The following is a 54,336-nucleotide window of genomic DNA, read 5'->3' as shown; positions in this document are numbered from 1 at the left end:
GAAGCGGAAGGCCTCCTGCTTCTTCGCGTCCTCGTAGTCACGGACGGGCTCGTCGGTGAAGAAGACGGAGAACATGTTGCTCGCCGCCGACACGGTGTGCGCGACGCCCTCCTTGGTGAGCGCCTCGCCGACCAGGGCGCGCAGCTCCGCCGAGACCGCGTCGACCTTGGCGTACGCCGCGTCGTCCAGCAGCCGCAGCTGGGCGAGGCCGGCGGCGGTGGCGACCGGGTTCCCGGAGAGGGTGCCCGCCTGGTAGACGGGGCCGGCGGGGGCCAGGTGCGCCATCACGTCGGCACGGCCTCCGAAGGCCGCGGCCGGGAAGCCGCCGCCCATGACCTTGCCGAAGGTCATCAGGTCGGGCCGCACCCCGTCGATGCCGTACCAGCCGGCCTTGGACGTACGGAAGCCGGTCATCACCTCGTCGGAGATGTACAGCGCGCCGTTGGCCGCGCAGATCTCCTTCAGCCCGGCGTTGAAGCCGTCCGACGGCGGGACGACGCCCATGTTGCCCGGCGACGCCTCGGTGATCACGCAGGCGATCTCCCCGGGCTGCGCGGCGAACGCGGCGCGCACGGCCTCCAGGTCGTTGTACGGCAGCACGATCGTGTCGCCGGCCTGGGCGCCGGTCACACCGGGCGTGTCGGGCAGACCGAAGGTGGCGACCCCGGAGCCGGCCGCGGCCAGCAGCGCGTCGACGTGGCCGTGGTAGCACCCGGCGAACTTCACGACCTTCGCGCGCCCGGTGAATCCGCGGGCGAGCCGGATCGCGGACATGGTCGCCTCGGTGCCGGACGACACCAGCCGCACCTGCTCAACCGGCTCGATCCGGGCCACGATCTCCTCGGCGAGCGCGACCTCCCCCTCGCCCGGCGTACCGAAGGAGGTCCCCCGGGCCACCGCGTCCTGGACGGCCGCGGTGACCTCGGGGTGCGCGTGGCCGAGGATCATCGGCCCCCACGAACACACGAGATCGACGTACTCACGGCCGTCGGCGTCGGTGAGGTACGGACCCGTACCGGACACCATGAACCGGGGCGTACCGCCCACGGCCCGGAAGGCACGCACGGGAGAGTTCACGCCGCCGGGCGTCACGACGGACGCCCGGTCGAACAGCGACTGCGAAACTGGGGCTTGGTATGAATACGCCACTTTGGTCCTGATCTGCGATTCGGAGTTCGGCGGCCTGACCGGAATTCCCGGCCGCCGGTGAGCAGGGAGCGCGCTCTCCCCGTATGAGGCTCGTACAACGAAAGGGCGTCAGTCTCCTCGAGGGTGCGAAACTGAGTCGTCATAGGGAAAGCTCACACATGCCATGGTGTCAGAGGCGTCGACGGTCTTGCGGACAGGTGTTTCACCGCACGCCCGTGGGGGAGGTCACTGACGATGATCGGGTTGCGCGGCGGGGCTGTGTCTCCTAAGAAGTAGTCGGGTGGATGAGATATGCATCGCGGTGGCGGAGTGGGCGAAGGGACCGACGACCTGGGGCCCGAGCCTGCCCGGCGAGGGCGGCACCGGCGCAAGGCCGAGCGCGAGGCCGAGCGTGTGCGGGAGGCCCAGGCGGGCGGCGTCGACGGTTCGGGGAGCAGGAGCAGTGGAAGGGTGGGGGTGACCTACAAGTACTTCGGTGCCCCTGACGGGGCCACCGCCGCACGTGTGCCCATCTCCATGCGCCCCGAGGAGCTCGGCGGCGACGAGCTGGGCATGGGCGGCATGTTCAGCAAGATCAAGCCCGAGACGGTGGCGGCCATGGTCCTCACCGGCATACAGGGCATACCCCTGAACAAGGTCCCCCCGCTGGAGCTCGTCGTGCTCCACCCCGACTACGCGGTGGTCAAGCTGCCGATGACCGTGGTCGACCCGCTGCGGGACGTCGGCGAGGAATCGGTCGGCGCGGCGGCCTTCATCTGGTCCACGGTCCCCGACCGCGGCGGCCCGCGCGACGCCTTCAACGTCTACCAGCTGCTCCACGAGTGGCAGGACTTCTCGCACCGGCTGCACGACGCGGGCCACCAGGCGTACTGCCTGGTGTGGCCCTGAGGAGCGTCCGCCGGGCGGAGCCGCCGGTCCGCGTGTCACCCCTCTCCTCCGGTGTAGGACCATGTGACCCATGACGGCGGAAGAACTGCGCGTGGTCGTGGAAGCCCTGGACGACGGTGTCGTCCTGATCCGTGTCCGGGGAGACCTGGACGGCTGGTCGGGCCCCTCCGGGCTGGCCGAGGCACTGGACGAGGCGGCCGGGAGCGGGGGACGGCTGACCGTGGCCGATCTCTCCGGGCTGGAGTTCGCGGACTCCACGGCGCTCCACACCTTGCTGAACGCACAGCACCGCCATGCCGCGGCCGGGGTGCCGCTGGTCCTGGCCGGGCCGCTCGGGACGGGCGTGCGCCGGCTCTTCGAGGTCTCGGGCACCGGCGGAGCCTTCACGTTCGCCGAGACGGTGGACGCGGCACTGACATGCTGAGCGCCCGCGCGGGACGTCCGCAGGCCGGTCCCCCGCCGGGGAGTGTGACCGGAGGCCGTCCGGGCAGGCGCAGAAGGTAATGAACGGGGAACGAGAAATGCTGGAGGACGGCATGCATCGGGCCGAAGGGCCGGATGTGGCCGTCGGCCCGCCTGCTCCGGAGAAGCCGGTACGTACGGCCCGCGCGGCCGGGAGCACGGGTCCCGCGCCCGGCCTGCCGCGGAACGCGGCCGCCGCTCGCGACGCCGTCGTCCGGATCCTGCGGGAACGGTTCGGCGGGGCGGGCGGGGAAGAGCCGGCCCCACTCGTGGTGGCAGACGCGCTGCTGGTGACGTCGGAGCTGGTCACCAACGCCGTCCGGCACGGGGGCGGGCTCACCGGATTCACGACGGAGATCACCGACGAAGGCCTGCTCCTGACCGTCAGCGACGCCAGCACCCGGCCACCGGTCACGGCGGAACGCGATCCGGCCGCGGCCCCGATCGGCGGCTACGGCTGGCCCCTGGTGCGCCGCCTGGCGAAGCGGGTGTCCATCACGTACGTCCCCGACGGCAAGCACATCGTCGTGCTGATCGCCCTCGGCTGAGCGGGCGTCAGCCGGACGGGGCGGGTGGTGTGCCCTCGCCCTGCCCGGTCTCCCGGCCGGCCCCGGCCCCGGCCCCGTCGAGGACGAAGAGCCGCGCCGTCCCGGTGACGTCCAGCATCCTGCGGAGGAAGGCGGGCGGGTTCTCCAGGTGCAGTGCCACACCACGGGCCGACGTACCGCGGTGGATCAGCAGGAGGCTGGAGACGCCCATCGAGTCGCACAGCCGCAGCCCGGAACAGTCGAGGAACAGGTCCTGCGGTCCGGGGCCGGCGGCGAGGCAGGCCCGCGCCCGTTCCACGAGCAGGTCGCTCGTGTCGAAGTCCAGGTCGCCGACGAGACGCAGCCGTACGGCGCCCGGGCCGGTCTCGACCTCCACGGTGAACGGCGGACGGGGACGTTCGGTCATCCGAGGGCTCCGGGGTTGTGGCCGGCGGTCACCAGGAAGGTGTCCAGGACGGTGCGGGCCCGGCCGAGCAGCCGGGTGGACCGGGGGAAGTCCTTGAGCTCCGCGCCCAGGACGTCCAGGACCGGCCCCAGGGACGCCGCCGGGACCCGCCGGGCCTCCAGGATCCCCGCGGTCCACGCCAGGAAGCCGGTGAAGAGCTCGTCGTCGTCCATGTAGAGGGCCACACCCAGGTGGTCCACGACATGGGCGATGTCCTGCGCCGTGTGCTCGCGCTGCTGCTCCGTGTAGGCGGCCGCCGCGGGGAAGCGGGTCTCCAGCTGCGCCATCACCTCCCGCACGAGCTGCGGCCTGCTGCGTACGACGAGGGTGTACTCCTGGTCCCCGAGGTGCGGCAGATCGTCGATCTGCTGCCGCCCGGCGGCCGGGCCCGCGATGCCGGCCGCGATCCGGCGTGCCGCGGCGCGCGCGTCCGGCTCCCAGGCGTCGGCGCCCAGCCGGAGTGCGTGCCGCCCGTCGGCCCCGAACGCCGCCCCGCCCGCCAGCACGGGCACCCCCACGGCCTGGCAGGCGGTGATCGCCGCGTGCGCGGTGGGCAGCCTGGTGGGGAGGGAGGACGACAGCGCGACCACGTCGGCGCCGTTGCTGTGCAGATGCCCGATGAGATGGGGCGTGGGCACCTGGGCGCCGAGGAAGTCGACCTGCCAGCCGCGCAGCGTGAGGACCTCGGCCAGCAGCCGGGCCGGCAGTACGTGCCATTCCTGGTCCACACACGCCACGGTGACCCGGCCGAGCCTCGGTGCGGTGCGCACGGCCGGGCGGTGGGCGAGCGCGGCGATGACCCGCTCGGCGATGGCGCTCGCCGCGTGTTCCTGGGCCACGCCGATGCGGTTGGCGGCCCATTCGGTGCCGACCCTCGCCTGTACGGGGGCGATGACGTCCAGGAGCACGCTCTCCGCGTCGATCCCGTCGTCCAGCGCGGTGAGGACCACCGCGGCGGCGGCGTGTTCGTCCCGGTCGGTCACCGCGGCCCACAACCGGTCCTGAAGGCCGTCCGTCCCGGGCGCGGCAAGCGTGTGAGTGCTCATCCCGTGTACCTGCCCCGGGTGTGGCCGTCCACCGCGCTGAGATGGGTGGTCATCGGGGCGGTGATCGCGACGAGCGCCATGTCGTCGTGCCGGCCGTCGTGCAGCCACTGGGACGCGAGCACCTGGATGCGCTCGACCACGGCCGTGCCCGGCATGCCCCCGCACTCGGCCAGGGCCCGTCTCAACCGCTCCTCGCCGAAGAGTTCGTCGCCGAGGGGCCCACCGCGCGCCTCGGTCACCCCGTCGGTGTAGAGCAGACACGTCTCGCCCGGCAGGAGGTCGGTCTCCACGGTGCCGGCCTCGATCTGGGGCAGGGCGCCGACCAGGGTGCCCCGGGTCTCGATCTCCTCCACCCGGCCGTCGTTGCGGATCACCAGCGGGGCGGGGTGGCCCGCCGACGTGAGGCGGAGCCGCACCCGGTTCTCCTCGCGCCGGACCGAGGCCAGCACCAGGGTCGCGAAACGGGTGTGGTGCGAGTTGAGGAGCGCCCCGTTGAGGAGCCGCAGCATCTGTTCGTGGTCGCCGGCCATCGGCGTGAGCGCCTGGAGCGTGTTGCGGATCTTGCCAGTGAGCACGGCCGCGTCCAGGCCCTTGCCGCACACGTCGCCGAGGACCGCCAGCGACGCGTCGTCGGGCGTGCTGCCGGGGTGTACGTCGTAGAAGTCGCCGCCCACCCGGTCCCGGTCGGCGGAGGGCCGGTAGCCGCCGGCGAACTCGACGCCGTGCACCCGGCTCAGCTCGGGCGGCAGCAGATCGCGCATCAGGGTGCGCGTGATGTCGCTCTGCTCCGCGTACAGCCTCGCGGCGGACAGGGCGGCGCCGGCCCGCGCGGCGAACAGCCGGGCGAAGACCTCTTCGCTCTCGTCGAACCCGGTGGCCTCCGTGCCGCGCAGCAGGACCAGGACACCGGCCGGGACCCCGTGCCCCGGCAGGGGTGTGACGACGGCCGACCCGACGGTGCCGGTGAAGTCCTCCGGGAGGAGCCACGCGGGCAGTGAGGCGGGATCGATCCACCGGGAGGGTACGGGCGGGAAGCCCTGGAGTGCCTCGCTGAGGCCGGGCACCTCCTCCGGGTCCGCCGTCACCGTGCCGGTGACCGCCGCCCGGCCCTCGACCGCGTACGCCAGGGACAGCTTCCGCCCCACGGCGGGCCCGACGACCACGGCGGCCTCGGCGAGGTGGCGGGAGGCGAGCTGGGCGGTGACCCGCATGCAGCGGTCGGTGTTCAAGGAGGCCAGGAGCACGTTCGACGCCTCGGCCAGGAAGGTGGTCCGCGCGCGCTCCACGGCCAGTTCGTCCTCTGCGAGCCGCCGGTCGGTGATGTCGTGCAGCCACCACACCGTGTCGCCGTCGTGGTTGGGGGCCGGGTGCGCCTCGAAGCTCCGCGCACCGATCCGCCCGTGGAAGGCGGAGGGGCGCGGGCCCGGGGCCGGATCGTCGTCGGCCGTCGGGCGGGCGGGACCGGTCACCTCCCGATGGGCGTGGGCCAGCCAGGCCGGCGCCGCCTCCGTCAGCGGGGCGCCCCGAGGCGCGCCCCCGAGGAGCGCCTCGGCCGCCGGGTTGAGGTCGACGACCGTTCCGGCCGTGTCGACGACGAGCCCGGCGTACGGGGCCCGGCCCCACAGGCCGGTGCCGGACACCGGATCGTGCTGCGTTCTCGTATCGATGGGTTCCTTCAGAGGTGCCATGAGGGGGGACCCGCCTGCGGCGAATCGCACCACCTTCCGACTGGATGAATTCACTTTCCCAGCGGCAACCATTGCCCAGCGGAGGAGCTGCTGGCAACCCACCCCCCTGCGCGGGCCGGGGCGCGCGGCGGCGCGCACACCGTCCGTACCGAGGAGCTTCACGGGAGGCACACACTTCTCACGGCCCCTCGGAGACCGCCCGGGCGAAGCCGTGCGGGTCACCGCGTCCGCACCGGCTCAGCCGCTCCCGGCGAGCCTGCCGCTGAGGGAACCGTGCAGGTCGGCGCTGCGCTCGTCGAGGCCGGTGATCTCCACGCTCTTCCCGCGCTGTTCGTACTTCGTGGTGATGGCGTCCGGCGTCGCGACCGCCGGGGTGTCCCAGATGTGCGCCGCCGTCAGGTCGCCGTGATCACCATCACCACGATCTCCCCGGCGGGCATCCGCCTGAGGGTCCCGGGGGCGACGGAGTCCGGGGCGGGCAGCCGGACGCGTGAGCGCTCCCGGCGGGGTGCGGAGCCGCAGGGCACCCTTCGGCCATTCATTGGCCGAAGAATGATCTCCAGCCGCGCCGCGGGGTCTGCCGATGCAAGGAGCACGACCCCCGAGGAGGCCCCCCGCATGGACGATCTGCTGCTGGCCCTGTCCGTCCCGGCCGTGGTCATCGCGAGCGGGGTGTACGCCGTCTGCGACTGCCGGCGGCAGCGCCGGCGCCCGGCATCGCCGTACACCCGCCGGGCGGCCCGTCTCGCGGCACGCGACACCCTGGCCCTGGCCGAGTCCGTCGTCGACCGCGCGTACGCCGCGCTCGGCGGGCTCTACACCGACCCGGCCGCCCCGTACCCGGCCGCGCCCGCGCCCGTCGTCAGCTGCCGGACGGACTCCAGCCGGGATCCCGGCCCGTCACGGCCAGCACCCGCTCGAAGGCCGTAGCCCCGGCGGGCACCGGGAACGGCTCGCCGAACACCTTCATCTCCCGCGCCTGCGGGGCCAGCGCCGCAAGCCCCGGCTCCAGCTCCGCCAGGACCGCCGCGTCCGGCTCGAAGTCCTGGCCCGTCGCCCGCGCCAGGTCCCAGGCGTGCACGGTGAGGTCGCCCAGCACCATGAGCCCCACCGTCCTGGCCGGCATCGCCATGCCCCCGGCCTCCCCCTCCTCCGCGCCCGGCTCGGCCCAGGCCTTGACCAGCAGCGCCGCCGCGTCCTCGAACCGGCCGCGCCAGTCCCCGGTGACGACGTCGTCGGTCCCGCTGAAGTCGGGGGTGCCCTTGGCCGCCAGGATCCGGAAGTTGTCGATGACGAGGAAGAGGTGGTTCAGCAGGGCCCGTACGTCGTACTCGTCGCACGGGGTGGTGCCGCCCAGCCGGTCGTCGTCGATGCCCCGCACGACGGGGACCGCCCGCGCGCCCGCTTCCTGGAGGAGTTCACTGATCGTCTTCATGTCTCCGACCATGCGCCAGGACACGGCACGGCGTCTTGAAGAAACGCGACAGCACGGCGGGCGGGCGTCCTAGGATCCCCCCATGGCCGGACCCCGACGGGAGACGCGGGGCATCGTCGACGCCCCCGAACTGTTCACCCGCGTACAGCTGCGTCTGCGTGATCCCGCCCCGGCGCTCCGTCCCCATCTGGAGCACTACTGGCTGATCGACTGGGACCTCCCCGAGCCGTACACCTCGCACGTGGTGCCGCATCCGAGCGTCCACCTGGTCTTCCAGCGGAACGAGCCGGGCGGCGAGGCGGAGCCGGCCGATTCCGCCGAGGTCTACGGCATCGTGCAGGGCCTCTTCAGCCGGCGTCTGGAGGGCAGGGGACGGGTCTGCGGCGTGAAGTTCCGGCCCGGCGCCTTCCGGCCGTTCGCCCCGCACCGGCCCGTGTCGGAGTGGACCGGGCGCAGGGTCCCCGCCGACGAGGCACTGGCCGTCCCCGGTGAGCTGCCCCGCGCCTCCACAGCGGCGCGGGCGGTGCTCGGTCCGGCCGACGAGGACGCCAGGGTCGCCGCGCTGGACGCCTTCCTGCTGCCCCTCCTCCCCCCGCCGGACCCGCAGGCGGAACTCGCGACACGGCTCGCCGAGCTCGTACGCACGGACCGCTCGCTGCTGCGGGTCGACGCCCTCGCCCGCGCCGCGGGCCTGTCCGTCCGCTCGCTCCAGCGGCTGTTCTCCACCTGTGTCGGGGTCGGGCCGAAGTGGGTCATCCTGCGCCACCGCATCCACGAGGCGCTGCAACGCGCCGAGCAGGACCCGGAACCCGACTGGGCGGCGCTGGCCGCCGACCTCGGCTACAGCGACCAGGCGCACCTGGCCAGGGACTTCGCGGCCACGGTGGGGGTCCCGCCGACGGCCTTCGCACAGCGCTGACACGCCACCGGCCGGCCGGCCGGAAACCTCTCGCCGCCGCACCGCGCACAGTGGCATCCTGACCGGGTGAACGGACCCGAGATCTCCCTCGAAGTAGCCCCGGAACTGCGGCTCTTCGTCGCCCACGACCGCCGCCGCGGACGCACCGCCGTCACCACGGACGGCTCGTCGACCCTCGGGCACGTCGTGGAGTCGCTCGGCGTCCCGCTCACCGAGGCCGGGCAGCTCCTCGTCGACGGCCGCCCCGTGCCCGTGTCCCACATCCCCGGCGCGGGCGAACTGGTCGAGGTGCGGGCGGTGCGGCGCCCCCAGCAGGTCCCGGGCGCTCCGCTGCGCTTCCTGCTCGACGTCCATCTGGGCACGCTCGCCCGCCGGTTGCGACTGCTGGGCGTGGACGCCGCGTACGAGAGCGAGGACATCGGCGACCCGGCGCTCGCCGCGCTCTCCGCCGAGCAGCGGCGCGTCATGCTCTCCCGGGACCGGGGGCTGCTCCGGCGCAGGGAGATCTGGGCGGGGGCGTACGTCTACAGCGACCGGCCCGAGGAGCAGCTCCGCGACGTCCTGGGCCGCTTCGCTCCCGTACTCGCGCCGTGGACCCGCTGCACCGCCTGCAACGGGCAGCTCGCGAAGGCGGACAAGGAGTCGGTGAGCGGCCGGCTGGAGCAGGGCACGCAGGCGTCCTACGACGTGTTCGCGCAGTGCGCCGACTGCGGCCGGGTGTACTGGCGGGGTGCGCACCACGCGCGTCTGGAGGCCATCGTGGCGGACGCCGTACGCGAGTTCGGCGGGGCGGGGAACCCGACGCCGACCGCCTGAGGGAGCCCGGGGCCTCAGGGGCCTGAGGACTCAGAAGGCGTAGGCGTCGCCCGTGGACAGGGCCAGCACCTCATGCGTGTCGTTCCGCCGGTTCCGGTCGCTCGCGCCGCCGTTCCAGACGGTGTCCACCCGCACCACGACCTCCGCCGGCCGGCCCGTGAGGCGCAGCCCGAGGGCCGTGCGCCTCGCCGCCCCGGCCACCCGGAGCGGCCCGGTCCCGCACAGCACCGTCCGGCTGTCGGCGCGCAGACAGCCCTGGGGCAGCCGTTGCCAGGCCGCGAGCGGGACGGAGAAGCGCAGCCGTACGGTCGCGTCGGTGAGCGGCGACGGCCCCCGGTTCCCGGTCCGCACCTGGACCCCGAGCCGCTCGTCCTGGAGGGAGACGCGGCCGTGGTGGGACACGTCCGCCTCCGGGGCGATCCCCCGGGGCGCGGGCTCGGCCACGGCGGACAGCCCAGGGCCCAGCACCACAGCCGCCACCATCGCCGTCACGGCGGGCACCCTCAGCACTGCTGCACTCGTCACTCGCATCCGGCGAACATACCGATGATCCGCCAATCACCCCTGCGTACGGACCGGTTCGCCGTGCTTCCCCACCCGCACGGCCCACCCGCGCCGTCCACCGGCGCCCCGGCGGATCCGGCCGGCGGCCGCCGCGCCCCGGCGTGACACCCTGGCCCCATGCTCGTCGCCCGTTCCGTCGCCCTCTTCGTCGTGGCCGCCCTCTTCGAGATCGGGGGTGCCTGGCTCGTCTGGCAGGGCGTGCGCGAGCACCGCGGCTGGATCTGGATCGGGGCGGGCGTCATCGCCCTCGGGGCGTACGGCTTCGTGGCCACGCTCCAGCCGGACGGTGACTTCGGCCGCATCCTCGCGGCGTACGGCGGGGTGTTCGTCGCCGGTTCGATCGCCTGGGGCATGGTCGCCGACGGCTACCGCCCGGACCGCTGGGACGTGACCGGCGCGCTGATCTGCCTGGCGGGCATGGCGCTGATCATGTACGCCCCCCGTAACCACTGAGGGTGCCTCCGGGCCGCCGCAGGTGCGTCCGGAACCACTGGAGGGTGCCTCCGGGCCGCCCGCCTATCCTGGCCACGTACCGATCAGCTGCCCGAGGAGTTCGCATGGCCGCCACCCCCATCGCCGTCATCACCGGCGCGAGCAGCGGCATCGGCGCCGCGACCGCCAGGCAGCTGGCCGCCGCCGGACACCGCGTGGTGCTCACCGCGCGCCGCAAGGACCGCATCGAGGCCCTGGCCGCCGAGCTCACCGAGGCGGGTCACCAGGCGACGGCCTACGCCCTGGACGTCACCGACCGCGCGGCGGTCGACGAGTTCGCCACCGCGTTCCGGTCCCTGGCCGTGCTGGTCAACAACGCCGGAGGGGCGCTGGGCGCCGACCCGGTGGCCACGGGAGACCCCGACGACTGGCGCCGGATGTACGAGACCAACGTCATCGGCACGCTCAACGTCACCCAGGCCCTGCTCCCCGCCCTCACCGCGAGCGGGGACGGCACCGTCGTGATCCTCTCCTCGACGGCCGGCCTCTCCACGTACGAGGGCGGTGGCGGTTACGTCGCGGCCAAGCACGGCGAGCACGTGCTGGCGGAGACGCTCCGGCTGGAGATCGTCGGCACCCCGGTCCGGGTCATCGAGGTCGCGCCCGGCATGGTGAAGACCGAGGAGTTCGCCACGACCCGCTTCCGCGGCGACACGGAGAAGGCCGCCAAGGTCTACGCGGGCGTCGACGCCCCGCTCACCGCCGACGACGTGGCCGACACGATCACCTGGGCGGTCACCCGCCCCAGCCACGTCAACATCGACCTGCTGGTGGTCCGCCCCCGCGCCCAGGCCTCCAACTCGAAGGTCCACCGCACCACCTGAGCGTCCGGGCGCGGACGGGGCCGGCGCACGGCCGGCCCCGTCTCAGCCCTTCACGCAGACGACCTGCTTGAGCTTCGCGACGACCTCGACGAGGTCCCGCTGCTGGTCGATGACCTGCTCGATCGGCTTGTACGCCGCCGGGATCTCGTCGACCACACCGGAGTCCTTACGGCACTCCACGCCCCGCGTCTGGTCCTCCAGGTCCTGGGTGGAGAACTTCCGCTTGGCCGCGTTCCTGCTCATCCGACGTCCGGCCCCGTGCGAGGCGGAGTTGAACGACTTCGCGTTACCGAGGCCCTTCACGATGTACGAGCCGGTCCCCATGGAGCCCGGGATGATCCCGAACTCCCCCGAGCCCGCGCGGATCGCGCCCTTCCGGGTGACCAGCAGGTCCATGCCGTCGTACCGCTCCTCCGCCACGTAGTTGTGGTGACAGGAGATGACCGGCTCGAACGTGACCCTGGCCTTCTTGAACTCCTTCCGGACCACGTCCTGGAAGAGGCCCATCATGATCGAGCGGTTGTACTTGGCGTACTCCTGCGCCCAGAACAGGTCGTTGCGGTACGCCGCCATCTGCGGGGTGTCGGCGACGAAGACCGCCAGGTCACGGTCGACGAGGCCCTGGTTGTGCGGGAGCTTCTGGGCCTGCCCGATGTGGAAGTCGGCGAGCTCCTTGCCGATGTTCCGGGAGCCGGAGTGCAGCATCAGCCACACCGACCCGGCCTCGTCGAGACAGAACTCGATGAAGTGGTTGCCCGAGCCGAGCGTTCCCATCTGCTTCGTGGCGCGTTCCTGACGGAATTTGACCGCCTCGGCGATCCCGTCGAACCGCGACCAGAAGTCGTCCCAGCCACTGGTCGGGAAGCCGTGGAGCCTGCCCGGATCGACCGTGTCGTCGTGCATCCCCCGGCCCACCGGGATGGCCTGCTCGATCTTCGACCGGAGTCGCGAGAGGTCTCCCGGCAGGTCGTTGGCCGTCAGCGACGTCTTCACCGCCGACATCCCGCAGCCGATGTCCACGCCCACCGCGGCCGGGCAGACCGCGCCGTGCATCGCGATCACCGAGCCGACCGTCGCGCCCTTGCCGAAGTGGACGTCCGGCATGACCGCGAGCCCCTTGATCCAGGGCAGCGTGGACACGTTCCGCAGCTGCTGCATCGCGACGTCCTCGACCGACGCCGGATCCGCCCACATACGGATGGGAACCTGCGCACCAGGCACCTCTACATACGACATAACTCCTCGATTCCCCCGAAAAAGACTGAAAGCGCAAAACCGGTGCCGAGGTCGGCATACAGGTCGGCCGACCGGCATTCACAGCGGCGCGTGCGATACACATTGTGTCCACCGGCCGCCATCGAGCGGCAACCCGTTTTCGTACCGAAGGGAGCCTGGGACCGTGCGACACATGGCGTACGTACCCGGCGTCGCGCTTCTCGTGGCGCTCGTCGCCGGCTGCAGCGCCGGCTCCGACGCCGACGACCCCGCCGCCGACAGCAAGCCCGGCAGCCCGACGGTCTCGGCCGCGCCTCCCGGGAAGTACCGGACGCTGCCCGAATCGTGCCGCGCCGTACCGCGCTCCACGCTCAAGGACCTGCTGCCGGGCGCCGCCGACCTGCCCGAGGAGCAGCAGGACAAGGTGTACGAGGGCACGGCCACCGTCACCTACGACACCGACCGCAAGGTCGGCTGCCGCTGGAAGTCGGACGCCCCGGACGCCTCCCGGAACCTGTCCATCGACTTCGAGCGCGTCGTGTCGTACGACCCCGCGGTGAGCGACGACGACCGCGCCCGGGAGGTGTACGCCAAGAAGGAGGAGGCAGCCGCCCTTCCGACCTCGGCCGGTGTCACCCCCAGCGAATCGGCCTCCCCGTCGGCGTCGGGCAGCCGCACCCCGTCCGGGTCGCCGAGCGGCATATCCTCCCCGTCGGCCTCCGCCGACCCGTCCGGCAGCACCACCGCCGCCGACCCCGACGCGGACCTCCGGCCGCGCCTGCTGGACGAGCTCGGGGATGCCGCATTTCTGGACGATGCGCTCACCCGGGCAGGTTCCACCGCACAGCATCGCACCGTGAGCGTGGTGTTCCGCACATCGAACGTCATCGTGACCGTCCATTACACCGAGCAGCCGGCCCGTGTGACCGAGGTTCCCGACAGCAGGGAACTGCAGGAGAAGGCCCAGGCCCTGGCGCGGAAACTGGACGAGGCCCTCAGCGACTGACCAGGCCCCGGCGGCCTCCGGCCGGAGCTCCCCGAGCGGTTTCGGGCCTCCGGCCGGAGGCGGCATCCGGGCGCCGTCCGTCGTACCGTGGCCCCCGACCCACGTACGGATCGACGTACCGCCCGACGAACCACCCGACGAACCGCCCGACCACCCGCACGACCGAGACCGCCGTGCCGTCCGAGTGAAGGAACCATGCACCGATCAGCCCCGCGACTCTCCCGCATACTCGCCTGCGCCGCCGTTCCGGTGATGCTCGTCGTCGCCGGCTGCTCGTCGGACTCCGGCGACGCGAAGGCCTCGGACTCCTCGACCTCGCCGAGCGCGCAGAAGTCGGAGCCGGCCGTCGAGCCCGCGAAGTTCACCGAGCTGCCCGACGCCTGCACGTCGATCGCCAGGAAGACCATCGAGGACCTGGTCCCCAAGACCAAGACCAAGGGCGGCACCCCGGGCAAGTCCAGCGACACCACCAGCCGCGGCGGCTGCTCCTGGAACGGCCTGGACGACAACGGCGTGAAGGGCTCGCAGTACCGCTGGCTCGACGTCGGCTTCACCCGCTTCGACTCGGACCAGTCCCTGGGCAGCGGTGCCAAGCGCGCGACGGACGAGTACACCAAGCAGGTCTCCAAGGCGCAGGCCACCGAGGGCGCCGAGAAGCCCGCGGCCAAGCCCGTCGACGCGCTCGGTGAGCAGGCCACGGCCATCACGTACGGCCTGACCAAGTCGAAGGAGAAGTTCGAGTACGCGACGATCGTGGCCCGTACGGGGAACGTCGTCGTCAGCGTCACCTACAACGGGGCCGGCTTCGCGGGCGCCAAGACGCCCTCCGCCGCCGACATCCTCGAGGACGCCGGGAAGGCCGCCAAGGAGGCCGTCGCCGCGGTCGGCGCCGATGACGCCGACGCGGGGAAGTCCTCGGCCTCCCCCTCGGCAAAGGCCTCGGCCAAGTCGTGACCTGAGCCCGGCAGGAGCGTCAACTCCCCTGCCCCGAGCCGCTTCAACGAAGCCCGGTGCCCCCGCGAGCACCGGGCTTCGGCCCCTCCCCGCGCAACGGGCCCGCCCGGCATGTGCCAGGCTGTGCCCGCGCCGGATGCCGAAGTGGAGCCGGGCCGTCGAATGTTCGGGAGGGGATCGCGGGTGGCCGCAATACCGCTGACACGCACACACCGCGTACTCATCGGGGTCGTCGTCGCGGGCGCCGTGCTCATCGCCGCGATCGGTTTCGCGGGCTCGTACGCCGCCGTCCGTGAACTCGCGGAGGAGAAGGGCTTCGGCGACTTCTCGCTGGTCTTCCCGATCGGCATCGACGCGGGCATCTGCGTCCTGCTCGCGCTGGACCTGCTGCTGACGTGGATGCGCATCCCCTTCCCGCTGCTGCGTCAGACCGCCTGGCTGCTGACCGCGGCGACGATCGCCTTCAACGGCGCCGCCGCCTGGCCCGACCCGCTGGGCACCGGCATGCACGCGGTGATCCCCATCCTGTTCGTCGTCGCCGTCGAGGCCGCGCGGCACGCGGTCGGCCGGATCGCGGACATCACCGCCGACAAGCACATGGAGGGCGTCCGCCTCACCCGCTGGCTGCTCTCCCCCGTCCCCACGTTCAAGCTGTGGCGCCGGATGAAGCTGTGGGAGCTGCGCAGTTACGAGCAGGTCATCAAGCTCGAACAGGACCGGCTGATCTACCAGGCCCGCCTCCAGGCCCGTTTCGGCCGCAACTGGCGCCGCAAGGCCCCCGTCGAGTCGATGATGCCGCTGCGCCTGGCGAAGTACGGTGTGCCGCTCGCCGAGACCGCCCCGGCCGGTCTCGCCGCCGCGGGCATCGAACCGGCGCTGCTGCCGCCCGTCCCGGCGGTCGCGGAGGCGGAACAGCAGCATCCCCAACTCCCGTACGCCGCGCAGCCGCAGGACGAGCCCGCCCCGTACGACGCATACGAGCAGGAGCAGCACCAGCACGCGCAGCAGCAGTACCCCCAGGAGGACCCCGGCTCGCACGACAGCCCCTGGTTCGCCGCGCCGAAGGTGCTGGACGAGGCGTACGAGAGCGCGTACGACCCGACGTACGACGAGGGCGTGGACCCCGGCCCCGTGATGATCCCCTCGGGGGCGCCCGGCCGGACCCGCCCCCTCGGCAACGTGGGCACGGTCGGCGCGTTCCCGCACCCCCGCCCGGCCGAACCGGAGGCGGAGGAGCCGCGGCGGCAGCCGGAACAGGGCGCCGGCCAGGAGGCCGACCCGGCCGAATGGACCGAGGACGAGATCGAGTTCAGCGACATCGCGTACGAGGTGTTCACCGCGTACACGCATCAGCACCAGGACTACCCGAGCGCCGAGGTGCTCGACATTCACCTGTCGGACGGCCACAACGTCCGTCACCCGCGCAGCGCCGCGCTGCTCCGGCGGATGCTGCCTGGCTTCAAGCAGCGCTTCGACAACGAGATGGCCGCGGACCACATCGCGTAGGGGAAGAGACATGAGGACGGGCGGGCCGCTGAGCGGCCCGCCCGTCCTCATGCCGTCCCGGTACTACGCGCCCAGCAGCGTCCGCACCCGGTCCGCCCCGACCGCGAGCAGCAGCGTGGGCAGGCGCGGCCCGGTGTCCCGGCCGACGAGCAGCTGGTACAGCAGGGCGAAGAAGGAGCGCTGGGCGGCCTTCAGCTCGGGCGTCGGCTTGGCGTCCGGCTCCAGACCCTCCAGCACCTTCGGTACGCCGTAGACGAGCGTGGTCAGCCCGTCCAGCGACCAGTGCGAGTCGAGCCCTTCGAGCAGCAGCCGCAGCGACTCACGGCCCTGGTCGTCCAGGGAGCCGAGCAGCTCCTTGTCCGGCTCGCCCCGGACGATGGTGCGGGCCTCGGCCGGCACCTGGGTGGTGATCCAGCTCTCCGCGCGGTCGAGCCGGGGCCGCGCCTCGTCGAGCGAGGTCAGCGGATTCTCCGGGTCGAGCTCGCTGAGGATGCGCAGCGTCTGGTCCTCGGCACCGGCGGTGATGTCGGCGACCGAGGCGAGCGTGCGGTACGGCAGCGGGCGCGGGGTGCTGGGAAGCTCCCCGGCGGCCGTGCCGACGGCCCGGGCGTACGCGGCGGCGTCGGCGGGCAGCACCGTGCCGTCGGCCACCTTGCGGGCCAGCGAGTCCCACTCGTCGTACAGCCGCTGGATCTCCTGGTCGAAGGCGATCTTGAAGGACTGGTTCGGCTTGCGGCGCGCGTACAGCCAGCGCAGCAGCGGCGCCTCCATGATCTTCAGCGCGTCGGCCGGGGTCGGCACGCCGCCCTTGCTGGAGGACATCTTCGCCATGCCGGAGATCCCGACGAACGCGTACATCGGGCCGATCGGCTGGACGCCGTCGAAGACCTCGCGCACGATCTGGCCGCCGACGACGAAGGAGGAGCCGGGCGAGGAGTGGTCCACGCCGCTGGGCTCGAAGATCACGCCCTCGTAGGCCCAGCGCATCGGCCAGTCGACCTTCCAGACCAGCTTGCCGCGGTTGAACTCGTTGAGCCGGACCGTCTCGGCGAAGCCGCACGCCGAGCAGGTGTAGTTCAGCTCGGTCGTGTCGTCGTCGTACGCCGTGACGACGGTGAGGTCCTTCTCGCAGTTGCCGCAGTAGGGCTTGTACGGGAAGTAGCCCGCGGTGTTCGAGCTGCCGTCATCCTCGTCCGCAGCGCCGGAGCCCTCGGCGGCCTCCAGCTCGGCCTCGTCGACCTTCTTCTGCTGCGGCTTCCTGCCCTTCGCCCCCGCCGCGCCGTCCTTCTTGGTGCGGTAGCGGTCCAGGACGGCGTCGATGTCCGCGCGGTGCTTCATCGCGTGCAGGATCTGCTCGCGGTAGGTGCCCGCGAGGTACTGCTCGGTCTGGCTGATGCCGTCGTACTCGACACCGAGCTCGTCCAGGGCCTGGGTCATGGCGGCCTTGAAGTGCTCGGACCAGTTCGGGTACGCCGACCCGGCCGGGGCGGGCACCGAGGTCAGCGGCTTGCCGATGTGCGCCTGCCAGGAGTCGTCGACGCCCTCGACGCCGTTCGGCACCTTGCGGTAGCGGTCGTAGTCGTCCCACGAGATCAGGTGGCGCACGGTGTACCCGCGGCGGCGGATCTCGTCGGCGACCAGGTGCGGGGTCATGACCTCGCGGAGGTTGCCCAGGTGGATCGGGCCCGACGGGGAGAGGCCGGAGGCGACGACGACCGGTTTGCCAGGCGCACGTCGCTCCGATTCGGCGATGACATCGTCCGCGAAGCGGGAGACCCAGTCGGTCTCGGTGCTGCTCTGACTCGAAGCCACGGTCGGCACGTCCTTCTCTCGTGTAGGACTCGTAGGGGCGACCCCCATCAGGGGCGCCCCCCATTCTCCCAGGTACCACCCGCAGCGCGAAAACGGCTTTACACCCCGTGGAATACTGGAGAGATCCTTTGTCCTCTACCGAAACGGCAGCCGGCTCATGGCCTCGGTCCCTTCCCTCGCTTCCACGCTCCAGCAGCAGCTGGCGGACGCCCTGACGGCAGCTCTGCCGGAGGCCGGCACCGCGGACCCGCTGCTGCGCCGAAGCGACCGGGCCGACTTCCAGGCCAACGGGATCCTGGCGCTCGCCAAGAAGCTCAAGGGCAACCCGCGCGAGCTGGCGGCCAAGGTCACGGACGCCCTTCCGGCGGGTGAGCTGATCAAGGACATCGAGGTCTCGGGCCCCGGCTTCCTCAACGTCACGCTGACCGACGGGGCGATCATCCGGACGCTCGCCGCGCGGGCCGCCGACGGCGACCGGCTCGGTGTCCCGGTGAAGTCCGCCCCGGGCACCACCGTGATCGACTACGCCCAGCCCAACGTGGCCAAGGAGATGCACGTCGGCCACCTGCGGTCGGCGGTCATCGGCGACGCGATGGTCCAGATCCTGGAGTTCACCGGCGAGAACGTCGTCCGGCGCCACCACATCGGCGACTGGGGCACCCAGTTCGGCATGCTCATCCAGTACCTCTTCGAGCACCCGGACGAGCTGAAGCACGAGGGTGACGAGACGGACGGCGAGGCGGCGATGTCGTCGCTGAACCGGGTCTACAAGGCGTCGCGGGTCCTGTTCGACTCCGACGAGGAGTTCAAGGCGCGGTCCCGTGACCGGGTGGTGGCGCTCCAGGCCGGTGACCCGGAGACGCTGGCGCACTGGCAGCGGTTCGTCGACGAGTCGAAGATCTACTTCTACTCCGTCTTCGACAAGCTCGACATGAAGATCGACGACCCGGACATCGTCGGAGAGTCCGGCTACAACGACATGCTCGAGGAGACCTGCCGGATCCTGGAGGAGACGGGCGTCGCCGTCCGCTCCGAGGGTGCGCTGTGCGTGTTCTTCGACGATGTGAAGGGCCCGGACGGCAACCCGGTCCCGCTGATCGTCAAGAAGACCAACGGCGGTTACGGCTACGCGGCGACCGACCTCTCCGCGATCCGCGACCGGGTCCAGGGCCTCAAGGCCGACTCCCTGCTGTACGTCGTGGACGCCCGGCAGTCCCTGCACTTCAAGATGGTCTTCGAGACGGCCCGCCGCGCCGGCTGGCTGAACGAGGACGTCAAGGCCCACCAGCTCGCCTTCGGCACGGTCCTCGGCAAGGACGGCAAGCCGTTCAAGACCCGTGAGGGCGTCACGGTCCGGCTGGAGGACCTGCTCGACGAGGCGGTCGAGCGGGCCACGGCCGTGGTCCGGGGGAAGGCCGAGAAGGTGGGCCTGACCGAGGAGGAGATCGTCGAGAACGGCCGGTACGTCGGCGTGGGCGCCGTGAAGTACGCGGACCTGTCGACCTCCGCCGTGCGGGACTACAAGTTCGACCTGGACCAGATGGTGTCGCTGAACGGCGACACGTCGGTGTACCTCCAGTACGCCTACGCCCGGATCCGCTCCATCCTGCGCAAGGCGGGCGACGCGAAGCCCGCCGCGCACCCGGAGCTGGAGCTGGCCCCGGCGGAACGTGCGCTGGGTCTGCACCTGGACCAGTTCGGCGAGGTCGTGGCCGAGGTGGCCGAGGGGTACGAGCCGCACAAGCTGGCCGCGTACCTCTACCAGCTGGCCTCGCACCTCACCACGTTCTACGACCAGTGCCAGGTGCTGAGCGACGAGAACGCCCCGGAGGTCGTCGAGAACCGGCTCTTCCTGGTCGAGCTCACCGCCCGCACCCTGCACCAAGGCATGAAGCTGCTCGGCATCAGGACGCCCGAGCGTCTCTGACCCCCGGCTGCCGCACGGGCCCGGCCCGGATCATCCGATCCGGGCCGGGCCCGTGCGCATTCCTCCGGCCGGTCCGGCCGGCCGGTCCGAGCCGGCCGGCCTGAGCCGGCCGGTCGGAGCGGGTCAGTCGGAGCGGGTCAGTCGAACGCCGCGGCGAACATGCCGGCCTCGTAGGAACCGCCCTTCTGGTGCGTGATCACGGCGAGCCGGTTGGCGGCGTTGATCAGGGCGACCAGGCAGATCAGCGCGGCGAGCTGGTCGTCGTCGTAGTGCTTGCGCACCTGGTCCCAGGTCTCGTCGGAGACTCCCTGGTGGGCGTCGGCGAGCCGCGTGCCCTCCTCGGCGAAGGCCAGCGCGGCCTGCTCGGCCTCGGTGAACACGGTGGACTCCCGCCAGGCGGCGACCAGGTGGAGCCGGACCGCGGTCTCCCCGGCGGCCGCGGCCTCCTTGACGTGCATGTCGATGCAGTGACCGCAGCCGTTGATCTGGCTGGCGCGCAGCGACACCAGCTCCTGTGTGGACTTCGGCAGCGACGACTGCTGAACGACCAGGCCGGCGCCCGCGAACCGCTTGGCGAACCGGGAGCCGATCCCGTTCTCGAACAGGTTGAACCGTGCGTCCATGACGTCGTCCTCTCTCGGGGTGGTGCACTGGACGGACACAAGACCCCGGCGGGCCGCCGCGTGTGACAGAAGGAGCTGTGACCTGCGCCACCGCGCGGTGATGTCACAGAACGGGGGCGGCCGGCGTCCTGTGCCCGTGAACCGTCGAGCGCGAACAGGCAGGAGCACCCAGGTGGACAGCGGACACGAGCACACGGAGGACGCGCGGGACACGGCGGGGCGGACCGGTGCGGACCCCGCCACCGAGGCGTTCGTCACCCACCGCAATCTGCTGTTCACCGTCGCCTACGAGATGCTCGGCTCGGCCGCCGACGCGGAGGACGTCCTCCAGGAGACCTGGCTGCGCTGGGCCGGCGTCGATCTCGGGACGGTGCGGGACCGGCGCGCGTACCTGGTCCGGATCACCACACGGCAGGCGCTGACCCGGCTGCGGACGCTCGGCCGCCGCAAGGAGTCGTACGTCGGCACCTGGCTGCCCGAGCCGCTGCTCACCTCACCCGATGTGGCCGAGGACGTGGAGCTGGCCGACAGCGTCTCGATGGCGATGCTGCTGGTGATGGAGACCCTGACACCCAGCGAGCGGGCGGTGTTCGTGCTGCGCGAGGTGTTCGCCTTCGGGTACGACGAGATCGCGGACGCCGTGGGCAAGAGCCAGTCAGCGGTCCGCCAGATCGCGCACCGCGCGCGGGACCACGTCGCGGCGCGCCGGCCACGCGGGACGGTGCCCCCGTCCGAGACCCGGGAGGCGCTCGACGCGTTCCGACGGGCCGTCGAGACGGGCGATGTGCAGAGCCTGGTCGACGTCCTCGCCCCGGAAGTCGTCCTCCTGGGGGACGGGGGCGGAGTGAAGCAGGCCATCCTCAGGCCGGTCGTGGGCGCGGACAAGGTGGCCCGGCTGCTGGTCGGCGGGCTGGCCAAGGTCACCGAGCTGTCGCTGAGCCCGGTTCAGGTCAATGCCGCCCCGGCGCTGGTCCTCCGGCTGGACGGGGCGCTCGACAGCGTCATGGCGGTGCGCTTCGACGACGGCCTGATCACCGGGCTCTACGCCGTACGCAACCCCCAGAAGCTGTCGCACATGGAACGCGAGACCGCGCTGCGCCGCTGAGCCGGGTCCTCCGCCAGCCCAGTCACTCCTGTCCCTCCTGTCACTCCTCTCCCTCCGGCACCCACTGGGCGGTGTCGGGGCGGTAGATGTAGCTCGGCCGGGTCTTGAGACTGCTCGTACGGAACGGCTCGCCCCGGTCGTCGATGCGCAGGGTCCCGCTCCGGCCGCCGCTGGTCCACTCCAGCTCCAGGTACCAGGTCACGTCGTGCCCCTCCACGTGCGCGTCGATGTGGAACACCTCGACGTCGGTGGAGCTCACCCGGTACGGGAAGTCCTTCGCGGGCACGACCACACCGGCGTCCTCCCCGGCGACGGGCTTCGAACGCGGCCGGCTGTCGTCCAGGTCGATGTCGAAGGTCTGTGGCGTGATGCCTCCCCCGCAGCCGTTCCCCATCGAGTACGCGTTCCAGGGGAGCGCCGCGTTGCGCCCCAGCACCCGCACGTGCAGCGCGTTGAGCACGACCGCCTCGCCGGACGTCCCCTGGAGCGTGAGGGCGAGCTTCATGTCGCCTCCGTCCACACCCCCGAGCGCCCGCGCCCAGCTACGGCGGTCCTGGGGCGAGGGGTTCGGGGGGACGTCGTCGGGCTTCTCGTCGAGGAGGTAGTACTGCCCGCAGGGCTCCTCCCAGTTGTACGAGCTGATGGTGGCGTGCACGGGTACGCCACCGCCCTGCGGCCCCTGCGAGGAGGGCGAGGGGGTGGCACTGCTCGTGGCGGCGGGTGAGGAGGCCGCCGTCCGGTCGGGCGTCGGCGACGGGCTGACGCTGCTGCTCGGCAGGGCGCTCCCGGTCGCCCTGCCGGTGGGGACGACCGGGGCGTTGCTGTGCGCCGTCTCCGCCCGTCCGTCGTCGGTGGCCTCGTCGCGCCCGAGGCTGTGGAAGGTGAGGGCCAGGGGGACGGTGAGGGCCACGACCGCCACCGCGGTGAGCAGGACGCGCAGCTTCCTGGAGGCGCGCCGGCGGGGAGCGGGTACGGCGCCGGGGCGGCCGGACTCCTGCGGCGTCACGTCCTCCGGCACGGGTCCTTCCGGCGATGCCGCTTCCGGTGCCGGTGCCGGCGTTGGTGGTGTTGCTGATGCCGGTGCCGGTGCCGGCGTTGGTGGTGTTGCTGATGCCGGGCCCGGGTCCGGTGTCGGCGTCCGCCCCTCCGCCGGTTCCGCTTCGGGGCGTGGATCTGATTCCGCTTCCGCCTCCGCCTCGGCTCTCTCCGGGGACGTGCCCGGTTCCGGCTTCCGCGCGCCCCGGCGCTTCGCCTCGTCGGCCAGGATCCACTTCCGGTGCAGCGCCACCAACTCGTCGGCGGAGGCGCGGCAGACACGCGCGAAGCGCTCGACGGGCGCGTACTCATGCGGGACCGCGTCACCGTTGCAGTACCGGTGCACGGTCGAGGTGCTCATGTGCAGCTTCTGGGCGAGCGCTCCGTAACTGAGCCCGGACCGCCCCTTCAACTCCCTGAGCTGCGCCGCGAACTCCTGGATCTCTGGGGCCATCTGGACCGTTTCTCCTTCTCTCCGTTCCCGGAACGCGTTCCAGGGACGTGGTGTTCACGCAGGTCAGAGTAGGTGCGAGCGTTCCAGCGTCCCGCATGCCCGGCCGGCCGTTGCGACGGAAATCCGGGCCTGGACAAGATGTGGACACACCGCGGCGTTCCCCACGATCCGCACATCCCACCCTCGTCCGTCCCGGGAGCCGCCATGCGTACCCGACCCGCGCTCAGCCTGACCGACGCGGTCGCCGCAGTAGTGCTGATCGGCTGCGTCGCAGTCGTCGTCGCACTCCTGCGGAGCACCTGATCACGCGTCACCGACCAGTACACCCGCCCGCACGTCAGGGTGCCAAACGGCGCCCCGGGCACCAGCCACACCGAACGGGGAGAACCACTCATGCGTAACCTCCACTTCCGCCGCACCGCCCGCACCTCCGTCCTCGGCGGGGCCGCGCTGCTCGCCGCCCTCGCGCTGACGGCCTGCCAGGGAGGCGACACGGCCGCCGCGGACGGCGCCGCCGACTCCGTGTCTCAGAAGCCGGCCTCCGGCACCTCGGCGGCCCCCGCGTCGGACAGCACGACGACCGACGGCTCGGGCACTTCCGGCTCCGATTCCGGTTCCGTTTCCGGTTCGGGCTCCGGTTCCGGCACCGCCAAGGAATCCGGTTCCGCCACCCGCGCCCCGGCGGCCGAGCAGCCGCAGGGGGACACCGGCAGCGGGTCCCTGCCCACGTGCACCGGCGCGAACACCAAGCTCACGATCACGGGCGTCCAGCGCCCCGTCAACCACATGCTGCTCACGGTGACCAACACCGGCTCGAAGGCCTGCAACGCCTTCTCCTACCCGTTCCTGAAGTTCGGTGAGGCGCAGTCCGTCCCCCCGGTCGTCGAGGACAGCAAGCCGCAGGCCGTCGTCACGGTCGCCCCCGGTGAGTCCGCCTACGCCGGCGTGCTGACCTCGTCGGCCGACGGCAGCGGCTCGGGCGGCTACTCCACCCGGGACCTGGCCGTCGGCTTCCAGAACAGGAACTCCGGGTCCGCCGGCGGGATGGTGGACGTCCCGCTGGGCAAGGACGTGTACGTCGACAGCACCCTGACCGTCACGTACTGGCAGACCGAGATGGACAACGCCCTCATGTACTGACCCTCGCGAACGGGCGTGGCACCGGAGGTCCGGTGCCACGCCCGTTCCGCCGTCGGCGGACCTCCCGGCCCGCTACGGTCCACGGATGCGCATGTATCTTTCGTCCTTCCGGACAGGGGACCACCCGGAGCGGATGCTGGCCCTGCTGCACCGGCCGCCCGCCACCGACGTCACGGTCGCCGTGGTGGCCAACGCGGTCGACGCCCTGCCGGACAGCGAGCGCGAGGCCGCGGTCGAGCGGGAGCTCGGGGCGCTCTCCGCGCTCGGGTTGCGGCCGGTCGAACTCGACCTGCGTACGTTCTTCGAGCGCCCCGCGGAACGGGTCGCGGCCGCTCTCGCCGAGTTCCCCCTGGTCTGGGTGCGCGGCGGCAACGTGTTCGTCCTGCGCCAGGCCATGGCCCGCAGCCGGGCCGACCGGGCCCTGGTGGACCTGTTGCGGCAGGACGCGCTCGTCTACGCGGGCTACAGCGCCGGCGCCTGCGTCCTGGCCCCCGCTCTGCGGGGCCTGGAGGAGTGCGACGCCCCGGAGGCGGTGCGCACCGCGTACGGCGACGAGGCCCGCTGGGACGGGCTGGCCCTCCTCGACCACGCCGTGGTGCCCCACATCGACTCGCCCGGGCACCCCGAGACCGAGATCCTCGGCATCGTGGCCGACCGCTACCGCGCCGAAGGCACCCCCTGCCGGACCCTCCGCGACGGTCAGGCCCTCGTGATCGACGGCCCCACCACCCGCCTCTACTGACCGGAGGTGTCCGGCCCGGCGTGCAGGACGTCCCGGGCCTGGTCCGCGGCGCGCGTGATGCTCTCGGTGACGAACGCCATGAAGCGGGCGATGTTCTCCAGGCGGACGGCCGCCGGGGTCCCGGCGCCCAGGATGCCGACGCCCTGCTGCGCGGTCTCCACTATCTGGGCGCTGGACCGGGCGCTGGCGACCATCGACTGGTACCAGACGTCGTTGTCGACGATGTAGCGGTCGCGGCGGCGTTCGTCCCGCTCCCGCCGGATGAAGGCCTGCTCCTCCAGGTACGCGACCGCCTTGGAGATGGAGGCCGGGCTGACCTGGAGGTGCCGGGCGAGGTCGGACGCGGTGAGACTGCCCGAGTCGGTGATGACGAGACAGGCCAGCACCCTGGACATCATCTTGGGCATGCCCGACTGCAGGAGGGCGGCGGTGAGCACCTCCTCGAACGCGCGCACCGCCTCGGCGTCGCGCCCGTCGGCCTGCCGGGGTGCCGTCTGCCCCCGGGGTGCCGCCCGACCGTTCCTGGCGGCGCGATGGCCGGTGGCGCGCTGGGCGAGATCGGCACGGTAGGCGGTGGGACCGCCGTTCCGCATCACCTCACGGGTGATCGTCGACGTCGGACGGTCGAGGCCTCTGGCGATCTCCGCGTAGGCCTGGCCGTCGGCCAGCCCCAGCGCGATCTGCTGGCGTTCCTGCTGGGTGAGTCTGCCCCCGGGCATCCGGTCTCCCTCTGGTGGTCCGCGAGAGCCCCAGCATAGCGTTCACCCTCATCTCATTGCAACGAATCACGCTCGGTTCGTTGCATTAGCCTTAAGCCCATTGCAATGAAATCTCTCATCTACCTGCAATAACAAGGGAAGTTCACTGCAACGCGATTGCCGGAACAGTGAATGCAACGTAGCGTTTCTCTCATCGGAAACACCAACCGAAGGAGCCCACGATGCACACGTTCCCCACCCCCGCCCCGGTCACGGTCATCCTCGACATCCCCGCGGGACGCATCCAGTTCATCGCCGCGGACCGGGCCGACACCACGGTCGAGATCCTGCCCGCGAACGCCTCGAAGAGCCGGGACGTGAAGGCCGCCGAGCAGACCGAAGTCGTCTGCGGCGACGGCGTCCTGCGCATCGAGGCCCCGGCGGCGTCGAACCGGGTCCTCGGCAGCTCCGGGTTCGTCGAGGTCACCGTCCAGCTTCCCGCCGGCTCCCGCGTCGAGGCGAAGGCGGCCAGTGCCGACTTCCGGGGCGTCGGACGCCTCGGCGACGTCACCTTCGAGAGCGCCCAGGGCTCGGCCAAGCTCGACGAGACCGAAGGCGCCCACCTCACCCTCCAGGCGGGCGACATCACCGTCGGACGCCTGGGCGGTCCCGCACGGATCAGCACCCTGAAGGGCAACCTCCGTATCACCGAGGCCGTACGCGGCACGGTCACGCTGCGCACCGAGGCCGGCGAGATCTCCGTCGGCGCCGCTCGCGGGGTCTCCGCCTCCCTCGACGCCGGCAGCGGCTACGGCCGGATCCACAACACGCTCATGAACGCGGACGGCGCCGACGCCGCCCTGAACATCCACGCGACCACCGCCCACGGCGACATCACCGCCCGCAGCCTCTGAGGAGTTCCCCATGACCGACCTGGCCATCGCAGCGAACGGGCTGCGCAAGTCCTTCGGCGACAAGACCGTGCTCGACGGCGTCGACCTGGCCGTCCCCGAAGGAACCGTCTTCTCCCTGCTCGGCCCGAACGGCGCCGGCAAGACCACCGCCGTGAAGATCCTCTCCACCCTCATCAGCCCGGGTCCGGGCTCCGGCGACATCCGCGTCGGCGGCCACGACCTGGCCACCGACCCCCAGGCGGTACGGGCCGCGATCGGGGTCACGGGGCAGTTCTCCGCCGTCGACGGCCTGATCACCGGCGAGGAGAACATGCTCCTCATGGCGGACCTGCACCACCTCTCCCGCAGCGAGGGACGGCGCACCACCGCCGAACTGCTGGAGCGCTTCGACCTGGTCGAGGCAGCGAAGAAGCCGGCCTCCACCTACTCGGGCGGCATGAAGCGCCGCCTGGACATCGCCATGACGCTGGTCGGCGGCCCGAGAATCATCTTCCTCGACGAGCCGACCACCGGCCTCGACCCCCGCAGCCGCCACACCATGTGGGGCATCATCCGGGAACTCGTCTCCGACGGCGTCACCGTCTTCCTCACCACCCAGTACCTGGAGGAGGCGGACGAGCTCGCCGACCGCATCGCGGTGCTCCACGACGGCAGGCTCGCCGCCGAGGGCAGCGCCGAGGAACTCAAGCGGATCGTCCCCGGCGGACACGTCAGGCTCCGCTTCTCCGACCCCGCCGCGTACCGGAGCGCGCTCTCCGCCCTGAACGACGTCACGGGCGACGACGAGGCGCTGTCCCTTCAGATCCCCAACGACGGCAGCCAGCGCGCGCTGCGCTCCGTCCTCGACCGGCTGGACTCGGCCGGCATCGAGGCGGACGAACTCACCGTGCACACCCCCGACCTCGACGACGTCTTCTTCGCCCTGACCAGCAGCACCAGCGTCCCCGACCAGCCCAAGGAGACCGTCCGATGAGTTCCCTCTCCCTCGCCGTGCGCGACTCGTCCACCATGCTGCGGCGGAACCTGCTGCACGCGCGGCGCTACCCGTCGCTCACCCTGAACCTGCTGCTCACCCCGGTCATGCTGCTCCTGCTCTTCGTGTACATCTTCGGCGACACGATGAGCGCGGGCATCGGCGGCGGGGACCGCTCCGCCTACATCGCCTACATCGTCCCCGGCATCCTGCTGATGACCATCGGCTCCACCATGGTCGGCACCGCGGTGTCCGTCTCGGCGGACATGACCGAGGGCATCATGGCCCGCTTCCGCACCATGGCCATCCACCGCGGCTCGGTGCTCTTCGGACACGTCGCGGGGAGCGTCCTCCAGGCGGTCGTCAGCGTCGTACTCGTCGGCGCCGTGGGCGTCGCCATGGGGTTCCGCTCCACCGACGCCTCCGCCCTGGAGTGGCTCGCGGCCTTCGGGCTGCTGGCGCTGGTCGCCCTGGCGTTCACCTGGATCGCGGTCGGGATGGGCATGGGCAGCCCCAACGCCGAGGCGGCGAGCAACAACGCCCTGCCGCTGATCCTCCTGCCGCTCATCTCCAGCGCGTTCACCCCGATCGAATCGATGCCCGGCTGGTTCCAGCCGATCGCGGAGTACCAGCCGTTCACCCCCGCCATCGAAACACTGCGGGGGCTCCTCCTCGGCACCGAGATCGGCAACAACGGGTGGATCACCATCGCCTGGTGCCTGGGCCTCACCGTCCTCGGCTACCGCTGGTCGAAGGCCCAGTTCGACCGCGACCCGAGGTGACCGGGGCCGCTCTTCAACTCCTGGAGGAGGAGAGCTGTTCACGTACCCACGCATGACCAGGATTGACGTGCGGCCGGCCGTCCACGAAGACGGTCGGCACCGTCTCGTTCCCGCCGTTGGCCTCGCGCACCACCGCCGCACCCGCCGGGTCACGCCAGATGTCGACCCAGTACAGCCGGCGGGCGTTGCGGCCCAGCCGGATGCGCAGCCGTATGCAGAACTTGCACCCCGGCCGCCAGTAGACGACCGGCCGCCCGTCGGCCGCGCTGCGGCTCCGGGCCTCCAGCGCACCGATGGACCGCGGGAAGATCAGCGGCGAGTTCACGCCCGCGAGCAGCACGAACAGCAGCAGGAAGACCACGGCCCGGCCGGGACTCCCCTGGGAGAGCTGCCCGGCCGCGACGGCCGCGCCGCAGAGCACCAGCAGGGTCGGCAGTATCCACGCGCGCATCATGGTGACGCAGGCTATATCCCCACCGAGCAGACCGCTCACGGGCCGCTCAGGGACCGCTGGCTCAGGGCTCCTTGACGATCACGCGCTCCGCGCCGGGTATCCCCTTGGCCCACCAGTGCCCGTAGCGCCCGTAGACCGCCGGATCACGGCCGGAGAGCAGTGCGGACAGCTTCTCCGCCTCCTCGGTCAGCCCCTGCCACTCCGCCTTGCCTAGCCTGTGGAAGGCGGTCAGTTCCAGCCCGTCCCCGGCCACCCGCCACACCCCGGCGACCTGCCCGTCCACGAGCAGGCAGGGCAGCACATCGCCGTTGCGGCGGACGACCAGCGGCCGGTACTCCTCGGGCACCACCCGCCCGGCACCGGCATGGGACAGCAGCGTGCTGTCCCACATCGGCAGGAGCCGCGGCGGAGCCGGGGTGTCCTCAGGGGGCACGGTGGCGTCCGCCAGGTCGTACAGGACGGAGCGGCCGGGGCCCGCCACCCGCACCACCCGGCCGTCGAGCTCCCCCAGCGCCTGGGTGATCGGCGGCCGGTCCAGCATGGTGAACCGGGCGAAGTCCTGGGCCGACGCCGGCCCGAACGCCCCCAGATAGGCGAGCAGCAACTTCCGTACCCCGGCCGCCGCTTCCTCCCGTGGGACGTCCCCGGGCGCGGCGAGATAGCTGTTGCGCTGCGTGAAGGACCACGGTCCACCGGCCGGCGCGTGGTGCACGGGCGCATACGTGCGCAACGCCCACCACACGCGGTGCGCGTGCTCCCCGAACCGCGCGGTGAACTCGCTCTCGACCTCGGCGCCCGTACGCGGCCGCTCCAGGAACCCGGCGAGCTCGGGGAGCAGCGCGTCCGCCTCGACGTCCGTCAGCCCGGTCGCGGCGAAGCGGCGGTCGTACAGCCGCGACGACCGCAACCGGCCCACCATGGCGGCGTGGTACGGCGCGTAGTCCTCGGCGTGGACGGCGTGCAGGGTGATCCGCATGAGGGACGCCTTCACGACCCGGCGCTCCGCGAAGGCCGCGTCCAGGTCCTCGGGCGCGAAGTCCCGCACCCGGTTCCACAGCGCCAGATACGGAGAGGCCGGAGACTGCGCCTGGAGAGCGCAGACCCGGCGCACCGCCTCCGCCACATCGAGGCGCTGCCGCTCCAGCAGGAGTTGACGGTCCAGGGTCGCCAGGACGAGCCGGCGGGCGGAGAGACTCATGGCCCGGGATTATGCCTCCCGGTGGCCGGTCGGGCGGGCCGTCCGCACCACCGGCCGAAGCCTGAGTACGAGTGCTCATGTGCGGCCCCGCTCCGCCGCGTTGACTCGTCCGCATGCCGGAAGACCTCCAGAACCCCCGCGCCCCGCACGCCTGGGCCGGGCCGCTGATCTCCACACTCGTCACCCTGCCCGCGGCGGCGCTGGCGCTGTTCTTCGGCGGCTTGTCGCCCATGGCGTGCGACTCCTGCGACGGCGCACGGGCCGACCGCTTCACCGACTCCTTCAACGCGGCGTGGGCCGTCCTCTGCACCGGTCTCGTGCTCTCCCTCGTCGTCCTCGTGGCCGGCTGGGTCCTGCCCTGGCGCCGACGGTACGCCGCCGCCCGGGTGCTCCTCTGCGTGGCCGCGCCCGCCGTCGTCTGCGTCGCCGTCGTGGCGTTCACCGCACTCGTCGACTGGCCCTGACCTCGGACGCCCGGCGGCCGGCGGGCCCGGTCCCGGCCGGCGCCGGGACGTTCCGGTGGCGCCCGGGACGGCGTGGGCCAGGGTTTCGCGGAGACGACTCACCTACGCTCCTCCACGAAAGCCGAATCCAGGAAAGCCGAATCCGGGAAAGCCGAAAAAAGTCCGGCCGCCGATGTCGAGATCCGGTGACCCGCTCCGTCCCCGTAGTGAACGCGACCACGAGGGGTCGCACCGCCGAGGAGGAACACGATGGCGAAGTACCTGCTGCTGAAGCACTACCGGGGCGCACCCGCCGCGGTCAACGACGTGCCCATGGACCGGTGGGCGCCGGAGGAGATCTCGGCCCACGTCCAGTACATGAACGACTTCGCGGCCAGGCTGGAGAAGTCGGGCGAGTTCGTCGACGGTCAGGCGCTCGCCCCCGAGGGAGCGTGGGTCCGCTACGACGGCGAGGGGCGCCCGCCGGTCACCGACGGACCGTTCGCCGAGACCAAGGACCTCATCGCCGGCTGGATGATCATCGACGTCGACAGCTACGACCGCGCCGTGGAGCTGGCCGGAGAGCTGTCGGCGGCCCCCGGGGCGGGCGGTGAGCCGATCCACGAGTGGCTGGAGGTACGCCCCTTCCTGACCGAGCCGCCCACCATCACGGAGTGACCTCACCGATGGACGAGGCCCTGCTCAGAAGCCTCACCCCGGGTGTACTCACCGTCCTCGTCCGCCGCGGAGCAGACTTCGCGGCGGCCGAGGACGCCGTACAGGACGCGCTCGTCGAGGCGCTCCGCGTCTGGCCGGACGGCCGGCCACAGGACGCCAAGGGCTGGCTGGTCACCGTGGCCTGGCGCAAGTTCCTCGACGCGACGCGCGCCGACACCGCCCGCCGCCGGCGTGAGGGCCGCGTCGAGGAGGAGCCCGCCCCCGGGCCCGCGACCGGCGTGGACGACACGCTCCAGCTCTACTTCCTGTGCGCCCATCCGTCGCTCACCCCGGCCTCGGCGGTCGCGCTCACGCTGCGCGCCGTCGGCGGGCTGACCACCCGCCAGATCGCGCGGGCCTATCTGGTGCCCGAGGCGACCATGGCACAGAGGATCAGCCGGGCCAAGCGCACCGTCTCCGGCGTGCGCCTGGACCGGCCCGGCGACGTCGCCACCGTGCTGCGCGTCCTCTACCTGGTCTTCAACGAGGGCTACTCCGGTGACGTCGACCTCGCCGCCGAGGCCATCCGGCTCACCCGGCAGCTCGCCGCCCGCATCGACCATCCCGAGGTGGCCGGGCTGCTCTCCCTCATGCTGCTCCACCACGCCCGGCGAGCCGCCCGTACCGCCTCCGACGGCAGCCTGGTGCCGCTCGCCGAGCAGGACCGCGGCCGCTGGGACACCGTGACGATCGCCGAGGGCGTCGGGATCCTCCAGGCGGCCCTCGCCCGCGACCGGCTGGGCGAGTTCCAGGCGCAGGCCGCCATCGCCGCCCTCCACGCCGACGCGCCCACCGCCGAGGAGACCGACTGGGTCCAGATCGTCGAGTGGTACGACGAACTGGCCGGGCTGACCGACAGCCCCGTCGTCCGGCTCAACCGCGCGGTCGCCGTGGGCCAGGCCGACGGACCGCACGCCGGCCTGGCCGCCCTCGCGGAACTGGACGCCGCGCTGCCGCGCCGGACCGCGGCGGCGGCGTACCTCCACGAGCGCGCCGGCGATCTGGCGACGGCGGCGCGGCTGTACGCCGAGGCGGCCCACACGGCATCCGACCTCGCCGAACGCGACCACCTGACCCGCCAGGCGGCCCGGCTCAACGCCCGTCGGCACCCCCGCCCCTCACCCCCCGAAGCGTGAACTGGCCACCGGGCCCGACGACCGCAGCCCCGCCCGGTCGCCCCGGAGCCAGGTGCCCCGCACGGCCGCGACGAAGTCCGTGAGCTTCTCGACGGGGTCGGCGGGCGTCTCCCCGTCCCCTCCGTCCGGCGTCGGGTCGGCGCCCACGATGTCGGCGGCGATCTCCGCCTCCGGCCGCCCGTCGGCCTCCCCGCGCTCCGCTCGGCCGTCGTCACCGAGCCGAAGGATCTCCCCCCACGGGGCCACGACCGACTGGTGGAGCAGCGTGACGCTGTCGGCGGCGACGGCGGGCGGGTCGGTCCAGCAGCTCGCGTGCTCGTGCAGCACCTGGCCCGGCGCACGGCGCAGGAGTCCCGCGATCACGTCGGGTCCCTCCTCGTGGCACGCGGTGTCGTCGAGGTCGTACGCGATGACGACGGTGTCCTCCCGTCCCTCCTCGAAGGGCAGCGCGGGCAGGCTCAGCACCTCGGCTGCCGCCAGGCCCAGGATCCTGCTCCCCCGGTCCGGCAGCAGGGACACCGATCGCGGCCGCACCCCGGCGGCCGCCAGCACCGCCTGGAGCCGCAACAGGCCCTGCAGGCACTGGTCGTGGGAGTCCTGGAACCAGGCGTACCGGCCGGTCATCCCCGCGTCGTAACCGTGCGGGGACAGCGTGCTCAGCACGGTGCCGCCCATGACGTACTGCCAGCCACGCAGGTCCGCGTGGTCCAGCAGGCTCGCCGGCCCGGCGGACGCGGCACGCTCCAGGACGCGGTTCTGCCGGTCCCGTGCACCGAGCCAGACGTCGTCGGCAGGGGCGCCCAGACGTGCGTGGTGACGGCGGGCCAGTTCCAGGTCGCCCGCCAGGACGGCGTTGAAGACCAGGAGGTAGCGGTCGGGCCAGTCACCGAGGCCGTCCTCGTGGGCGAGCAGTGCCTCCACGGCATCACGGTGCCGGCCCTCGCGCTCGTACGCGGAGACCAGTTCACGCAGCAGGCCGACGGAGTCCGGCGCCAGGCGCAGGGCCTCCCGCAGCGCCGGTATCGCCAGGTAGGACACACCGCGCTCGATGCACGCGTACCCGTAGTCGTACAGCGGGCGCACCCGGTCGGGCTGCGCCGCCAGTGCCGCGGCGGCCTTGCGCAGGTCGTCGAACCCGGCCGACTCCGCGGCCCGGCCCACCACCGCCGCCACCTCCCCCAGCGGCGCCGCGGGCGCACGCCTCAGCTCCTGGAGCGCACCGGGGACATCACCTCCGTCGAGGCGCTCCCAGGCCGCGGCCAGGTCGGGGGATCGGGGACGGCGGTTCCTGCGCGAGAACATGCGGGCGATCCTCGCCGCAACCGTGCGTGCCCTCAACCGAATTGATCTCCCCGCACGGCCTGTCCCCCATGCGAGCTACACGCAGGTGTCCACCGTGAGGTGACGATCCGCGGACGCCCGCTCCGTAGCGTTCGAGGCGCCGCGGCACCTCGGTCGCGGCACCGGTGAAGGAGCGTTCATGAGGTTCATATGGCAACTGCTGGCCGTGGCGGCCATATCCGCGATCGGCGGCCAGACCGTCGCGGCCGTGGAGGGCAGTCCCTGGCTCCAGCTCGTGCTGGGGCTGCTGACCGCCGTGGCCGCCGTACTCGTCTACGGCTGGGTGGTCCGCAGGACCGAGCACCGCCCGTCCACCGAGGTGGCCCGCGAGGGTGCGGCGCCCGCGTTCGGCCGGGGGCTGTTCATCGGCTTCGCGATGTTCGGCGCCGTCATCACGAACATCGCCGTCAACGCGCACTTCGAGGTCGACGGCCTGGGCTCGGTCACCGGTGCCCTCGGACTGCTCGGCTTCATGGCGGCCGCCGCCGTGACCGAGGAAGTCCTCTACCGCGGCGTCCTGTTCCGGATCATCGAGGAACGCACCGGCACCTGGATCGCGCTGGTCCTGACCTCGGTGGTGTTCGGCGCCTCGCACCTGCTGAACCCCGACGCCTCCCTGTGGGGCGCCATCTCCATCGCGGTCGAGGCCGGCGGCATGCTCGCCGCCGCCTACGCCGCGACCCGCAACCTCTGGGTCCCCATCGGCCTGCACTTCGGCTGGAACTTCGCGGCGGGGGGCGTCTTCAGCACCGAGGTCTCCGGCAACGACACCCCGCAGGGCCTCCTGGACACCGCCACCTCGGGCCCGACCTGGGTCACCGGCGGCGCCTTCGGCCCCGAAGGGAGCGTGTACACCGTGCTGTTCGGCGTACTGATCACCCTCGGCTTCCTGTGGCTGGCCCACCGGCGCGGCAACCTCGTGCCCCGCCGACGCCGCGCCGACCGGGCCGCCGCCACCACTACACTTCCCCGGTGACCGGACTTCCGCGGATCCAGGAGCTGTGGCGCCGGTCCGGCGCCACCCTCTGGTATGTGCCGCTCGCCCTCGGCCTGTTCGGCGCCTCGCTGGTCTACCACAGCAACGGGACGGACGTCGGCGGCCTGCCCAACCGCCCCTTCGACGCCCTGGCCGTCGTGGCGATCGCCCTCCAGAGCCTCCCGCTCGCCGGGCGCCGACGGTGGCCGGTCAGCTGCTTCACCCTGGTCTCGCTCGGCTTCGCGCTCGACCAGCTCCGCGGCTACCACACGCTCGCGGGCACCGCGCTGCCCATCGCCCTGATCAGCGTGGCCTCCCAGCTGGAACACCACCGGCGCACCACCGCGATCGCCTTCACCGCGGCGTACGTCCCGTTGGCCGTCGCGCTCGACGAGATCGGCCCGGGCCAACCGCCCAGCGAGTACGTGATGTTCTACCTGGCGGTGGCCCTCGCCTGGGGCGTCGGACTGTGGCTCCGCTCCACCCGGGCGGCGGAGGCCGAGCGCCGCCGCCGCGTCGCCGAGGACACCCGTACCGCCGAACGGGCCCGCATCGCCCGCGAACTCCACGACGTCGTGACCCACCACGTGACGGCGATGGTCGTACAGGCCGAGGCGGCCCGCTATCTGACCGCCGCGCCCGACCGCCTCGACCAGAGCCTGACGGCCGTCACAGACACCGGCCGGCGGGCCATCACCGACCTGCGGCACCTGCTCAACCTCCTCAACCCCGACCACGGCACCGACGCCACCCCGGCGCCCGTCGGCAGACTCCTCACCCTCGTCGAACAGACCCGGCGGGCCGGGCAGCCCGTGGAGTTCACCGAGGAGGGCACCCCCGCCGAGTCGACCGGCAGCGCCGACCTCGTCGCCTACCGGGTGGTGCAGGAATCCCTGACGAATGCCCTCAAGTACGCTCACGGCAGCGCCACTTCGGTCCGCGTACGCCACTGCGACAAGGAGATCACCGTGGAGGTGAGCACGGACCGCGCCCACGCGAAGGCCCCGCTCACCGGCGGGAGCGGACGGGGCCTGGCCGGCCTCCGCGAGCGCGTCGACGTCCTGGGCGGCGACTTCCACGCGGGCCGGCAACCGGACGGCGGCTTCACCGTCCGGGTCCGCATACCTGCCGGGAGCCCCTCGTGACCGACCCCGTCCGCGTCCTGATCTGCGACGACCAGGTGCTGATCCGCACCGGGCTCTCGACGATCGTCGACGCCCAGCCCGACCTGGAGGTGGCGGGCGAATGCGGGGACGGGCGGACCGCGGTGGACCTCGCCGGGAAGCTGCGCCCGGACGTCGTGGTGATGGACATCCGCATGCCGGTCCTCGACGGCATCGCGGCCACCCGCCTCCTCGCGGGCGCCGGGGTGGAGCACCCCGTCAAGGTCCTCGTGGTGACGACGTTCAACCTCGACGAGTACGTCTACGAGGCGCTGCGCGCCGGAGCCAGCGGGTTCCTCCTCAAGGACGCACCGCCGGACCGGCTGCTCCACGGCATCAGGACCGTCGCCGCCGGCGCCGCCCTGCTGGACCCCGAGGTGACCCGCCAGCTGGTGGGCCGCTACGCCGCCCGGATCCGGCCCACCGACGACAACGGCCCCGACATCCCGCTGACCCCGCGCGAACTGGAGGTCCTGCGCCTCATCGCGGACGGCCTGTCCAACAACGAGATCGCCGCGTCCCTCGTGATCAGCCGGGAGACGGTCAAGACGTTCGTCTCCCGCATCCTCACCAAGCTCGGCCTCCGCGACCGCGTCCAGGCGGTCGTCTACGCGTACCGCCGGGGCCTGGTGTCCTGAGGCCCCCGGTCAGCGCCCCAGCTTCTGTGCGACCTCGGTCGCCCAGTACGTCAGGATCATCCGCGCACCCGCGCGCCGGATGCCCGTCAGGCTCTCCAGGATCGCCGCGTCCCGGTCGATCCAGCCCTTCTCCGCGGCGGCCTCGATCATCGCGTACTCGCCGCTGATCTGGTACGCCGCGACCGGCACGTCCACCGCGTCGGCGACCTTGGCGAGGATGTCCAGGTAGGGGCCGGCCGGCTTGACCATGACCATGTCGGCGCCCTCCTCCAGGTCCAGCGCCAGCTCGCGCAGCGACTCCCGGATGTTCGCCGGGTCCTGCTGGTACGTCTTGCGGTCGCCCTGCAACGAGGAGCCCACCGCCTCGCGGAACGGGCCGTAGAAGGCGGAGGAGTACTTCACGGTGTAGGCGAGGATCGACACGTCCTCGTGACCGGTCTGGTCCAGCGCGTCGCGGATCACCCCGACCTGGCCGTCCATCATCCCGCTGGGCCCCACCACATGGGCGCCCGCGTCGGCCTGGACCTGGGCCATCTCCGCGTACCGCTCCAGGGTGGCGTCGTTGTCGACGCGGCCGTCCCCGGTCAGCACCCCGCAGTGCCCGTGGTCGGTGAACTCGTCCAGGCACAGGTCGGACATGACGATCAGGTCGTCGCCCACCTCTTCCCGGACCGCGCGCAGAGCGACCTGGAGGATGCCGTCCGGGTCCGTCCCCGCCGTGCCCCGGCCGTCCTTCTTCTCGTCCAGCGGGACACCGAACAGCATGATCCCCGAGACACCGGCCGTGACCGCGTCCACGGCGGCCTTCCGCAGCGTGTCCAGGGTGTGCTGCTGCACGCCCGGCATGGCCGAGATGGCGACCGGGGCGTCGATGCCCTCACGCACGAACGCGGGCAGGATCAGGTTCGCCGGATCGAGCCGGGTCTCGGCGACCATGCGCCGCATGACAGGGGTCGTCCGCAGTCGGCGGGGGCGCGAACCGGGGAAGTTTCCGTAGTCGGTCATCCTTCGAGACTAGACCCGCACACATCACCGGTTTACCGACACCCGAGCCGGAAAAAGAGCGGTCCGGGCGCCCCTCCGGGGAGCGGTAAATGCGTCGACAGGGCACCGGTAACCCCGGCAGAGTGCTCGCCCGTGACGAGCAGCGAACTGTGGAACCACGAGACCGCCGACCGCTACGACGCCGAGGAGGCACCGAGATCCACCGCCGCCTTCCTCGGACCGACCCTCGACTTCCTGTCCGGCCTCGCCGGGGACGGGCGGGCCCTGGAGTTCGCCATCGGCACCGGCCGTGTGGGCATCCCCCTCGCAGAACGCGGCGTACCGGTCACCGGCGTCGAACTGTCCGAGCACATGGCCGCCGTGCTCCGGAGCAAGATCGACGAGGACACCCTCCCGGTCCACATCGGGGACATGGCCACCACGGTCGTCCCCGGCGCGTTCACCCTGGTCTACCTCGTCTACAACACCATCGGGAACCTGCTCACCCAGGACGAGCAGGTCGAGTGCTTCCGCAACGCCGCCCGCCACCTGGAACCCGGCGGCCGGTTCGTCGTCGAGCTCACCGTGCCGCCGCTACGGCTCCTGCCCCCGACGCAGGAGGCGGTGCCCTTCGACGTCTCCGACCGGCACCTCGGGTTCGACACCTTCGACCTGGTCGGACAGACCCTCGTCTCACACCACTTCACCCGCGACGAGGACGGCCGCTACCGCCGCGGCTCCTGCCGGCAGCGCTACGTCTGGCCCGCGGAGCTCGACCTCATGGCACGGATCGCCGGGCTGGAGCGGGAACTCCGGGTCGCGGACTGGGACGGGACACCGTTCACCCAGGACTCCACCGGCCACGTCTCCGTGTGGCGCAAGCCGGACTGAGACCCGGAGCCCCGCCGCATACGGGTGAGGGCCGGCCCACCTCCCCAGGAGGCGGGCCGGCCCTCACACGCGACTCAGGCTCAGGTCGTCGACCTGCGACGCCGGGCGCCCGGGCGCCGCTCGCTCGGCCGGGTCACCGGGTCACCGGCCTCCTTGGCCGCGTCCCGGCGCTGCGCGCCGAAGTCCGCCAGCGCCTGGGCCAGCTTGTGGACCGACGGCTCCGGGGACAGGACGTCGACCCGCAGGCCGTGCTCCTCGGCGGTCTTCGCCGTGGCCGGGCCGATACACGCGATCACCGTCACGTTGTGCGGCTTGCCCGCGATACCGACCAGGTTGCGGACCGTGGACGACGAGGTGAAGAGCACCGCGTCGAACCCGCCGCCCTTGATCGCCTCCCGGGTCTCGGCCGGCGGCGGCGAGGCGCGGACCGTGCGGTACGCGGTGACGTCGTCGACCTCCCAGCCCAGCTCGATCAGCCCGGCGACCAGGGTCTCCGTGGCGATGTCGGCACGCGGCAGGAACACCCGGTCGATCGGGTCGAAGACCGGGTCGTACGGCGGCCAGTCCTCCAGCAGACCCGCCGCCGACTGCTCGCCGGACGGCATCAGGTCCGGCTTCACACCGAAGTCCACCAGCGCGGCCCCGGTCTGCTCACCGACGGCCGCGACCTTGATCCCGGCGAACGCACGGGCGTCGAGCCCGTACTCCTCGAACTTCTCCCGCACCGCCTTGACCGCGTTGACCGAGGTGAACGCGATCCACTCGTAGCGGCCCGTGACCAGGCCCTTGACCGCGCGCTCCATCTGCTGGGGCGTACGCGGCGGCTCGACCGCGATCGTCGGGACCTCGTGCGGCACGGCACCGTACGAACGCAGCTGGTCGGAGAGCGACGCCGCCTGCTCCTTCGTACGCGGCACGAGCACCTTCCAGCCGAACAGCGGCTTGGACTCGAACCACGCGAGCTGGTCGCGCTGGGCCGCGGAGCTGCGCTCCCCGACCACGGCTATGACGGGCAGGTGCCCGTCCGGCGACGGGAGGACCTTCGCCTGCTTCAGGACCTGGGCGATCGTCCCCAGGGTCGCCGTCCAGGTGCGCTGGCGCGTCGTCGTCCCGGCGATCGTCACCGTGAGCGGGGTGTCGGGCTTGCGGCCAGCCGAGACCAGCTCACCGGCGGCCGCGGCCACCGAGTCGAGCGACGTGGACACCACGGCCGTCGCATCGCTCGCACCGACCTCGGACCAGCAGCGGTCCGACGCCGTACGCGCGTCGACGAAGCGCACATCGGCACCCTGCGCGTCCCGCAGCGGCACACCGGCGTACGCGGGCACACCGACCGCGTTCGCGATGCCGGGCACGACCTCGAACGGCACACCCGCGGCGGCGCAGGCGAGCATCTCGGCGCCCGTGTCGCCGTCCAGGCCGGGGTCGCCCGTGACGGCGCGCACCACCCGCCTGCCGCCCTTCGCTGCCTCCATGACAAGATTGGCGGCATCCCTGAGAACGGGTACACCGGCGGGTGTTGACGCCGTGTCAACAACCGTCAGCTCAGGCGTGCTCACCCCTGCCCGCGCATGGCAGCGAACGACGTCGAGAACGTCAGGTTCGGCTACAAGGACGTCCGCGCTCGCGAGCGCCTCGACGGCGCGCAGAGTCAGCAGTCCCGGGTCGCCGGGACCGGCGCCGAGGAAGGTGACATGCCCTGAGGACAGGACAGGGAAGTCGGATACGACAGGGCCGGTGGGGCTCAAAGTGCTCGCTCCCCCATAAGACCGGCCGCACCCTTGGCGAGCATCTCGGCCGCGAGCTCGCGACCGAGGGCCGCCGCGTCGTCGTGCGACGTGGGGACGGGACCGGTGATGGACAGCTGCACCAGGGAAGTGCCGTCGGTCGAACCGACGACACCGCGCAGGCGCAGTTCGTTGACAACCTGCCCGTCGGCCAGGAGGTCGGCCAGCGCACCCACAGGTGCGGAACAGCCGGCCTCCAGGGCGTTGAGCAGGGCGCGCTCGGCGGTCACGGCGACCCGGGTGTACGGGTCGTCGAGCTCGGCGAGTGCTGCGGCGAGGTCCGCGCTGCTTTCAGCGCATTCGACCGCCAGTGCTCCCTGGCCGGGAGCGGGCAGGACGGTGTCGACCGGCAGGAAGCCGGTGACCTCGTCCGTGCGTCCGAGGCGGCTGAGCCCGGCGGCGGCGAGTACCACCGCGTCCAGCTCGCCGCTCCGTACAAAACCGATGCGCGTATCGACGTTGCCGCGGATCGCGACGGTCTCTATCTCGAGGCCGTGCGAGCGGGCGTACGCGTTGAGCTGCGCCATGCGGCGCGGCGAGCCGGTGCCGATGCGGGCACCGGGCGGCAGCTGCTCGAAGGTCAGCCCGTCCCGCGCCACCAGTGCGTCGCGCGGGTCCTCGCGCGTCGGCACCGCGGCCAGGACGAGACCCTCGGGCTGCGTGGTCGGAAGGTCCTTCAGCGAGTGGACCGCGAAGTCCACCTCGCCGCTCAGGAGCGCCTCGCGGAGAGCGGCGACGAACACACCGGTCCCGCCGATCTGCGCCAGGTGCTCCCGGGACACGTCCCCGTACGTGGTGATCTCGACGAGCTCGACGGCACGCCCGGTCACCTCGCGGACCGCATCAGCGACCATGCCGGACTGCGCCATGGCGAGCTTGCTGCGCCGGGTGCCTAGCCGGAGCGGTGTGGTGGTCTCCCCGCCCAGGGGTGAGTTGTCGGTCATGACCGCCCTCTATTCGGGTCGTTCAGGTCTGCCCGTGAGACGGCGGCCACCGTCTGCGGGTCGAGGTCGAAGAGTTCCCGCAGCGCGTCGGCGTACCCGGCGCCGCCGGGCTCGCTGGCGAGCTGCTTGACCCGCACGGTGGGCGCGTGCAGGAGCTTGTCGACGACGCGGCGCACGGTCTGCGTGATCTCGGCGCGCTGCTTCTCGTCCAGGTCGGGGAGGCGTCCGTCGAGCCGCGCGATCTCGCCGGCCACCACATCGGCGGCCATGGTGCGCAGGGCGACGACGGTCGGGGTGATGTGCGCGGCGCGCTGGGCGGCTCCGAAGGCGGCGACCTCGTCGGCGACGATGGTGCGCACCTGGTCCACATCGGCGGCCATCGGGGCGTCCGCGGACGCCTCGGCGAGCGACTCGATGTCGACGAGGCGCACACCGGCGACGCGGTGGGCCGCTCCGTCGATGTCACGCGGCATCGCGAGGTCCAGCAGGTGCAGCCGGGCGGGCCCGGTGGCGGCCGGCCGCACCGGCACCCGGTGCGCCGCACGGTCCCGTGCGGCGGCCGTGGCGGAACCGTTCTCCACCCAGGCGGCGTGCTGGTCCAGCTCGCCGGGCGCGGCGGCGGGGGCCTCGGGCGCCTCCGTCGCGGTCTCGAAGTCGACGCCGAGCGCACCGGCGACCGCCTCCGCGGTCAGCACCAGCCCGGTCGCGCCCGTACAGGACACGACGACGTCGGCACGTGTCAGTTCGTCGGCGACACCGGCCATCGCCACGGCGCGCGCGGTCGGGACACCGGCCTGGCCGAGGAGCTCGACGAGACGGTCGGCGCGCGCCCGGGTCCGGTTGGCGACGGCGATCTCCTCGACGCCCGCACGGGCCAGGGTGGCCGCGGCGAGCGAGGACATCGAGCCCGCGCCGATCACCAGGGCCCGCTTGCCGGCCGCCCAGGCGGTGACGTCCTCGCCGTCGGCCAGCTGCTCGAGGCCGAAGGTGACCAGCGACTGCCCGGCCCGGTCGATTCCGGTCTCGCTGTGGGCCCGCTTGCCGACCCGCAGCGCCTGCTGGAAGAGGTCGTTCAGCAGACGGCCGGCGGTGTGGAGCTCCTGCCCCAGCGCGAGCGCGTCCTTGATCTGGCCGAGGATCTGGCCCTCGCCGACGACCATCGAGTCCAGCCCGCACGCCACCGAGAAGAGGTGGTGGACGGCCCGGTCCTCGTAGTGCACATAAAGATAGGGAGTGAGCTCGTCCAGCCCGACCCCGCTGTGCTGCGCGAGGAGGGTCGACAGCTCGGCGACACCCGCGTGGAACTTGTCCACGTCCGCGTACAGCTCGATGCGGTTGCAGGTGGCCAGGACGGCGGCCTCGGTCGCGGGCTCCGCGGCGAGGGTGTCCTGAAGCAGCTTCGTCCGGGCCTCGACCGCCAGCGACGCCCGCTCCAGTACGGAGACGGGGGCGCTGCGATGGCTCAGACCTACGACCAGGAGACTCATGCCGGCATCACGGCGGGCATGTCCCCGTCAGGTCCCTTCCGGCCGGTGGGGGTGGCGCGCATCGGCGGCGCCTCCTCCTCGTCGTCGGCCTCCACGACCGCCCTGCCGTCGGCAGCGGCCTCCTCGCCGGCCTTCCGCTGCTCGTGGAAGGCGAGGATCTGGAGCTCGATCGAGAGATCGACCTTGCGCACGTCGACGCCGTCCGGCACGGAGAGCACCGTCGGCGCGAAGTTCAGGATGGAGGTCACACCCGCGGCGACCAGCCGGTCGCAGACCTGCTGCGCCGCGCCGGGCGGGGTGGTGATGACGCCGATGGACACACCGTTGTCGCTGATGATCCGGTCCAGGTCATCGGTGTGCTGCACGGCGATCCCGGCCACCGGCGTACCCGCCATCGCGGGGTCGGCGTCGATCAGCGCGGCGACCCGGAAGCCACGGGAGGCGAACCCGCCGTAGTTGGCGAGGGCGGCGCCGAGGTTACCGATGCCGACGATCGCGACCGGCCAGTCCTGGGTGAGCCCGAGTTCGCGGGAGATCTGGTAGACGAGATACTCGACGTCGTACCCGACACCACGCGTGCCGTAGGAGCCCAGGTAGCTGAAGTCCTTGCGCAGCTTGGCGGAGTTGACCCCCGCCGCCGCGGCGAGTTCCTCGGAGGAAACCGTGGGGACCGAGCGCTCGGAGAGCGCCGTCAGTGCGCGGAGATACAGCGGAAGCCGGGCGACGGTGGCCTCGGGAATTCCTCGGCTACGGGTCGCCGGTCGGTGAGTTCGGCCAGTTGCCACGGTGCTCCTGCGGGATGAGCGGGGCTGCAGGCGGCCGTATGTCCTATGACCGCCCCGTCGACAGCAGGCTATGTCTTTGTGAACGCGTGCACAAAGATAGTGTCCGTTTTGTCTGGTCAAAGTGACCGGGGTCACGCATATTCCCTGCGTGATCCCGGAACCGGGGACGCCATCAGCCCGTTGCAGGCCCGAAGGGGGCAAGACGGTACACACTCCTCAAGTCCACGCCCCCGAGACCACTCAAAACGCCCATGATGTTAACCGGGTTTCGCAGAGGAAGCCCCCTCACGTACGCAGTGCCGTGCGCAGCCGTGCCGCGTCCACCCGCCAGAACGTGTGCTGTTCGTCGTCGATCAGGACCACCGGGATCTGCTCCCAGTACTCCTTGTACAGCGCCTCGTCCCGCGTGATGTCCTTCTCCACCCAGGACGCGCCGGTCTCCTCGCAGACCGCGCTCACCACCAGCCGCGCGTCGTCGCAGAGGTGACAACCGGGCTTCCCCACGAGGGTCACCACCCGGTCCGCGGGCTTCTTCTTCGTACGGCGCAGCAGAGCACTCATACCTTCATTCTGCTCCCCCGGACGGACTCCTCCGGGTCCGCCGGGTGCGCGGAATCACCCGTTTAACGCCCTGGTCCCGGAGAGTTCACACCGCCGCATCCCGCCGGGTCGGGAACAGCCGAACAGAATGGCTATGCTCACGACATGGCCGCTCTTGGATGGCTCACCCCCCGCAGGCGCCCCGCCACGGCACGCAGCGTGCTCGCAGGCGAGGCCGCCGCCGAGGCCGCGCAGAAGTCGGCCCTCCCGGCCGGCGCCGAAGAACTGCGCACCACCCCGGAGGAGACCCGGGAACCCGCGTTCCCGGTGGCCGGTGACACCCGGGCCGCGGCCTTCTTCGACCTCGACAACACCGTGATGCAGGGCGCCGCGATCTTCCACTTCGGCCGCGGCCTGTACAAGCGGAAGTTCTTCCAGCGGCGCGAGCTCACCCGGTTCGCCTGGCAGCAGGCCTGGTTCAGGCTGGCCGGCGTCGAGGACCCGGAGCACATGCAGGACGCCCGCGACAGCGCGCTGTCCATCGTCAAGGGCCACCGCGTCTCCGAGCTGATGTCCATCGGCGAGGAGATCTACGACGAGTACATGGCCGACCGCATCTGGCCCGGCACCCGCGCCCTCGCCCAGGCCCACCTCGACGCGGGCCAGAAGGTCTGGCTGGTCACCGCCGCCCCGGTGGAGACCGCCACGATCATCGCCCGCAGGCTGGGCCTCACCGGAGCCCTGGGCACGGTCGCCGAGTCGGTCGACGGCGTCTACACGGGCCGGCTGGTCGGCGAACCCCTGCACGGCCCCGCCAAGGCCGAGGCGGTGCGCGCGCTGGCGGCGGCCGAGGGCCTGGACCTGGAGCGCTGCGCCGCGTACAGCGACTCGCACAACGACATCCCCATGCTGTCCCTGGTCGGCCACCCGTACGCGATCAACCCGGACTCCAAGCTGCGCAAGCACGCCCGCTCCCTGGACTGGCGGCTCCGCGACTACCGCACGGGCCGCAAGGCGGCCAAGGTCGGCATCCCCGCCGCGGCGGGCGTCGGCGCGCTGGCCGGAGGCACGGCCGCCGCGGTGGCGCTCCACCGCCGCCGCCGCTGACCCGCCCTCTCCTCGCACCCCTCTCGCGGCACCCCTCTCGGCGCCGCCGTGCGGCGTGGAAGCGGCACGCCCGGGGACGTACGCCCAATCGGGAGCGGAACAGTGGCACGGACACCCATCGCTCCGGCCAGTCGCGTTGTGTGCGGGCGACCACAACCCGTCGCCCCCGCAGGCAGTTCCCGAAGCTATTCGATCAATAACCGGTCACGATGTGCCACTTGAACCGTCACTTAGAGGTTACGGAAGCGACGTAACCGGTGATTTGAGCAACTGGGTGTAGCACGGCCTGTACGAAGCGTTATTCTCCTCAGACGCACAAGGAGCCCGTCACCCGCTACCACGAGTGACGGATTTCCAACTGCACGTGATGGAAGCTCTGCCTCTGGGAGTCCCGTGTACCCACACGTCGGGGTTGACACCTCGGGCCTGGCTACGCTGCGCGCAACGGTCCTCGACCACTTGCGCGGCTTCGTCCCCACCGCGTACGCCGTCCCCCAATTCGCCACCCCTGTACCTGCCGGCCCTTGCTACGCGCTGGCCGAACGCAGCGCGGCCGTCGGAAGACGCACCAGCCGCGGCACTGCGGCTGCCGCGTCGTCGGCTCCCGTCCGCCGCCCGACCGCCGACAGCGACAGCGCGCGCATGATGGATCTCGTCGAGCGCGCGCAGGCCGGTGAGGCCGAGGCCTTCGGCCGCCTGTACGACCAGTACAGCGACACCGTGTACCGGTACATCTACTACCGCGTGGGAGGCAAGGCGACGGCGGAGGACCTCACCAGTGAGACGTTCCTGCGCGCGCTGCGCCGCATCTCCACGTTCACCTGGCAGGGCCGTGACTTCGGCGCCTGGCTGGTCACGATCGCCCGCAACCTGGTCGCCGACCACTTCAAATCCAGTCGTTTCCGGCTGGAAGTGACCACCGGCGAAATGCTCGACGCCAACGAGGTCGCGCGGAGCCCGGAGGACTCCGTCCTGGAGTCCCTCTCCAACGCCGCACTGCTGCAAGCCGTACGCCGGCTCAACCCGCAGCAGCAGGAGTGCGTGACCCTGAGATTCCTGCAGGGCCTCTCGGTCGCCGAGACCGCCCGGGTCATGGGGAAGAACGAGGGCGCGATCAAAACCTTGCAGTACCGGGCCGTGCGCACGCTCGCACGACTCCTGCCGGACGACGCCCGCTGACGTCACCATCCGTGACGTGTCCGTGACACACCGATCGGATCATCTCCTGTCCGTAACCCAACTGCCGCGCCACTCGTTGTGCCGGATGCAGGCCCCCTGTCGCCCCACCTGACCGCTTTCACACGTCGCTCGATCGTGTGGAAACGCCTCCGGTGGGCAACCTTCCGGACCCTCAGGGGAGTCGACCGTCATGACGAGAGGAGGTGCCGCCAGTGATCGCAAACGTCTCGGCACACCGGCGGGCGAACGCCTTCGCCCAGGCCCTGGAGGAGCAGTCCCCCGAGGGTGCGGCGGCCGTACAGCCCGAGGACCCGGCCCAACCGGCCGACCACGGACCGCTGTTGGCCCTGGCGAACGGCCTCGGTGAGCTACCGGAGCCGCAATTCGATCCCGAGGTCAAAGTGGTGCAGCGAGCCCAGCTCCTCGCGGCCATGGAGACCATGTTCGCCGAAGGCGGTGCGCCCACGGTCCCTACCGTGCCCGAACAGCGGAGCAAGGGAGCCCACCGGGCCTCCCCGATCCGGAGGCTGCGTCCCCGCTCCCGCTGGGCGAAGGGCCTCACCGCCGGCGGGCTCACGGTGGGTGTGGCCGCGGGAGCATTCGGCGGAGTGGCCGCTGCCAGTTCCGACGCCCTGCCCGGTGATTCCCTCTACCCGCTCAAGCGCGGCATGGAGGACCTCAGCCTCGGCATGGCCAACGGCGACGCCGACCGGGGCGAGGTCTACCTCGACCAGGCGTCGACCCGTCTCAGCGAGGCCCGCCGGCTGATGGAGCGGGGCCGCTCGGGCGAGCTGGACCACGAGTCGATCAGCGAGGTCAGGCGCGCGCTCGACGGCATGACGCACGACGCCACCGAGGGCCACCGCCTGCTCAGCAGCGCCTACCGGCGCGACGGCGCCATCGGCCCCATCCAGACGCTGGACACCTTCTCCCGCTCGCACCGCGCGAGCTGGAGCAGCCTCCGTGACCGGCTGCCCGTCCAGCTGACCGACATCAGCGACAAGGTCAGCTCGGTCTTCGAGGCCATGGACCAGGAAGTGGCCCCGCTGAAGTCCCTGCTGCCCCGCACACCGGGCACCGGGGAGGACGCGCCTCCGGCCGGTTCCACCCAGGAGGACCGGGACTCCGCGGCCCCGGGCCACAAGGCTCCGTCCTCGTCCGCCGCACCCGACGACAGCGCGTCCACCAGCGCCACGCCGAAGCCCTCGGGCTCCGGCAGCAGTTCCGCCGACGGCCTCATCGGCGGCGGCACCGACGGTCTGCTGGACGACCTGCCGACGGACGGCACCACCCCGTCGTCCCCGGGCGGCACCTCCGGCACGTCCCCCGCACCGGACGTCACCCTGCCGCCGCTGCTCCCGGGCCTGCTGCCCGGCCTCGGCATCCACGGCGAGGACGTCGACCAATAGGACGACCGTACGAGGGGAGGGGGCCGTCCGCACCGGACGGCCCCCTCCTCGCGTCGGCCGGAAGCCGGATCAGAAGAAGACCGACCGGCGCTGCACCAGCAGCTTGTACAGCGTGTGCTGGATCTGCTCCCGCACCTGGTCCGTCAGGTTGAACATCAGCATCGGGTCCTCCGCGGCCTCCGGCGGATACCCGTCCGTGGGGATCGGCTCCCCGAACTGGATCGTCCACTTCGTCGGCAGCGGCAGCGCGCCCAGCGGTCCCAGCCACGGGAAGGTCGGCGTGATCGGGAAGTACGGGACGCCCAGGATCCGCGCCAGCGTCTTCGAGTTGCCGATCATCGGGTAGATCTCCTCCGCGCCCACGATCGAGCACGGCACGATCGGCACCCCGGCCCGCAGCGCCGTCGACACGAAGCCGCCCCGCCCGAAGCGCTGCAGCTTGTACCGCTCGCCGAACGGCTTCCCGATGCCCTTGAAGCCCTCCGGCATCACCCCGACGACCTCACCGCGCTGCAGCAGCCGCTCGGCGTCCTCGGCGCACGCGAGGGTGTGCCCGGCCTTCCTGGCCAGCTCGTTGACGACCGGGAGCATGAAGACGAGATCGGCCGCGAGGAGCCGCAGATGCCGCTCCGCCGGGTGGTTGTCGTGCACCGCGACCTGGAGCATCAGCCCGTCCAGCGGCAGCGTCCCGGAGTGGTTGGCCACGATGAGCGCCCCGCCCTCGGACGGGATGTTCTCGATGCCCTTCACCTCGACCCGGAAGTACGTGTCCGCGAGCGGCCGCAGCATCGACATGAGGACCTGGTCGGTCAGCTCCTTGTCGTAGCCGAACTCGTCGACCTCGTAATCACCGGTGAGCCGGCGCCGCAGGAACGCGAGCCCGCCCGCGATCCGCCGGTCCCAGCCGCTCACGGAACCCTCCCCGTCGTCCTGGGAGGGCCCGCCGGCGGCCTCCGCGGCCCCTTCGGGCACCTGGCCGCCCGGAAGGGCGCTCACGGGCGCGGGACCGCCCTGTGGAGGCGTCCGGTCCCGGCCGCCCGGCAGCGTGCCCCTGCGCCGCCCCGCGCCGGAGCGCGAACGGTCGTCGTCGAACGGAATGACCTTGGCGTCCGCCATCGTCGGTCGCGCTCCTCTACCTGGCGCCGTCAGTCGAATGTGTCCTGCCGATCGGCAGCTCCGCCAGCCTCCCGACCGCTCTGCCCACCCGCTCGGGCGGCAGCAGACCCGGCCCCCGGCTCCGCGCGAACTCCGCGAACGTCCCCGCCGTGGTGAACTTCGGCCGGAAGCCGAGCGTCTCGCGCATCTGCACCGTCGAGACGACCCGGCCGTGGGTGAGCAGCCGGATCTGCTCCGGCGAGAAGTCCGTCATGCCGATCGTACGGAGCGCCGACCCCACCCAGGTCACGGCGGGCAGCAGCACCGGCACGGTCGGCCGCCCCAGCCGGCGCGAACACTGCGAGAGCAGCAGCACACCGTCGCCCGCGATGTTGAACGTGCCGCTGTTCAGCGTTCCGCGCCGGGGTTCACGGGCGGCGATCTCCAGTACGTCGACGACGTCGTCCTCGTGGACGAACTGCAGCCGGGGGTCGTACCCGAGGACCGTCGGCAGGACCGGCAGCGCCAGATAGTCGGCGAGCGGGGAGTCCGGCTCGGGCCCCAGGATGTTCGCGAACCTCAGGACGCACACGGCCACGTCCGGGCGGCGGCGGGCGAAGCCTCGGACGTAACCCTCGACCTCCACGGCGTCCTTGGCGAATCCGCCGCTGGGCAGGGACTTGGGGGGCGTCGTCTCGGTGAAGACCGCGGGGTCCCGGGGGGCGGAGCCGTACACGTTCGTGCTGGACTTCACCACGAGCCGCTGCACGGTCGGGGACTTCTGGCAGGCACCGAGCAGCTGCATCGTGCCGATGACGTTGGTCTCCTTGACCGTCGTCCGGCCGCCCGCGCCCAGCGCCTTCGCGGAGACGTCCAGGTGGACGACCGTGTCGACGGAGTGCTCGGCGAGGACCCTCGCGATCGCCGACTGTCTGATGTCCGCCAGGACGAACGCGGCGTCCCCCAGCTGATGATCCGGCGCGACCGCGTCCACGGCGATCACCCGGTCCACACCGGGGTCCCGCTGGATACGCCGCACGAAACGGCCTCCGAGCTGCCGGGCCGCACCTGTGACGAGCACGATCTTCCCCAAGATCAGCGCCTTCCGTCGATCGTTCACCGAGCGGGGGTCATCCCCTGGCCGTCACCGTAGTCGCTGGATGTTGCCCTGTGATGACCCCGGGCGGGCTTTGCCGGGCGGATGGCGCGAATACCACCGGATCCGCCGCACACAAGGCCCGGATACGCACCGAGGCCCTCCCGCCAGGACGGCGGAAGGGCCTCGGACTCACGAACTGCGTTCGCTTACTTCTTGTTGCGACGCTGAACGCGCGTGCGCTTGAGCAGCTTGCGGTGCTTCTTCTTGGCCATCCGCTTGCGCCGCTTCTTGATAACAGAGCCCACGACTACCCTCGCTCACTTCTTCTTCACTGGTGCGGGGCGTCTGGGCCCACACGACCTACGTCGGCCTAGCCTACCCGCCACCGCGTGAGGGGCGTAATCCGAGGGCGACGTCAGGCCGACTCCACCCCCACGAAGGACTCTCGGAGATACTCGTGAACCGCTTGCTCCGGGACCCGGAAGGACCTTCCCACCCTGATCGCCGGCAGATGACCGCTGTGCACCAAGCGGTACACGGTCATCTTCGACACCCTCATGACCGAGGCGACTTCCGCCACGGTCAGAAACTTGACCTCGTTGAGAGGCCTCTCGCTGCCAGCAGCCATGACCCACCTGTACCTTCCGCACGAGACGCGCACCGGCTTCCCCTCCGGTGACTCTTCGTCGTTGTGCGCTCACTCCCCAGATTAGGGGCGGGTGATGCGAGTGGGGAAGAGGTGAGACGATCGGCCGCCTACTGTGACAGACACGCCCGATTGAGTACATACCGAGCGAGAGGCCGGTAGTAGTCCGCCCGTACGCCGTCGTCCAGCGGCACGGCGACGGACACCCGCCCCTCCGCCTCCCCCACGAACAGCGCCGGGTCATCCGTATCGGCCAGCCCGATGGCCTCGATGCCCAGCTGACCTGCCCCGCAGACCCATCCGTGGTCCCCCACCACCAGTTCGGGCAGCACCCCACGCGCGTCGACGGCCTCCTCCAGCACGGCCCGGACCGGCAGCGGGGAGTGGGTGTGTGCGCCGGTGGCACTCCCGGAGAGCCGCACGCCCGGTTCGCGCACCAGCGCGACGCCCCGTACGTGGTCAAGGGCGTACGTGCGTACGCCGAACCGGGTCGTTATGTCGACACTGCGACCCTGCGCGGGGATGAGCACCGCGCACCCCGCCGCCGACAAAGCGTCTGCCAACCCGGCGTAGAACCCCAGCAGCCGGTGCGGATGCCCGGTGCCGAACAGCACCGGCGCCCGCCTCTCCGCAGCCCCGGCGAGCCGCTCGGCGAACGCGTCCAGCGCCGCCAGCGTCCGCTCGGGATCGATCACATCCGGCCCTGACACATGATCAGGATCGTTCGACACCCCGCACTTGTCGGCCATCAGCCGCAGCAGGTCACGCTCCCCCCAGGCCCGGTCCGGGTCGAGCCCGAGCAGCACCCGGGGGTCTCGCGCGGCGAAAAGCCGGTAACTCCGCAGACTGGTCTCCCGCGGCGTGGCCACGGGCCCGGCGAGCCGGGCCGCCAGCAGGTGGGCGCGCAGCGCTCCGGTGCTCAACACCCTCCCGATGCTCCCGCACCGGGCCCGCCACCGGGCCGGAACCCGGATACCGCCCCACCGTTGGCGTAACCGCGGCCTCAGGCCAGCAGCCCCCGCAGCGGGAACGCCGACCGCCGCGTCGCCAGCACCGCCTGGTCCAGCCGGTCCGCCGGGTCGTACCCGTCCTCCCACGGCTTCCACGACGGCGTACGGCCGTCCGTCATCCGCCCCGGCCCCAACTGCCGCGTACGGGCGTAGACCTCGTCCCGCCACGACGACGGGATGACCGACTCCGGGTCCACCGGCGCATGCGCGGCGATCCCCACGAGATGGGTCCAGGACCGCGGCACCACATCCACCACCGCGTAACCGCCCCCGCCCAGCGCCACCCAGCGCCCGTCCTCGGCACAGCTGTGCGCGAGGTCGTGACAGGCCTCCATCACGGCCCGCTGGGCGTCCAGGGACACCGCGAGATGGGCCAGCGGGTCCTCGAAGTGCGTATCCGCGCCGTGCTGGGTCACCAGCACCTGTGGCCGGAACTCCTCCAGCAGCTCGGGCACCACCGCGTGGAACGCCCGCAGCCACCCGGCATCGCCCGTCCCCGCCGGGAGCGCCACGTTCACCGCACCGCCCTCACCCGCCCCGGCACCGGTCTCCTCCGGCCAGCCGGTCTGCGGGAACAGCGTGCGCGGGTGCTCGTGCAGCGACACGGTCAGCACCCGGGGGTCCTCCCAGAACGCCGCCTGCACCCCGTCGCCGTGGTGGACGTCCACATCGACGTACGCCACGCGCTCGGCGCCCAGCTCCAGCAGCCGGGCGATCGCCAGCGCCGGATCGTTGTACACGCAGAAGCCCGAGGCCGCCCCGGGCATCGCGTGGTGCAGCCCGCCCGTGAAGTTCACGGCGTGCTCGCTCTCCCCGCGCCACACCGCCTCGGCGGCACCCACCGAGAGCCCGGCGATCAGCGCGGACGCCTCGTGCATCCCCGCGAAGGCCGGATCGTCGACGGTCCCCAGCCCGTACGCCTGGTCGGCGGTGCCCGGAGCCGCGGACGCGGCCCGCACGGCCGCCACGTAGTCCTCACGGTGCACGAGCCGCAGCGTGGAGTCCCCGGCGGACCTGGCCGACCGGACATCCACCGACCCGTCCAGGCCGTACGCCCGCACCAGCCCCATCGTCAGGGCGAGTCTCACCGGATCCATGGGGTGACTGGACCCGAAGTCGTATCCCGTTACTGCCTCATCCCACATCAGCCGCGCGCGCCCGCTCATGCCCGCCACCGTATCGGGCGGGCTCCGACCCGAACGACCGGGCGTACACCAGCGTCGCGAGGACCAGCACCATGGGCACGAGCATCGCCCCCCGGTAACTCCACGCGTCCCCCAGCGCCCCCACGAGCGGAGAGCCCACGAGGAAGCCCACGTAGTTGAAGACGTTCAGCCGGGCCACGGCCACATCGCTCGCCCCGGGGAACATCCGCCCCGCGGCGGCGAAGGTCTGCGGAACGATCACGCAGAGCCCCAGTCCCAGCAGGGTGAAGCCGAGCATCCCCCACCAGGCACCGGGCGCCGCGGCCACCACCGCGAACCCGGCGGCGGCCAGCACACTGCCGCCCCGCACCACGGCCACCGCCCCGAACCGCCGCACCCCGAGGTCACCGACGGCCCGCCCCAGCAGCGTCGTCACCATGTAGACGTTGTACGGAACCGTCGCCAGCTGCTCCGAACTGCCCAGCACGTCCTGCAGATACTTCGCGCTCCAGTTGGAGACGGTCGAGTCACCGATGTACGCGAACGCCATCACCAGGCAGAGCGGCAGCAGCAGCCTGAACGGCACGGAGGCGCCCCGCGCGGGCTCCGCCCCCACCGGATCCCCGCCGGCCTTCCCCTCGACGTACCACCGGCTCCCGATCAACGCCGCCGGCAGCAGGACGACCACCGCCGGCAGATACGACACCAGCAGCGACAGGTCCCAGTGCGCCCCGGCCCACGCCATCGACGCACCGGCGATGCCACCCAGGCTGTAGGCGGCGTGAAACCCGAGCATGATGCTCCGCCCGTACGCCCGCTGAAGACTGACGCCCATCATGTTCATCGACGCGTCCAGGGCCCCGACCGCCAGCCCGAAGACGCCGAGCGCGAGGGCCACCTGCCACATCTCGCTGCCGGCACCCACCCCGAGCAGGGCCAGCATCACGACGGGCTGCGCCCACCTCAGCACCACCCCGGGCCGTACCCGCGCGACCACCTTCTCGGTGGCCACACTGGCGACCCCCGCCAGAACAGGCACCGCGGCCAGGAAGGCGGGCAGCAGCCCGTCGGATATCCCGTACCGGTCCTGGATGGCGGGGATGCGCGTCACGAGCAGGGCGAACGTCACCCCTTGCACCAGGAAGCTGAGCGCCAGGGAGGCTCTGCCGTACCGCAACCGCGCATCTGTCATGGCCGCGAGCGTAGAGCCCCGGGCTACCGCTGGGTAGATCTGGATCAGGCGAGCAGTTTGGGGAGCTGCGACATGTCGGCGAAGTGTGCGGTGACACCGGCGAGCCGGTCCGCCGGCATCATCGAGGTGAAGCCGTAGACGTCCATCCCCGCGGCCCTGGCGGCCTCGACGCCGAGTGGGCTGTCCTCGATCACGACACACCGCTCGGGGGCGACGCCCATCCGTTCGGCGGCGTGGAGGAACAGGTCCGGGGCGGGCTTGCCTCGCCCCACGTCCTCGGAGCTGAAGATCCACTCCTCCTCGAACCACTGGTCGAGCCCGGTGTTCCGGTGCCCGGCCGCGATCTTCTGGTGGCTTCCGGACGAGGCGACGCAGTACGCCACCCCGTCGGCGACGAGCTCGCCCAGCAGCTCCTCCACCCCGTCGACCGCTGCCAGCTGCTCCGCCTGGAACGCGGCGATGGTCCGGCGGTGCAGCTCCTCGTCGAAGTCCGCGGGCAGCTTCTGGCTCGACCGCTCGTCGACCAGGTCGTGGACCCGGTGGACGGCGGCCCCCATGTAGTCGCGGAGGGACTCCTCGTACGAGGTGGGGTGACCGAGCTCCGTGAGGTAGCCGGCCAGGACGGTGTTGGAGATCGGCTCACTGTCGACGAGCACGCCGTCGTTGTCGAAGATGACCAGTTCGTAGCGCATGGTTCGACCCTAGACGCTCAGAACGCAGAAAAGCCCCGTGCCACAAGGGCACGGGGCTTTCCCGGAATAATTGTTCGGCGGCGTCCTACTCTCCCACAGGGTCCCCCCTGCAGTAC

General features: G+C 71.9%; 57 protein-coding genes and 1 pseudogene (1 of these 58 only partly in view). 28 read left to right on the top strand and 30 right to left on the bottom strand.

Annotation, left to right across the window (positions count from 1 at the left end; translation table 11 throughout):
• On the bottom strand, positions 1 to 1,149 hold the 5' portion of the coding sequence (hemL, locus tag ACZ607_RS34465; RefSeq protein ID WP_469741752.1) for a glutamate-1-semialdehyde 2,1-aminomutase. Its footprint begins 159 nt before the window's first position; 1,149 of the gene's 1,308 nt are visible here — the first part of the coding sequence; the start codon lies at positions 1,147 to 1,149; its stop codon lies off the left edge, out of view.
• 291 nt (positions 1,150 to 1,440) lie between these two features.
• On the opposite strand from hemL, the gene ACZ607_RS34460 reads away from it, so the two are divergent.
• The 3 genes from ACZ607_RS34460 (at position 1,441) to ACZ607_RS34450 (ending at position 3,047) form a co-directional block, all read left to right on the top strand.
• Complete coding sequence (locus ACZ607_RS34460; protein WP_099177687.1) at positions 1,441 to 2,037, top strand: hypothetical protein; 597 nt, start codon at positions 1,441 to 1,443, stop codon at positions 2,035 to 2,037.
• 70 nt (positions 2,038 to 2,107) lie between these two features.
• Positions 2,108 to 2,461 (top strand): STAS domain-containing protein, encoded by a 354-nt coding sequence (locus ACZ607_RS34455; RefSeq protein WP_469741749.1) that lies wholly within the window; start codon positions 2,108 to 2,110, stop codon positions 2,459 to 2,461.
• Between the two features lie 112 nt (positions 2,462 to 2,573).
• Positions 2,574 to 3,047 (top strand): ATP-binding protein, encoded by a 474-nt coding sequence (locus tag ACZ607_RS34450; RefSeq protein WP_469741746.1) that lies wholly within the window; start codon positions 2,574 to 2,576, stop codon positions 3,045 to 3,047.
• Between the two features lie 7 nt (positions 3,048 to 3,054).
• Here the strand turns inward: ACZ607_RS34450 and ACZ607_RS34445 are convergent, their stop codons facing one another.
• From ACZ607_RS34445 to ACZ607_RS34425, 5 genes and pseudogenes are all read right to left on the bottom strand, one after another.
• The gene (locus tag ACZ607_RS34445; protein WP_469741744.1) at positions 3,055 to 3,453 is read right to left on the bottom strand and encodes an STAS domain-containing protein; all 399 of its coding nucleotides are present in this window, start codon (positions 3,451 to 3,453) and stop codon (positions 3,055 to 3,057) included.
• The gene (locus ACZ607_RS34440) at positions 3,450 to 4,538 is read right to left on the bottom strand and encodes a cobalamin B12-binding domain-containing protein (protein WP_469741742.1); all 1,089 of its coding nucleotides are present in this window, start codon (positions 4,536 to 4,538) and stop codon (positions 3,450 to 3,452) included. The genes ACZ607_RS34445 and ACZ607_RS34440 overlap by 4 nt, the downstream gene beginning before the upstream one ends.
• The gene (locus ACZ607_RS34435) at positions 4,535 to 6,226 is read right to left on the bottom strand and encodes a SpoIIE family protein phosphatase (RefSeq protein ID WP_469741740.1); all 1,692 of its coding nucleotides are present in this window, start codon (positions 6,224 to 6,226) and stop codon (positions 4,535 to 4,537) included. The genes ACZ607_RS34440 and ACZ607_RS34435 overlap by 4 nt, the downstream gene beginning before the upstream one ends.
• A gap of 237 nt (positions 6,227 to 6,463) precedes the next feature.
• Positions 6,464 to 6,628, bottom strand: a pseudogene (locus tag ACZ607_RS34430) (SulP family inorganic anion transporter); the annotation flags it as partial.
• Positions 6,622 to 6,768: a hypothetical protein gene (locus ACZ607_RS34425; RefSeq protein ID WP_469741739.1), complete on the bottom strand. Its 147-nt coding sequence runs from the start codon at positions 6,766 to 6,768 to the stop codon at positions 6,622 to 6,624. The gene ACZ607_RS34425 and the pseudogene ACZ607_RS34430, both read right to left, overlap by 7 nt.
• A gap of 76 nt (positions 6,769 to 6,844) precedes the next feature.
• Between ACZ607_RS34425 and ACZ607_RS34420 the strand changes: the two genes are divergently transcribed.
• Positions 6,845 to 7,156 (top strand): hypothetical protein, encoded by a 312-nt coding sequence (locus tag ACZ607_RS34420; RefSeq protein ID WP_469741737.1) that lies wholly within the window; start codon positions 6,845 to 6,847, stop codon positions 7,154 to 7,156.
• Here the strand turns inward: ACZ607_RS34420 and ACZ607_RS34415 are convergent.
• A complete protein-coding gene (locus ACZ607_RS34415; protein ID WP_469741735.1) occupies positions 7,089 to 7,661 on the bottom strand; it encodes a TIGR03086 family metal-binding protein in 573 nt (190 codons plus the stop codon). The two genes, ACZ607_RS34420 and ACZ607_RS34415, sit on opposite strands and share 68 nt — an antisense overlap.
• A gap of 82 nt (positions 7,662 to 7,743) precedes the next feature.
• Here ACZ607_RS34415 and ACZ607_RS34410 point away from each other — a divergent pair, with 82 nt between their 5' ends.
• A complete protein-coding gene (locus ACZ607_RS34410; RefSeq protein ID WP_469741732.1) occupies positions 7,744 to 8,580 on the top strand; it encodes a DUF6597 domain-containing transcriptional factor in 837 nt (278 codons plus the stop codon).
• A gap of 66 nt (positions 8,581 to 8,646) precedes the next feature.
• Positions 8,647 to 9,396: a Mut7-C RNAse domain-containing protein gene (locus tag ACZ607_RS34405; RefSeq protein WP_469741729.1), complete on the top strand. Its 750-nt coding sequence runs from the start codon at positions 8,647 to 8,649 to the stop codon at positions 9,394 to 9,396.
• Between the two features lie 30 nt (positions 9,397 to 9,426).
• Here the strand turns inward: ACZ607_RS34405 and ACZ607_RS34400 are convergent, their stop codons facing one another.
• Positions 9,427 to 9,927 carry a hypothetical protein gene (locus ACZ607_RS34400; protein ID WP_469741727.1) on the bottom strand — a complete coding sequence of 167 codons (501 nt, stop codon included), beginning with the start codon at positions 9,925 to 9,927 and terminating at the stop codon, positions 9,427 to 9,429.
• Positions 9,928 to 10,077: 150 nt separating this feature from the next.
• On the opposite strand from ACZ607_RS34400, the gene ACZ607_RS34395 reads away from it, so the two are divergent.
• Both ACZ607_RS34395 and ACZ607_RS34390 read left to right on the top strand, forming a co-directional pair.
• A complete protein-coding gene (locus tag ACZ607_RS34395) occupies positions 10,078 to 10,413 on the top strand; it encodes a YnfA family protein (protein ID WP_099177679.1) in 336 nt (111 codons plus the stop codon).
• A gap of 104 nt (positions 10,414 to 10,517) precedes the next feature.
• On the top strand, positions 10,518 to 11,276 hold the full coding sequence (locus ACZ607_RS34390; RefSeq protein ID WP_469741724.1) for an SDR family NAD(P)-dependent oxidoreductase: 759 nt from the start codon (positions 10,518 to 10,520) through the stop codon (positions 11,274 to 11,276).
• 42 nt (positions 11,277 to 11,318) lie between these two features.
• On the opposite strand, the gene ACZ607_RS34385 is transcribed toward ACZ607_RS34390, so the two are convergent.
• Positions 11,319 to 12,512 (bottom strand): RtcB family protein, encoded by a 1,194-nt coding sequence (locus ACZ607_RS34385; protein WP_469741721.1) that lies wholly within the window; start codon positions 12,510 to 12,512, stop codon positions 11,319 to 11,321.
• Positions 12,513 to 12,684: 172 nt separating this feature from the next.
• On the opposite strand from ACZ607_RS34385, the gene ACZ607_RS34380 reads away from it, so the two are divergent.
• The 3 genes from ACZ607_RS34380 to ACZ607_RS34370 all read left to right on the top strand — a co-directional run bounded on the left by ACZ607_RS34380 (position 12,685) and on the right by ACZ607_RS34370 (position 15,957).
• On the top strand, positions 12,685 to 13,497 hold the full coding sequence (locus tag ACZ607_RS34380) for a DUF3558 domain-containing protein (RefSeq protein ID WP_469741719.1): 813 nt from the start codon (positions 12,685 to 12,687) through the stop codon (positions 13,495 to 13,497).
• 195 nt (positions 13,498 to 13,692) lie between these two features.
• The gene (locus ACZ607_RS34375) at positions 13,693 to 14,451 is read left to right on the top strand and encodes a DUF3558 domain-containing protein (protein ID WP_469741717.1); all 759 of its coding nucleotides are present in this window, start codon (positions 13,693 to 13,695) and stop codon (positions 14,449 to 14,451) included.
• A 183-nt stretch (positions 14,452 to 14,634) separates the two neighbouring features.
• Positions 14,635 to 15,957: a DUF2637 domain-containing protein gene (locus ACZ607_RS34370; RefSeq protein WP_469741715.1), complete on the top strand. Its 1,323-nt coding sequence runs from the start codon at positions 14,635 to 14,637 to the stop codon at positions 15,955 to 15,957.
• A 63-nt stretch (positions 15,958 to 16,020) separates the two neighbouring features.
• Here ACZ607_RS34370 and lysS read toward each other — a convergent pair whose 3' ends face one another.
• The gene (gene lysS / locus ACZ607_RS34365) at positions 16,021 to 17,778 is read right to left on the bottom strand and encodes a lysine--tRNA ligase (protein ID WP_469741713.1); all 1,758 of its coding nucleotides are present in this window, start codon (positions 17,776 to 17,778) and stop codon (positions 16,021 to 16,023) included.
• Between the two features lie 148 nt (positions 17,779 to 17,926).
• Between lysS and argS the strand changes: the two genes are divergently transcribed.
• A complete protein-coding gene (gene argS, locus ACZ607_RS34360) occupies positions 17,927 to 19,696 on the top strand; it encodes an arginine--tRNA ligase (protein WP_469741711.1) in 1,770 nt (589 codons plus the stop codon).
• 137 nt (positions 19,697 to 19,833) lie between these two features.
• On the opposite strand, the gene ACZ607_RS34355 is transcribed toward argS, so the two are convergent.
• A complete protein-coding gene (locus tag ACZ607_RS34355; protein WP_469741706.1) occupies positions 19,834 to 20,319 on the bottom strand; it encodes a carboxymuconolactone decarboxylase family protein in 486 nt (161 codons plus the stop codon).
• A gap of 172 nt (positions 20,320 to 20,491) precedes the next feature.
• Here ACZ607_RS34355 and ACZ607_RS34350 point away from each other — a divergent pair, with 172 nt between their 5' ends.
• Complete coding sequence (locus ACZ607_RS34350) at positions 20,492 to 21,424, top strand: RNA polymerase sigma-70 factor (protein ID WP_469741703.1); 933 nt, start codon at positions 20,492 to 20,494, stop codon at positions 21,422 to 21,424.
• 40 nt (positions 21,425 to 21,464) lie between these two features.
• Here ACZ607_RS34350 and ACZ607_RS34345 read toward each other — a convergent pair whose 3' ends face one another.
• Positions 21,465 to 22,913, bottom strand: coding sequence for a helix-turn-helix domain-containing protein (locus ACZ607_RS34345; RefSeq protein ID WP_469741700.1), 1,449 nt, complete (start codon positions 22,911 to 22,913; stop codon positions 21,465 to 21,467).
• A gap of 393 nt (positions 22,914 to 23,306) precedes the next feature.
• Between ACZ607_RS34345 and ACZ607_RS34340 the strand changes: the two genes are divergently transcribed.
• Both ACZ607_RS34340 and ACZ607_RS34335 read left to right on the top strand, forming a co-directional pair.
• Positions 23,307 to 24,053: a DUF4232 domain-containing protein gene (locus ACZ607_RS34340; RefSeq protein ID WP_469741698.1), complete on the top strand. Its 747-nt coding sequence runs from the start codon at positions 23,307 to 23,309 to the stop codon at positions 24,051 to 24,053.
• Positions 24,054 to 24,138: 85 nt separating this feature from the next.
• Positions 24,139 to 24,795: a Type 1 glutamine amidotransferase-like domain-containing protein gene (locus ACZ607_RS34335; RefSeq protein WP_469741696.1), complete on the top strand. Its 657-nt coding sequence runs from the start codon at positions 24,139 to 24,141 to the stop codon at positions 24,793 to 24,795.
• Here the strand turns inward: ACZ607_RS34335 and ACZ607_RS34330 are convergent.
• A complete protein-coding gene (locus tag ACZ607_RS34330) occupies positions 24,789 to 25,514 on the bottom strand; it encodes a helix-turn-helix domain-containing protein (RefSeq protein ID WP_469741694.1) in 726 nt (241 codons plus the stop codon). The two genes, ACZ607_RS34335 and ACZ607_RS34330, sit on opposite strands and share 7 nt — an antisense overlap.
• A 221-nt stretch (positions 25,515 to 25,735) precedes the next feature.
• Here ACZ607_RS34330 and ACZ607_RS34325 point away from each other — a divergent pair, with 221 nt between their 5' ends.
• Genes ACZ607_RS34325 through ACZ607_RS34315 form a run of 3 tightly spaced genes read left to right on the top strand, consistent with a single transcriptional unit; the run spans position 25,736 to position 28,162 of the window.
• Positions 25,736 to 26,407, top strand: a complete 672-nt coding sequence (locus ACZ607_RS34325; protein WP_469741692.1) for a DUF4097 family beta strand repeat-containing protein — start codon at positions 25,736 to 25,738, stop codon at positions 26,405 to 26,407.
• Between the two features lie 10 nt (positions 26,408 to 26,417).
• Positions 26,418 to 27,380, top strand: a complete 963-nt coding sequence (locus ACZ607_RS34320; RefSeq protein ID WP_469741690.1) for an ATP-binding cassette domain-containing protein — start codon at positions 26,418 to 26,420, stop codon at positions 27,378 to 27,380.
• Positions 27,377 to 28,162 carry an ABC transporter permease gene (locus ACZ607_RS34315; RefSeq protein WP_469741687.1) on the top strand — a complete coding sequence of 262 codons (786 nt, stop codon included), beginning with the start codon at positions 27,377 to 27,379 and terminating at the stop codon, positions 28,160 to 28,162. Before ACZ607_RS34320 ends, ACZ607_RS34315 begins: the two co-directional genes overlap by 4 nt.
• Positions 28,163 to 28,175: 13 nt before the next feature.
• Here the strand turns inward: ACZ607_RS34315 and ACZ607_RS34310 are convergent, their stop codons facing one another.
• Positions 28,176 to 28,616, bottom strand: coding sequence for a glutaredoxin domain-containing protein (locus tag ACZ607_RS34310; RefSeq protein WP_469741685.1), 441 nt, complete (start codon positions 28,614 to 28,616; stop codon positions 28,176 to 28,178).
• A gap of 61 nt (positions 28,617 to 28,677) precedes the next feature.
• Positions 28,678 to 29,814, bottom strand: coding sequence for a winged helix DNA-binding domain-containing protein (locus tag ACZ607_RS34305; protein WP_469741683.1), 1,137 nt, complete (start codon positions 29,812 to 29,814; stop codon positions 28,678 to 28,680).
• A gap of 113 nt (positions 29,815 to 29,927) precedes the next feature.
• On the opposite strand from ACZ607_RS34305, the gene ACZ607_RS34300 reads away from it, so the two are divergent.
• From ACZ607_RS34300 to ACZ607_RS34290, 3 genes are all read left to right on the top strand, one after another.
• Positions 29,928 to 30,278 (top strand): hypothetical protein, encoded by a 351-nt coding sequence (locus ACZ607_RS34300; protein WP_469741681.1) that lies wholly within the window; start codon positions 29,928 to 29,930, stop codon positions 30,276 to 30,278.
• A gap of 249 nt (positions 30,279 to 30,527) precedes the next feature.
• The gene (locus ACZ607_RS34295; protein WP_469741680.1) at positions 30,528 to 30,935 is read left to right on the top strand and encodes a YciI family protein; all 408 of its coding nucleotides are present in this window, start codon (positions 30,528 to 30,530) and stop codon (positions 30,933 to 30,935) included.
• An 8-nt stretch (positions 30,936 to 30,943) separates the two neighbouring features.
• Positions 30,944 to 32,110, top strand: coding sequence for an RNA polymerase sigma factor (locus ACZ607_RS34290; protein ID WP_469741912.1), 1,167 nt, complete (start codon positions 30,944 to 30,946; stop codon positions 32,108 to 32,110).
• Here ACZ607_RS34290 and ACZ607_RS34285 read toward each other — a convergent pair.
• Positions 32,093 to 33,412 (bottom strand): hypothetical protein, encoded by a 1,320-nt coding sequence (locus ACZ607_RS34285; protein ID WP_469741678.1) that lies wholly within the window; start codon positions 33,410 to 33,412, stop codon positions 32,093 to 32,095. The two genes, ACZ607_RS34290 and ACZ607_RS34285, sit on opposite strands and share 18 nt — an antisense overlap.
• A gap of 178 nt (positions 33,413 to 33,590) precedes the next feature.
• On the opposite strand from ACZ607_RS34285, the gene ACZ607_RS34280 reads away from it, so the two are divergent.
• The 3 genes from ACZ607_RS34280 to ACZ607_RS34270 are packed head-to-tail and all read left to right on the top strand — an operon-like array spanning position 33,591 to position 36,228.
• Positions 33,591 to 34,427, top strand: a complete 837-nt coding sequence (locus tag ACZ607_RS34280) for a lysostaphin resistance A-like protein (protein WP_469741676.1) — start codon at positions 33,591 to 33,593, stop codon at positions 34,425 to 34,427.
• Complete coding sequence (locus ACZ607_RS34275; protein WP_469741674.1) at positions 34,424 to 35,572, top strand: sensor histidine kinase; 1,149 nt, start codon at positions 34,424 to 34,426, stop codon at positions 35,570 to 35,572. Before ACZ607_RS34280 ends, ACZ607_RS34275 begins: the two co-directional genes overlap by 4 nt.
• Entirely contained in the window at positions 35,569 to 36,228 is a 660-nt protein-coding gene (locus ACZ607_RS34270; protein ID WP_469741671.1) for a response regulator, read from the top strand. The genes ACZ607_RS34275 and ACZ607_RS34270 overlap by 4 nt, the downstream gene beginning before the upstream one ends.
• A gap of 9 nt (positions 36,229 to 36,237) precedes the next feature.
• Here the strand turns inward: ACZ607_RS34270 and hemB are convergent, their stop codons facing one another.
• The gene (gene hemB / locus ACZ607_RS34265; protein WP_469741669.1) at positions 36,238 to 37,233 is read right to left on the bottom strand and encodes a porphobilinogen synthase; all 996 of its coding nucleotides are present in this window, start codon (positions 37,231 to 37,233) and stop codon (positions 36,238 to 36,240) included.
• A gap of 132 nt (positions 37,234 to 37,365) precedes the next feature.
• On the opposite strand from hemB, the gene ACZ607_RS34260 reads away from it, so the two are divergent.
• Positions 37,366 to 38,103 carry a class I SAM-dependent DNA methyltransferase gene (locus tag ACZ607_RS34260; protein ID WP_469741667.1) on the top strand — a complete coding sequence of 246 codons (738 nt, stop codon included), beginning with the start codon at positions 37,366 to 37,368 and terminating at the stop codon, positions 38,101 to 38,103.
• Between the two features lie 80 nt (positions 38,104 to 38,183).
• On the opposite strand, the gene ACZ607_RS34255 is transcribed toward ACZ607_RS34260, so the two are convergent.
• From ACZ607_RS34255 to ACZ607_RS34235, 5 genes are all read right to left on the bottom strand, one after another.
• Positions 38,184 to 39,851 (bottom strand): bifunctional uroporphyrinogen-III C-methyltransferase/uroporphyrinogen-III synthase, encoded by a 1,668-nt coding sequence (locus ACZ607_RS34255; protein WP_469741665.1) that lies wholly within the window; start codon positions 39,849 to 39,851, stop codon positions 38,184 to 38,186.
• The gene (gene hemC / locus ACZ607_RS34250; protein WP_099177653.1) at positions 39,848 to 40,834 is read right to left on the bottom strand and encodes a hydroxymethylbilane synthase; all 987 of its coding nucleotides are present in this window, start codon (positions 40,832 to 40,834) and stop codon (positions 39,848 to 39,850) included. The genes ACZ607_RS34255 and hemC overlap by 4 nt, the downstream gene beginning before the upstream one ends.
• Positions 40,831 to 42,321, bottom strand: a complete 1,491-nt coding sequence (locus tag ACZ607_RS34245; protein WP_469741662.1) for a glutamyl-tRNA reductase — start codon at positions 42,319 to 42,321, stop codon at positions 40,831 to 40,833. Before ACZ607_RS34245 ends, hemC begins: the two co-directional genes overlap by 4 nt.
• Complete coding sequence (locus ACZ607_RS34240) at positions 42,318 to 43,106, bottom strand: redox-sensing transcriptional repressor Rex (protein ID WP_469741659.1); 789 nt, start codon at positions 43,104 to 43,106, stop codon at positions 42,318 to 42,320. The genes ACZ607_RS34245 and ACZ607_RS34240 overlap by 4 nt, the downstream gene beginning before the upstream one ends.
• A 285-nt stretch (positions 43,107 to 43,391) precedes the next feature.
• A complete protein-coding gene (locus ACZ607_RS34235) occupies positions 43,392 to 43,667 on the bottom strand; it encodes a glutaredoxin family protein (protein WP_469741657.1) in 276 nt (91 codons plus the stop codon).
• A gap of 144 nt (positions 43,668 to 43,811) precedes the next feature.
• On the opposite strand from ACZ607_RS34235, the gene ACZ607_RS34230 reads away from it, so the two are divergent.
• The 3 genes from ACZ607_RS34230 (at position 43,812) to ACZ607_RS34220 (ending at position 47,341) form a co-directional block, all read left to right on the top strand.
• Positions 43,812 to 44,753 carry an HAD family hydrolase gene (locus ACZ607_RS34230; protein WP_469741655.1) on the top strand — a complete coding sequence of 314 codons (942 nt, stop codon included), beginning with the start codon at positions 43,812 to 43,814 and terminating at the stop codon, positions 44,751 to 44,753.
• Between the two features lie 393 nt (positions 44,754 to 45,146).
• Positions 45,147 to 45,932, top strand: a complete 786-nt coding sequence (locus ACZ607_RS34225; protein WP_469741651.1) for an ECF subfamily RNA polymerase sigma factor, BldN family — start codon at positions 45,147 to 45,149, stop codon at positions 45,930 to 45,932.
• 212 nt (positions 45,933 to 46,144) lie between these two features.
• Positions 46,145 to 47,341, top strand: a complete 1,197-nt coding sequence (locus ACZ607_RS34220; protein WP_469741649.1) for a DUF5667 domain-containing protein — start codon at positions 46,145 to 46,147, stop codon at positions 47,339 to 47,341.
• A 69-nt stretch (positions 47,342 to 47,410) separates the two neighbouring features.
• On the opposite strand, the gene ACZ607_RS34215 is transcribed toward ACZ607_RS34220, so the two are convergent.
• The 8 genes from ACZ607_RS34215 to ACZ607_RS34180 form a co-directional block, all read right to left on the bottom strand.
• A complete protein-coding gene (locus ACZ607_RS34215; RefSeq protein WP_469741647.1) occupies positions 47,411 to 48,457 on the bottom strand; it encodes a lysophospholipid acyltransferase family protein in 1,047 nt (348 codons plus the stop codon).
• A gap of 16 nt (positions 48,458 to 48,473) precedes the next feature.
• Positions 48,474 to 49,529: an NAD-dependent epimerase/dehydratase family protein gene (locus ACZ607_RS34210; protein ID WP_469741645.1), complete on the bottom strand. Its 1,056-nt coding sequence runs from the start codon at positions 49,527 to 49,529 to the stop codon at positions 48,474 to 48,476.
• A gap of 212 nt (positions 49,530 to 49,741) precedes the next feature.
• Positions 49,742 to 49,840 (bottom strand): 30S ribosomal protein bS22, encoded by a 99-nt coding sequence (locus tag ACZ607_RS34205; RefSeq protein WP_003948845.1) that lies wholly within the window; start codon positions 49,838 to 49,840, stop codon positions 49,742 to 49,744.
• Between the two features lie 110 nt (positions 49,841 to 49,950).
• Positions 49,951 to 50,163, bottom strand: a complete 213-nt coding sequence (locus tag ACZ607_RS34200) for a helix-turn-helix domain-containing protein (RefSeq protein WP_014046653.1) — start codon at positions 50,161 to 50,163, stop codon at positions 49,951 to 49,953.
• Between the two features lie 128 nt (positions 50,164 to 50,291).
• Positions 50,292 to 51,107, bottom strand: coding sequence for a phosphatase (locus ACZ607_RS34195; protein WP_469741643.1), 816 nt, complete (start codon positions 51,105 to 51,107; stop codon positions 50,292 to 50,294).
• A gap of 77 nt (positions 51,108 to 51,184) precedes the next feature.
• Complete coding sequence (locus ACZ607_RS34190; RefSeq protein ID WP_469741640.1) at positions 51,185 to 52,357, bottom strand: acetoin utilization protein AcuC; 1,173 nt, start codon at positions 52,355 to 52,357, stop codon at positions 51,185 to 51,187.
• Positions 52,326 to 53,528, bottom strand: coding sequence for an MFS transporter (locus tag ACZ607_RS34185; protein ID WP_469741638.1), 1,203 nt, complete (start codon positions 53,526 to 53,528; stop codon positions 52,326 to 52,328). The genes ACZ607_RS34190 and ACZ607_RS34185 overlap by 32 nt, the downstream gene beginning before the upstream one ends.
• Before the next feature lie 44 nt (positions 53,529 to 53,572).
• Positions 53,573 to 54,220, bottom strand: a complete 648-nt coding sequence (locus ACZ607_RS34180) for an HAD family hydrolase (protein WP_469741634.1) — start codon at positions 54,218 to 54,220, stop codon at positions 53,573 to 53,575.
• Between the last annotated feature and the right edge of the window lie 116 nt (positions 54,221 to 54,336).

It is taken from the genome of Streptomyces sp. NPDC104381 (assembly GCF_055583745.1).
This window is presented reverse-complemented; position numbering and strand designations above follow the sequence as displayed.

Coding starts and splice junctions, on each gene's coding strand:
- ACZ607_RS34460 (WP_099177687.1), top strand. CDS start 1,441: ATGCATCGCGGTGGCGGAGTGGGCGAAGGGACCGACGACCTGGGGCCC.
- ACZ607_RS34455 (WP_469741749.1), top strand. CDS start 2,108: ATGACGGCGGAAGAACTGCGCGTGGTCGTGGAAGCCCTGGACGACGGT.
- ACZ607_RS34450 (WP_469741746.1), top strand. CDS start 2,574: ATGCATCGGGCCGAAGGGCCGGATGTGGCCGTCGGCCCGCCTGCTCCG.
- ACZ607_RS34445 (WP_469741744.1), bottom strand. CDS start 3,453: ATGACCGAACGTCCCCGTCCGCCGTTCACCGTGGAGGTCGAGACCGGC.
- ACZ607_RS34440 (WP_469741742.1), bottom strand. CDS start 4,538: ATGAGCACTCACACGCTTGCCGCGCCCGGGACGGACGGCCTTCAGGAC.
- ACZ607_RS34435 (WP_469741740.1), bottom strand. CDS start 6,226: ATGGCACCTCTGAAGGAACCCATCGATACGAGAACGCAGCACGATCCG.
- ACZ607_RS34425 (WP_469741739.1), bottom strand. CDS start 6,768: ATGAATGGCCGAAGGGTGCCCTGCGGCTCCGCACCCCGCCGGGAGCGC.
- ACZ607_RS34420 (WP_469741737.1), top strand. CDS start 6,845: ATGGACGATCTGCTGCTGGCCCTGTCCGTCCCGGCCGTGGTCATCGCG.
- ACZ607_RS34415 (WP_469741735.1), bottom strand. CDS start 7,661: ATGAAGACGATCAGTGAACTCCTCCAGGAAGCGGGCGCGCGGGCGGTC.
- ACZ607_RS34410 (WP_469741732.1), top strand. CDS start 7,744: ATGGCCGGACCCCGACGGGAGACGCGGGGCATCGTCGACGCCCCCGAA.
- ACZ607_RS34400 (WP_469741727.1), bottom strand. CDS start 9,927: ATGCGAGTGACGAGTGCAGCAGTGCTGAGGGTGCCCGCCGTGACGGCG.
- ACZ607_RS34395 (WP_099177679.1), top strand. CDS start 10,078: ATGCTCGTCGCCCGTTCCGTCGCCCTCTTCGTCGTGGCCGCCCTCTTC.
- ACZ607_RS34390 (WP_469741724.1), top strand. CDS start 10,518: ATGGCCGCCACCCCCATCGCCGTCATCACCGGCGCGAGCAGCGGCATC.
- ACZ607_RS34385 (WP_469741721.1), bottom strand. CDS start 12,512: ATGTCGTATGTAGAGGTGCCTGGTGCGCAGGTTCCCATCCGTATGTGG.
- ACZ607_RS34380 (WP_469741719.1), top strand. CDS start 12,685: ATGGCGTACGTACCCGGCGTCGCGCTTCTCGTGGCGCTCGTCGCCGGC.
- ACZ607_RS34375 (WP_469741717.1), top strand. CDS start 13,693: ATGCACCGATCAGCCCCGCGACTCTCCCGCATACTCGCCTGCGCCGCC.
- argS (WP_469741711.1), top strand. CDS start 17,927: ATGGCCTCGGTCCCTTCCCTCGCTTCCACGCTCCAGCAGCAGCTGGCG.
- ACZ607_RS34355 (WP_469741706.1), bottom strand. CDS start 20,319: ATGGACGCACGGTTCAACCTGTTCGAGAACGGGATCGGCTCCCGGTTC.
- ACZ607_RS34345 (WP_469741700.1), bottom strand. CDS start 22,913: ATGGCCCCAGAGATCCAGGAGTTCGCGGCGCAGCTCAGGGAGTTGAAG.
- ACZ607_RS34340 (WP_469741698.1), top strand. CDS start 23,307: ATGCGTAACCTCCACTTCCGCCGCACCGCCCGCACCTCCGTCCTCGGC.
- ACZ607_RS34335 (WP_469741696.1), top strand. CDS start 24,139: ATGCGCATGTATCTTTCGTCCTTCCGGACAGGGGACCACCCGGAGCGG.
- ACZ607_RS34330 (WP_469741694.1), bottom strand. CDS start 25,514: ATGCCCGGGGGCAGACTCACCCAGCAGGAACGCCAGCAGATCGCGCTG.
- ACZ607_RS34325 (WP_469741692.1), top strand. CDS start 25,736: ATGCACACGTTCCCCACCCCCGCCCCGGTCACGGTCATCCTCGACATC.
- ACZ607_RS34320 (WP_469741690.1), top strand. CDS start 26,418: ATGACCGACCTGGCCATCGCAGCGAACGGGCTGCGCAAGTCCTTCGGC.
- ACZ607_RS34315 (WP_469741687.1), top strand. CDS start 27,377: ATGAGTTCCCTCTCCCTCGCCGTGCGCGACTCGTCCACCATGCTGCGG.
- ACZ607_RS34310 (WP_469741685.1), bottom strand. CDS start 28,616: ATGATGCGCGCGTGGATACTGCCGACCCTGCTGGTGCTCTGCGGCGCG.
- ACZ607_RS34305 (WP_469741683.1), bottom strand. CDS start 29,814: ATGAGTCTCTCCGCCCGCCGGCTCGTCCTGGCGACCCTGGACCGTCAA.
- ACZ607_RS34300 (WP_469741681.1), top strand. CDS start 29,928: ATGCCGGAAGACCTCCAGAACCCCCGCGCCCCGCACGCCTGGGCCGGG.
- ACZ607_RS34295 (WP_469741680.1), top strand. CDS start 30,528: ATGGCGAAGTACCTGCTGCTGAAGCACTACCGGGGCGCACCCGCCGCG.
- ACZ607_RS34290 (WP_469741912.1), top strand. CDS start 30,944: ATGGACGAGGCCCTGCTCAGAAGCCTCACCCCGGGTGTACTCACCGTC.
- ACZ607_RS34285 (WP_469741678.1), bottom strand. CDS start 33,412: ATGTTCTCGCGCAGGAACCGCCGTCCCCGATCCCCCGACCTGGCCGCG.
- ACZ607_RS34280 (WP_469741676.1), top strand. CDS start 33,591: ATGAGGTTCATATGGCAACTGCTGGCCGTGGCGGCCATATCCGCGATC.
- hemB (WP_469741669.1), bottom strand. CDS start 37,233: ATGACCGACTACGGAAACTTCCCCGGTTCGCGCCCCCGCCGACTGCGG.
- hemC (WP_099177653.1), bottom strand. CDS start 40,834: ATGACCGACAACTCACCCCTGGGCGGGGAGACCACCACACCGCTCCGG.
- ACZ607_RS34245 (WP_469741662.1), bottom strand. CDS start 42,321: ATGAGTCTCCTGGTCGTAGGTCTGAGCCATCGCAGCGCCCCCGTCTCC.
- ACZ607_RS34235 (WP_469741657.1), bottom strand. CDS start 43,667: ATGAGTGCTCTGCTGCGCCGTACGAAGAAGAAGCCCGCGGACCGGGTG.
- ACZ607_RS34230 (WP_469741655.1), top strand. CDS start 43,812: ATGGCCGCTCTTGGATGGCTCACCCCCCGCAGGCGCCCCGCCACGGCA.
- ACZ607_RS34215 (WP_469741647.1), bottom strand. CDS start 48,457: ATGGCGGACGCCAAGGTCATTCCGTTCGACGACGACCGTTCGCGCTCC.
- ACZ607_RS34200 (WP_014046653.1), bottom strand. CDS start 50,163: ATGGCTGCTGGCAGCGAGAGGCCTCTCAACGAGGTCAAGTTTCTGACC.
- ACZ607_RS34190 (WP_469741640.1), bottom strand. CDS start 52,357: ATGAGCGGGCGCGCGCGGCTGATGTGGGATGAGGCAGTAACGGGATAC.
- ACZ607_RS34185 (WP_469741638.1), bottom strand. CDS start 53,528: ATGACAGATGCGCGGTTGCGGTACGGCAGAGCCTCCCTGGCGCTCAGC.
- ACZ607_RS34180 (WP_469741634.1), bottom strand. CDS start 54,220: ATGCGCTACGAACTGGTCATCTTCGACAACGACGGCGTGCTCGTCGAC.